Annotated in this window: 43 protein-coding genes and 1 tRNA gene (2 of these 44 running past the window's edge); 16 read left to right on the forward strand and 28 right to left on the reverse strand. The window is 61.4% G+C overall.

Annotation, left to right across the window (positions count from 1 at the left end):
- The 5 genes from hpaD to hpaR all read right to left on the reverse strand — a co-directional run.
- Positions 1–521: the 5' portion of a 3,4-dihydroxyphenylacetate 2,3-dioxygenase gene (gene hpaD / locus B9Z31_RS13860; protein ID WP_100120153.1), read on the reverse strand. The gene continues 406 nt to the left of window position 1, outside the view; 521 of the gene's 927 nt are visible here — the first part of the coding sequence; its start codon is at positions 519–521; its stop codon lies off the left edge, out of view.
- A 2-nt stretch (positions 522–523) separates the two neighbouring features.
- On the reverse strand, positions 524–1,993 hold the full coding sequence (gene hpaE, locus B9Z31_RS13865; RefSeq protein WP_100120154.1) for a 5-carboxymethyl-2-hydroxymuconate semialdehyde dehydrogenase: 1,470 nt from the start codon (positions 1,991–1,993) through the stop codon (positions 524–526).
- A gap of 97 nt (positions 1,994–2,090) precedes the next feature.
- Positions 2,091–2,855, reverse strand: a complete 765-nt coding sequence (locus B9Z31_RS13870) for a fumarylacetoacetate hydrolase family protein (protein ID WP_100120155.1) — start codon at positions 2,853–2,855, stop codon at positions 2,091–2,093.
- Entirely contained in the window at positions 2,852–3,484 is a 633-nt protein-coding gene (locus tag B9Z31_RS13875; RefSeq protein WP_100120156.1) for a fumarylacetoacetate hydrolase family protein, read from the reverse strand. Before B9Z31_RS13875 ends, B9Z31_RS13870 begins: the two co-directional genes overlap by 4 nt.
- Positions 3,481–3,972, reverse strand: a complete 492-nt coding sequence (gene hpaR, locus B9Z31_RS13880) for a homoprotocatechuate degradation operon regulator HpaR (RefSeq protein WP_100120157.1) — start codon at positions 3,970–3,972, stop codon at positions 3,481–3,483. Before hpaR ends, B9Z31_RS13875 begins: the two co-directional genes overlap by 4 nt.
- Before the next feature lie 121 nt (positions 3,973–4,093).
- Here hpaR and B9Z31_RS13885 point away from each other — a divergent pair, with 121 nt between their 5' ends.
- From B9Z31_RS13885 to radA, 3 genes are read left to right on the forward strand one after another with little or no spacing between them, the layout of a single operon-like run.
- A complete protein-coding gene (locus B9Z31_RS13885; protein ID WP_100120158.1) occupies positions 4,094–5,119 on the forward strand; it encodes a hypothetical protein in 1,026 nt (341 codons plus the stop codon).
- A gap of 9 nt (positions 5,120–5,128) precedes the next feature.
- Positions 5,129–6,178, forward strand: coding sequence for a nitronate monooxygenase family protein (locus tag B9Z31_RS13890; RefSeq protein ID WP_100120159.1), 1,050 nt, complete (start codon positions 5,129–5,131; stop codon positions 6,176–6,178).
- Positions 6,179–6,206: 28 nt separating this feature from the next.
- Positions 6,207–7,583, forward strand: coding sequence for a DNA repair protein RadA (radA, locus tag B9Z31_RS13895; RefSeq protein WP_100120160.1), 1,377 nt, complete (start codon positions 6,207–6,209; stop codon positions 7,581–7,583).
- Between the two features lie 3 nt (positions 7,584–7,586).
- Here radA and B9Z31_RS13900 read toward each other — a convergent pair whose 3' ends face one another.
- A complete protein-coding gene (locus tag B9Z31_RS13900) occupies positions 7,587–9,137 on the reverse strand; it encodes a DUF5666 domain-containing protein (RefSeq protein WP_100120161.1) in 1,551 nt (516 codons plus the stop codon).
- 110 nt (positions 9,138–9,247) lie between these two features.
- On the opposite strand from B9Z31_RS13900, the gene B9Z31_RS13905 reads away from it, so the two are divergent.
- From B9Z31_RS13905 to B9Z31_RS13915, 3 genes are read left to right on the forward strand one after another with little or no spacing between them, the layout of a single operon-like run.
- On the forward strand, positions 9,248–9,649 hold the full coding sequence (locus B9Z31_RS13905; protein ID WP_100120220.1) for a glycerate kinase: 402 nt from the start codon (positions 9,248–9,250) through the stop codon (positions 9,647–9,649).
- A gap of 47 nt (positions 9,650–9,696) precedes the next feature.
- Positions 9,697–10,647, forward strand: a complete 951-nt coding sequence (locus tag B9Z31_RS13910; RefSeq protein WP_100120162.1) for a branched-chain amino acid transaminase — start codon at positions 9,697–9,699, stop codon at positions 10,645–10,647.
- 11 nt (positions 10,648–10,658) lie between these two features.
- Positions 10,659–10,865: a zinc-finger domain-containing protein gene (locus B9Z31_RS13915; RefSeq protein WP_100120163.1), complete on the forward strand. Its 207-nt coding sequence runs from the start codon at positions 10,659–10,661 to the stop codon at positions 10,863–10,865.
- A gap of 16 nt (positions 10,866–10,881) precedes the next feature.
- On the opposite strand, the gene B9Z31_RS13920 is transcribed toward B9Z31_RS13915, so the two are convergent.
- The gene (locus B9Z31_RS13920; RefSeq protein WP_100120164.1) at positions 10,882–12,225 is read right to left on the reverse strand and encodes an MFS transporter; all 1,344 of its coding nucleotides are present in this window, start codon (positions 12,223–12,225) and stop codon (positions 10,882–10,884) included.
- A gap of 73 nt (positions 12,226–12,298) precedes the next feature.
- Here B9Z31_RS13920 and B9Z31_RS13925 point away from each other — a divergent pair, with 73 nt between their 5' ends.
- Positions 12,299–13,165: a M48 family metallopeptidase gene (locus B9Z31_RS13925; protein ID WP_100120165.1), complete on the forward strand. Its 867-nt coding sequence runs from the start codon at positions 12,299–12,301 to the stop codon at positions 13,163–13,165.
- A gap of 16 nt (positions 13,166–13,181) precedes the next feature.
- Here B9Z31_RS13925 and B9Z31_RS13930 read toward each other — a convergent pair whose 3' ends face one another.
- Entirely contained in the window at positions 13,182–13,823 is a 642-nt protein-coding gene (locus tag B9Z31_RS13930; RefSeq protein ID WP_100120166.1) for an MBL fold metallo-hydrolase, read from the reverse strand.
- Between the two features lie 111 nt (positions 13,824–13,934).
- On the opposite strand from B9Z31_RS13930, the gene B9Z31_RS13935 reads away from it, so the two are divergent.
- Entirely contained in the window at positions 13,935–14,651 is a 717-nt protein-coding gene (locus B9Z31_RS13935) for a methyltransferase (RefSeq protein ID WP_100120167.1), read from the forward strand.
- Positions 14,652–14,669: 18 nt separating this feature from the next.
- Here the strand turns inward: B9Z31_RS13935 and B9Z31_RS13940 are convergent, their stop codons facing one another.
- Entirely contained in the window at positions 14,670–15,473 is an 804-nt protein-coding gene (locus B9Z31_RS13940) for an exodeoxyribonuclease III (protein WP_199174514.1), read from the reverse strand.
- Between B9Z31_RS13940 and pyrE the strand changes: the two genes are divergently transcribed.
- Entirely contained in the window at positions 15,472–16,176 is a 705-nt protein-coding gene (gene pyrE, locus B9Z31_RS13945) for an orotate phosphoribosyltransferase (RefSeq protein WP_100120168.1), read from the forward strand. The genes B9Z31_RS13940 and pyrE overlap by 2 nt on opposite strands.
- A gap of 105 nt (positions 16,177–16,281) precedes the next feature.
- Entirely contained in the window at positions 16,282–16,839 is a 558-nt protein-coding gene (locus B9Z31_RS13950; protein WP_199174515.1) for a C40 family peptidase, read from the forward strand.
- Positions 16,840–16,890: 51 nt separating this feature from the next.
- Here B9Z31_RS13950 and B9Z31_RS13955 read toward each other — a convergent pair.
- A tRNA-Arg gene (locus tag B9Z31_RS13955) sits at positions 16,891–16,966 on the reverse strand.
- Positions 16,967–17,106: 140 nt separating this feature from the next.
- Between B9Z31_RS13955 and B9Z31_RS13960 the strand changes: the two genes are divergently transcribed.
- Positions 17,107–17,634, forward strand: coding sequence for a cytochrome c5 family protein (locus B9Z31_RS13960; protein WP_100120170.1), 528 nt, complete (start codon positions 17,107–17,109; stop codon positions 17,632–17,634).
- A 44-nt stretch (positions 17,635–17,678) separates the two neighbouring features.
- Here the strand turns inward: B9Z31_RS13960 and B9Z31_RS13965 are convergent, their stop codons facing one another.
- The 12 genes from B9Z31_RS13965 to B9Z31_RS14020 form a co-directional block, all read right to left on the reverse strand.
- Positions 17,679–18,227, reverse strand: a complete 549-nt coding sequence (locus B9Z31_RS13965; protein ID WP_100120171.1) for a DUF2946 family protein — start codon at positions 18,225–18,227, stop codon at positions 17,679–17,681.
- Complete coding sequence (locus B9Z31_RS13970; RefSeq protein ID WP_100120172.1) at positions 18,227–19,234, reverse strand: YheT family hydrolase; 1,008 nt, start codon at positions 19,232–19,234, stop codon at positions 18,227–18,229. Before B9Z31_RS13970 ends, B9Z31_RS13965 begins: the two co-directional genes overlap by 1 nt.
- Before the next feature lie 5 nt (positions 19,235–19,239).
- Positions 19,240–19,689, reverse strand: a complete 450-nt coding sequence (locus B9Z31_RS13975) for a nuclear transport factor 2 family protein (RefSeq protein ID WP_100120173.1) — start codon at positions 19,687–19,689, stop codon at positions 19,240–19,242.
- 115 nt (positions 19,690–19,804) lie between these two features.
- Complete coding sequence (locus B9Z31_RS13980; RefSeq protein WP_100120174.1) at positions 19,805–20,218, reverse strand: F0F1 ATP synthase subunit epsilon; 414 nt, start codon at positions 20,216–20,218, stop codon at positions 19,805–19,807.
- A gap of 70 nt (positions 20,219–20,288) precedes the next feature.
- Positions 20,289–21,692, reverse strand: a complete 1,404-nt coding sequence (atpD, locus tag B9Z31_RS13985) for a F0F1 ATP synthase subunit beta (protein WP_100120175.1) — start codon at positions 21,690–21,692, stop codon at positions 20,289–20,291.
- Between the two features lie 38 nt (positions 21,693–21,730).
- Positions 21,731–22,618, reverse strand: coding sequence for a F0F1 ATP synthase subunit gamma (gene atpG, locus B9Z31_RS13990; RefSeq protein WP_100120176.1), 888 nt, complete (start codon positions 22,616–22,618; stop codon positions 21,731–21,733).
- A 27-nt stretch (positions 22,619–22,645) separates the two neighbouring features.
- Positions 22,646–24,199, reverse strand: a complete 1,554-nt coding sequence (atpA, locus tag B9Z31_RS13995) for a F0F1 ATP synthase subunit alpha (RefSeq protein WP_100120177.1) — start codon at positions 24,197–24,199, stop codon at positions 22,646–22,648.
- Positions 24,200–24,241: 42 nt separating this feature from the next.
- Positions 24,242–24,772 carry a F0F1 ATP synthase subunit delta gene (locus B9Z31_RS14000; RefSeq protein WP_100120178.1) on the reverse strand — a complete coding sequence of 177 codons (531 nt, stop codon included), beginning with the start codon at positions 24,770–24,772 and terminating at the stop codon, positions 24,242–24,244.
- Positions 24,773–24,794: 22 nt separating this feature from the next.
- Positions 24,795–25,265, reverse strand: coding sequence for a F0F1 ATP synthase subunit B (locus tag B9Z31_RS14005; RefSeq protein WP_100120179.1), 471 nt, complete (start codon positions 25,263–25,265; stop codon positions 24,795–24,797).
- Positions 25,266–25,301: 36 nt separating this feature from the next.
- Positions 25,302–25,550: a F0F1 ATP synthase subunit C gene (atpE, locus tag B9Z31_RS14010; protein ID WP_019426878.1), complete on the reverse strand. Its 249-nt coding sequence runs from the start codon at positions 25,548–25,550 to the stop codon at positions 25,302–25,304.
- A 56-nt stretch (positions 25,551–25,606) separates the two neighbouring features.
- The gene (gene atpB, locus B9Z31_RS14015; RefSeq protein WP_100120180.1) at positions 25,607–26,485 is read right to left on the reverse strand and encodes a F0F1 ATP synthase subunit A; all 879 of its coding nucleotides are present in this window, start codon (positions 26,483–26,485) and stop codon (positions 25,607–25,609) included.
- A gap of 15 nt (positions 26,486–26,500) precedes the next feature.
- Positions 26,501–26,977, reverse strand: coding sequence for an ATP synthase subunit I (locus B9Z31_RS14020; RefSeq protein WP_233200982.1), 477 nt, complete (start codon positions 26,975–26,977; stop codon positions 26,501–26,503).
- 231 nt (positions 26,978–27,208) lie between these two features.
- On the opposite strand from B9Z31_RS14020, the gene B9Z31_RS14025 reads away from it, so the two are divergent.
- The 5 genes from B9Z31_RS14025 to yghU are packed head-to-tail and all read left to right on the forward strand — an operon-like array spanning position 27,209 to position 30,634.
- Positions 27,209–27,655, forward strand: a complete 447-nt coding sequence (locus tag B9Z31_RS14025) for a DUF4149 domain-containing protein (protein ID WP_100120182.1) — start codon at positions 27,209–27,211, stop codon at positions 27,653–27,655.
- A 26-nt stretch (positions 27,656–27,681) separates the two neighbouring features.
- Positions 27,682–27,981 (forward strand): DUF493 family protein, encoded by a 300-nt coding sequence (locus tag B9Z31_RS14030; RefSeq protein WP_100120183.1) that lies wholly within the window; start codon positions 27,682–27,684, stop codon positions 27,979–27,981.
- Positions 27,982–27,983: 2 nt separating this feature from the next.
- Complete coding sequence (lipB, locus tag B9Z31_RS14035) at positions 27,984–28,646, forward strand: lipoyl(octanoyl) transferase LipB (RefSeq protein WP_100120184.1); 663 nt, start codon at positions 27,984–27,986, stop codon at positions 28,644–28,646.
- A 42-nt stretch (positions 28,647–28,688) separates the two neighbouring features.
- Entirely contained in the window at positions 28,689–29,699 is a 1,011-nt protein-coding gene (gene lipA, locus B9Z31_RS14040; RefSeq protein ID WP_100120185.1) for a lipoyl synthase, read from the forward strand.
- Positions 29,700–29,755: 56 nt separating this feature from the next.
- A complete protein-coding gene (yghU, locus tag B9Z31_RS14045; protein WP_100120186.1) occupies positions 29,756–30,634 on the forward strand; it encodes a glutathione-dependent disulfide-bond oxidoreductase in 879 nt (292 codons plus the stop codon).
- Here the strand turns inward: yghU and B9Z31_RS14050 are convergent.
- The 6 genes from B9Z31_RS14050 to B9Z31_RS14075 all read right to left on the reverse strand — a co-directional run.
- A complete protein-coding gene (locus B9Z31_RS14050) occupies positions 30,621–31,811 on the reverse strand; it encodes an HlyD family efflux transporter periplasmic adaptor subunit (protein WP_100120187.1) in 1,191 nt (396 codons plus the stop codon). The genes yghU and B9Z31_RS14050 overlap by 14 nt on opposite strands.
- Entirely contained in the window at positions 31,808–33,994 is a 2,187-nt protein-coding gene (locus tag B9Z31_RS14055) for a type I secretion system permease/ATPase (RefSeq protein ID WP_158235689.1), read from the reverse strand. Before B9Z31_RS14055 ends, B9Z31_RS14050 begins: the two co-directional genes overlap by 4 nt.
- 2 nt (positions 33,995–33,996) lie before the next feature.
- The gene (locus B9Z31_RS14060) at positions 33,997–35,418 is read right to left on the reverse strand and encodes a sensor histidine kinase (protein ID WP_100120189.1); all 1,422 of its coding nucleotides are present in this window, start codon (positions 35,416–35,418) and stop codon (positions 33,997–33,999) included.
- Positions 35,415–37,628, reverse strand: a complete 2,214-nt coding sequence (locus B9Z31_RS14065) for a glycosyltransferase family 41 protein (protein WP_100120190.1) — start codon at positions 37,626–37,628, stop codon at positions 35,415–35,417. The genes B9Z31_RS14060 and B9Z31_RS14065 overlap by 4 nt, the downstream gene beginning before the upstream one ends.
- 125 nt (positions 37,629–37,753) lie before the next feature.
- Entirely contained in the window at positions 37,754–57,355 is a 19,602-nt protein-coding gene (locus tag B9Z31_RS14070) for an Ig-like domain-containing protein (RefSeq protein ID WP_143473853.1), read from the reverse strand.
- Between the two features lie 83 nt (positions 57,356–57,438).
- Positions 57,439–57,671, reverse strand: partial view of a TolC family protein gene (locus B9Z31_RS14075; RefSeq protein ID WP_100120192.1) — the final stretch only. 1,057 nt of this gene lie beyond the right edge of the window; 233 of the gene's 1,290 nt are visible here — the last part of the coding sequence; its start codon lies beyond the right edge, outside the window; its stop codon occupies positions 57,439–57,441.

Genomic DNA, 57,671 nt, shown 5'->3' on the forward strand with positions numbered 1-57,671 from the left:
CCCTCGTAATGCTGCTCCACCGCCTCGCGCATGGCCCAGCCCAGGCGGGCGCTGTCGTTCAGGTAATGCACCATGCACAGCGCCGACACCGACACCACCTTGAAGTGCTGGTCTTCGTTCATGTAACGCAGCGGCACCAGCGTGCCGTACTCGGGGCCGAGCGTGGTGTTGTCGTGCGCCAGTGTTTCGACACCGTGCGCATTGGCCACTTTGGCCAGCAGGTGCCCCAGCTCAGGGTTGCCCGGTGACTCGAAAGCCATGTGGTGGATGAAGTGCGGCAGCTCGTTGCTGGTGTACTCCCCTTTGAAATGCGGCGCGCAATTGATGTGGTAGTTGGCGTTGACGAGCCAGTGCGTGTCGAACACCACCAGCGTGTCCACCCCCAAGGCGCGGCAGCGGCGGCTGATTTCTTTGTGGCCGTCGATGGCGCTTTGGCGCGTGCCAAAACGTGGCCCCGGGATTTCGCTCAGGTACATGCTGGGCACGTGGGTGATTTTGGCGGCGAGTGCAAGTTGGCCCATGGTCAGACTCCCCAATGCGGAATGTGGTGCGATCCCATCGAGACCGCCACGTTTTTGGGCTCGCAGAACACCTCGTAGCTCCAGGTGCCGCCTTCGCGGCCGGTGCCGCTGGCCTTGGTGCCGCCAAAGGGCTGGCGCAGGTCGCGCACGTTCTGGCTGTTGACGAAGCACATGCCGGCCTCCACCGCCGCGGCCACGCGGTGCGCGCGGCCCAGGTTCTCGGTCCAGACGTAGCTGGACAGGCCATAGTCGATGTCGTTGGCTTTGGCAATCGCATCCTGCTCGTCCTTGAAAGGGATCAGGCAGGCCACGGGGCCGAAAATTTCTTCTTGCGCGATGCGCATGCGGTTGTCGACATCGGCAAACACCGTGGGCCAGACGAAGTTGCCGTGCTTCACATGCGCGGGCAGATCTGCCGCGTAAGCGGGCTGGTCCAAGCCGCCGCACAGCAGGGTCGCGCCCTCTTTGGGGCCGAGTTCGATGTAGCTGCGCACCTTGGCCAGATGGGCCTTGGAGATCATCGGGCCGACGATGGTTTTCTCGTCGAGCGGGTCGCCCACGGTGATGCGCTTGGCCCGCTCGGCGAACTTGGCGGCAAAGTCGGCGTAGATGCTTTGCTGCACCAGGATGCGGCTGCCTGCCGTGCAACGCTCGCCGTTGTTGGAGAAGATCATGAAGATGGCGGCATCGAGGGCGCGGTCCAAATCGGCGTCTTCAAAGATCACGAAGGGGCTTTTGCCGCCGAGTTCCATGCTGAATTTTTTCAGGCCCGCGCTTTGCACGATGCGGTTGCCCGTGACAGTCGAGCCGGTGAAGCTGATGGCCCGCACATCGCGGTGCGAGACCAGCGGCTCGCCCGCTTCCTTGCCATAACCGTGCACCAGATTCAGCACGCCCGCGGGCACCCCCGCTTCGAGCGCCAGCTCGCCCAAACGGGCCGCGGTCATGGGCGAGAGTTCACTCATCTTGAGCACCGCGGTGTTGCCAAAAGCAAGACACGGCGCGACCTTCCAGGTGGCGGTCATGAAGGGCACGTTCCAGGGGCTGATGAGCGCGCACACCCCCACCGGATGGAACAGGGTGTAGTTCAGGTGCGTGGGCGTGGGGTAGGTGTGGCCGTCCACGCGGGTGCACATCTCGGCAAAGTAGTAGAAGTTGTCGGCCGCACGCGGCACCAGCTGCTTGCCGGTCTGGCTGATGGTTTGGCCGCAGTCTTTCGTCTCGGTCTGCGAGATTTCAGGCACGTGTTGGGTGATCAGCTCGCCCAGCTTGCGCATGACGCGGGCGCGCTCGGTGGCGGGTGTGGCCGCCCATTTCGGGAAAGCGGCTTTGGCGGCGGCAACGGCAGCGTTGACTTGGGCCTCACCGCCCGAAGCCACTTCGGCCAGCACTTCTTGCGTGGCGGGGTTGATCGTCTCGAAGTAGTCGCTGCCTGCGACTTTCTGTCCGTTGATCAGGTGGTCAATTTTCATGGGGTTTCGGACCTCTTTAGGAGGCCGCCCCTGCGGCCGAATGGTTGGGAATGGCGGTGGGCTTTGCATTCGGCCGCAGGGGCGGCCTCCCACAGCATCAAATGGCAACGATGGTGTTTTGCAGCGCCCCAATGCTTTCAATCTCGGTCACCACCACATCGCCCGGGTTCACGTTGACGATGCCGTCGGGCGTGCCGGTCAGGATCAGGTCGCCGGGGTTGAGCGTCATGAAGCTGCTGAAGTACTCGATCAGCGTGGGCACGTCGAAAATCATGTCGGCAGTGCTGCCGCTTTGCGTGAGCTGCCCGTTGACGGTGGTTTGCAGCTTGAGGGCCATGGGGTTGGGCACGTCGGACGCGTCCACCAACCAGGGGCCGATGGGCGTGCAGGTGTCGCGGTTTTTCACGCGCAAGTTGGGGCGGTACCAGTTCTCCAGGTAGTCGCGGATGGCGTAGTCGTTGGCCACGGTGTAACCCGCGATGAAGTCGTAGGCGTCGGCTTTTTTCACGCGGCGGGCGGTGCGGCCCACCACCACGGCCAGCTCGCACTCGTAGTGCATGTAGTTCACGTCTGCCGGGCGCTTTGTGAACGCCTTGTGCCCGATCAGCGAAGCCTCGCCCTTCATGAAGGCCAGCGGCTCTTCTGGGGCCTTGAAGGCCAGCTCCTTGGCGTGGTCGGCGTAGTTCAGGCCGAGCGCGATCACGGTGCGTGCCTGCGGCACGGGCGCGAGCGGTGGCAGCCAAACGACCTCGTCATAGGCCACGCAGCGGCCCTGGTGCGGGCCTTGGGTGATGCGCAACTGGCCGTCGAACGCCACGGCTTGCTGGATGGCGCCGGACCAGGCAATGCGTGCGTGCTTCATGCGGCACCTCCAAGTGCTGTGACCACCGAGACCAAGCCGGGGGCGGAAATCTCCACCCGATCGCCCGCTTGGGCGCGGGGGCGCGTGCCATCCGTCAGGCAGTCGGTGCCCACCATCAGCACATCCCCGGGCTGCAAAGTCATGAATTCGCCCACATCGGCGAGCAAGGCCGGCAAGCCGCGCACCAACGCGCGCAGGTCCAGGGTTTGCACCAAGTCGCCATTGCGGCGCACGGCGATCTGCAGCGCGGCCCAGTCAGACACCTGGCCCGTGGTCACCTGCGCAGGCAACGCCAGAAAACCGTCGCGGCAGCGGAACTTGACCGGCGGGCGGTAATAACTTGCATGCGGCACAGACCAGTCGTTCAGCAGCGCAGCACCCGACACCTGGCCGTGGCTCCCGATCACCAGGCCGAGTGTCGCGCCGATGTCGACTTCGGTCACGCCATCCTGCAGCACCAGGTCTTGCCCAGCGGGGCTGAAGGTGTTGGCCGTCTTGACGTAGAGCACGGGCGCTTTGGGCGCGGCTTTGTGCGGGTCTTGCGTCATGCGCGGGGACCACAGGTCCCACTCGCGGCGAAAGTTGAGCAAGGTGCCATACACCGTGCCTTGGGGGGTCCAAGGGTTCATCGTTCTTCTTCCTCGGCCAGCTCTTCTGGCGTTTCGGTGTCAGGGGTTTCGAGAGCGATCACCTCGTCGAGCAGTGCGTACAGCTGCCCCAGCTTGGCCTTGCCCAGTTGCTGCTCCATCCAGCTGTAGTGCGCCTCGATCGTTTGCGACAAAGCCTGCACTTTGCGCAGGCCCAGCGCGGTGGCGCGCACCACGGTTCGGCGGGCGTCTTGCGGGCAGCGTGCGCGCTCGATCAGGCCATCGCGCTCCATGCGGGTGAGCACACCGGTCAGGCTGGGCCCGAGCAGGTAGGCCTCGCGGGCGACGCGGCCGGTTTCTGTGCCCGCCAGGTCCTGGGCATGCTCGCCGAGCACCCGCAGCACACGCCACTGTTGGTCCGACAGGCCATGCTGGCGCAGGCTCGGGCGCGTGTGGGCCATGACGGCTTCGCGCGCCTGCAGCAGCAAGCGCGGCAAGTTGCGGTGGACAAAAGGGGTGGTGTGGCTCATTTATTTAACATGTTAAATGAATCCAAGCTTTCCTCCATGCGGGTTTCTACCGAGCCAGGCCCTCACACCCCTCTGGCCGATCCGCCTTTTCAAATAAGATGCCTGAAATTCCGGAGGTCTCATGGTCCTTGTGCGTCATTTCAAGAAGGGGTGGCTGGCCGCCTGTTGGGGTCTTGTGGGACTCGGCTGTGCGGCCCAGTCCGCGCCGGATTGCAAACCCGCCCCAGAAAACGTCGCCGAATTGGTCCAAATCCGTCCACGTTTTCACACGGTCAGGGGGCCTCTGGCCGAGTTCGACCCTTGTCACAAAGCGTCCAAACTCTCGGTCCCCACGCGCTGGAATGGCAGTCCGCTGCCCAGCAAACCCCCTTTGGTCATCATTGCGCACGGCGGCGGCGGCCTGGGCATGCTGGAAAACAACCTGGCCGCAGCGCTGCGCAAGCACGACGTGGCCACGCTGGTGTTTGACGCCTACCAACTCAACGGCTTTTACCAAGGCTACCCCTTTTGGGGGTCCCAAGCGACCAACGAATCGCGCCAGCGCATGATCTACAAAGCCGCCAAAGGCGCTTACGAGTGGGCCCTCACGCAGTCAGACAAAGTCGACACGCGCGCCATCTTTCTGCAAGGCGTGTCCAACGGGGCAGCGGTGGTGGCCAACCTGGCCAGCGTGGTCAACCCCGAGCATGTCCGAGCTGTCATCCCAGAAGGCTTGCCGGGCATGGGCATCGGCCTGCCCGACAGCGTGGCCGTGCCGGTGCGGCTTGTCTTTGGCAAGATCGACAACTACGGCGGCAAACACCCGGAAGACTGGATGTGGCAACGCCAGGACAGTTGCCGCGTCAACCGTGTCCCCAGCCCAGAGCTTCCAGCTGGCAATGCACAACACTGCAACGGGCGACAAAACCCGGCAGACATGACCGAGAAACCCATCGACTGGATGCAGCGGCTCAAGGCCCAAGGCGCGGACATCGAGGTTTGGTTTTACGACCATGCCGCACACGGTATTTTCCAGGGCCCCATCGACCGCAAAATGCTGACCTACGGCACCGACAACACCACCTTCTCATGGACCGGCTCCGACCCTTCGGCGAAGGAAAAAATGTTGGCCGATCTGGTCAAACTGATCCAAAATTCCCGCCCCTGACGCACGCACATGAAACCTCATCACCGATTGCTGGACCTCTTGCCCCCCATCGTGCAAGCCCCGATGGCGGGTGCGCAAAACCACCGACTCGCCGCTTCGGTCTGCGAAGCCGGGGGCCTGGGCTCACTGCCGGCGGCCATGCTCAGTCTCGCGGACCTGCACAGCGAACTCCAGGCGCTGCAGCAAGCCACCGCCCATCCTTACAACGTCAACTTTTTTTGCCACGCCCAACCCGCACCCGATGCGGCGCGCGAGCAGGCTTGGCAGCGGGCCCTGGCCCCCTATTTCCGAGAACTGGGACTCGACCCTGAAACCATTCCGAAAGGACCGGGGCGCATGCCTTTCAGCGCCGAAACGGCCGATGTGCTGGCGCCATTTCGTCCGGCGGTGGTGAGTTTTCACTTTGGGCTGCCATCGCCCGAGCTGGTCGCCCGCGTCAAAAGCTGGGGCAGCCTGATCCTGTCTTCCGCCACCACCGTCACCGAAGCCTTGTGGCTGCAGGCCAACGGGGCGGACGCCATCATTGCCCAGGGCCTGGAAGCTGGAGGGCACCGCGGCATGTTCCTCACGGACGAACTCAGCACACAGCTGGGCACCTTCGCACTGCTGCCCCAGATCGTGCAGGCGGTCCAGTTGCCCGTGATGGCGGCCGGCGGGATCGGCGGCGCAAGTGGGATCGCCGCGGCCAAGGCACTGGGGGCCGCGGGCGTGCAGATCGGCACGGCCTATTTGTGCAGCCGCGAAGCCACCACCAGTGCTGTGCACCGCAGCGCTCTGCAGTCTCCCGCCGCGCAGCACACCGCCTTGACCACCTTGTTTTCTGGCCGCCCGGCACGCGGCATCGTCAACCGCTTGATGCGCGAACTCGGCCCTCTCAACGCGGCAGCACCCGCTTTCCCCTTGGCCACAGCGGCCATCGCGCCACTGCGCGCGGCCGCCGAAGCTGCGGGCAGCAGCGATTTCACGCCGCTGTGGTCGGGCCAAAACGCCAGCGGCTGCCGCGATTTGCCCGCCGCCGACATCACCCGCGAATTTCTGCAGGCATGGCACAGCGACTGAGCCTTTCGCTCAGGCACACTTGCACCCCATGGCCAAAGACAAATCGATATTCACCTGCACCGAATGCGGCGGCACCAGCGCCCGCTGGATGGGCAAATGCCCCAGCTGCAATGCCTGGAACACCCTGATCGAAGGCTCGACAGAGCCCGCGGCTGGCAAAAACCGCTTTGGCTCGGTGCACGCCTCTCTGGCGCCCACTTCGGAGGTGTTGCCGCTGGCCCAAATCGAAGCGGCCGACTTCGAGCGCCACCCCACCGGCATCGACGAACTCGACCGCGTGCTGGGCGGGGGCATGGTCGAAGGCGGGGTGGTGCTGATTGGCGGCGACCCGGGCATCGGCAAATCCACTTTGCTGCTCCAAGCGGTGGATGCCTTGCAACGCAGCGGCATGAACACCCTTTATGTGACGGGCGAAGAAAGCGGCGCCCAAGTGGCCATGCGCTCGCGCCGCTTGGGCCTGCCGGACTCTCAAGTGCCGGTGCTGCCCGAGATCCAGCTCGAGAAGATTTTGCACACCCTGCAAGCACGCCAACCCGGCATTGCCATCATCGACTCGATCCAGACGGTGTATTCGGACCAACTGACCAGCGCCCCTGGCTCGGTGGCGCAGGTGCGCGAATGCGCGGCGCACCTCACGCGCACCGCCAAATCGACCGGCACCACCATCGTGCTGGTGGGCCACGTGACCAAAGAGGGCGCACTGGCTGGCCCGCGCGTGCTCGAGCACATGGTGGACACGGTGCTGTACTTTGAAGGCGACACCCATTCCAATTTCCGCCTGATCCGCGCCATCAAGAACCGCTTTGGCGCTGTGAATGAAATTGGCGTGTTTGCCATGACCGAAAAAGGCCTGAAAGGGGTGAGCAACCCCAGCGCCATCTTTTTGAGCCAACACGCCGAGCCCGTGCCCGGCAGTTGCGTGATGGTCACGCTCGAAGGCACACGGCCTTTGTTGGTTGAAATTCAAGCGCTGGTCGACAGCGGCGGTCCCTCGCCTCGCCGCTTGAGTGTGGGCCTGGACCGGGACCGCCTGGCGATGCTGCTGGCGGTGTTGCACCGCCACGCGGGTGTGGCTTGCATGGACCAAGACGTGTTTGTGAATGCGGTGGGCGGCGTGCGCATCAGCGAGCCCGCCGCCGACCTGGCGGTGATGCTGGCCATCACCAGCAGCCTGCGCGGCAAGCCACTGCCCAAAGGCTTCATTGCCTTTGGCGAAGTGGGCCTGGCCGGCGAAGTGCGACCCGCCCCCCGCGGTCAGGATCGGCTGAAAGAGGCTGCAAAACTGGGATACACACTGGCCGTCATTCCCAAAGCCAACGCGCCCAAGACGCCCATCCCTGGCATGCGCGTGCATGCCGTGGAAAGGATTGAGGAGGCGATGGCTGTGGTGCGCGAGCTGAGTTAACACTCAATCGTCGTGATCGCTGTAGCCATTCTTGACTTCCAGCTTGATGACCTGAAAGACATTGTTGGCGTCCATATAACCTTTGGCTTCGACAAAACTGCCGTTGACAGGGACGCCATGCTCAAACCTGGTATTGACCGAAGACAGTGCGTTGTAAACCACGCCAAGTCGTGTCAATTTGAAAGTGCTGGACACCCCTGACCAGTCACTGACCTGGCCATACATTTCAAAAACGCGGCCCGCACTGAGATTGGTTCCCGAAGCCACCTTGATTTCAACCTTGGTGGCCATCAGAATGCCATCGGCATAGCTGCCCTTGACTTCCACGAACGCACCGTTGGTGAGATGCGCTGAAGATCCGTAAGGAAAATATGCTGAACGAGCATCCACGTTCACACCTTGCACCGTGAAGCTGCTGCCGCTCAAATTGCTGACTGCGCCGTAAAACTCGTTGCTGTAGGCGGTGTTTGAGCCGTCATTGCCAGTGAAACTGCGTTGGCCTTCGACTTCAACACGTGTCGCTGCCAACACAGCGCCAGACCATGTTCCCTTGATTTCATACAAGGCACCCTGAGTCAATGAGACGCCGCTGACTTCGACGCCGCCCACCCGCCAGCGGGAGCCATCCAAGACCGCTGCGCCTTTGATCTTGGCATAGCTGGCAGCGCTGGGCGCGCCTTCGAAACGGGTCAAATAGGACGCATTGACCAGCTGAAGCCGTGCAGCGGTCAGTGCCGTGCCGTTCCATTGGCTGATATCGGCAGCCAAGGCTCTCACCGCATCACCCACCCTTGGAGTGGTGACTGACGGTTGAATAGTGCAGCCATTGCAGTTGACCATAACGCTGCTGCTGGCATCAGTCTTGACGGTGTAGCTGTTGCCCGATATCGCCGTGATGGTTCCCCGTACCGCCACATCCATGGCATGCGCCGAAGCGCTGGTGACCACGACACGCGTCGCCAAAAAACGACCGTCTGATTGCGTCAATCCGTAAACCGTGAGCAACGGGGCATTGCTCAGTCCAGCGAGTTGCGTCAAGTTGGTGATGGGGGTGCCTGTCGAAGTGCCATCGGTTGTGCCGCCGTAGGTTGTGGCTGAAGTCAGCTGGATGGTTTGTGTCGGCAAGGTCAAGGTGAGTGCAGATGTGTCCACGGCGCTCATCGTGCCGCGCACACCGCCCACCACACGAATGCGGGCGGCACGGCCCAAGCTTTGTGCGTCATCCACATCACCCAAAAGGGCGACTGTCATGCCCAAGGCCAATGGACTGTTGTACGCCGCGGTATTGTTGTCGTAGCCGGTGCTGAAGTCATCGCCGTCATAGACCATCGCATCCGTGGTTTCAAACCTCACGCCATTCACCACAATGGACCCCAGCCCGGTGATGGCACCTTGGTAGGTCGCCGAGACACCACTGAATGTGGCGGCTCCCGCCGGGTTGGTTGACCAAGTGACAGGGGAGCCATCCTCTGAAAGTTCTCCCCCACCGCCACCACAGGCCACCAGAAATACACTGGTCAGCAAAAACGGGGAAATCCAATTGAAACGTGACATACCCACTCCATTCATGACAGAAATGGAAAGTTTGGCCCCCCCGCATGAAGCTCGGCTTAAGAGAAAATATCGCGCGGCAGGTCAAGCCACTCAAGGCACAATGGGCCCCCATGAATTTCAACAAAATACTGGCCCCATTGGTCATTGTGGGTTTCACGGTCGGTGCTTGGCAGGCTTTTCAGTGGGCGGGCATTGCCTTGGCGGCAGGCGGCGTGGTGATGTGGATCTTGCTGCACTTCACACGCATGGTCACGATCTTGAAGAAAGCCGCTGACCGGCCCATCGGCCATGTGGCCAGCGCCGTCATGCTCCATGCCAAGCTGCGAAAAAATGTCTCTTTGATGCACGTCATCGCCTTGACCCGCTCTTTGGGCACGCTGTTGACAGACAAAGACGCTCAGCCCGAGATTTACACCTGGACCGATACCAGCCAATCGGTGGTCACCTGCACCTTTGTCGGCGGCAAACTGACCGCGTGGACACTGGTACGCCCCCAAGAGCCAAACCCTTAAAATCACGGGCAATCCCGTTTATCCCGGCTAATTCAAAGGAAACTTTCATGAGCGTTGTCATCCCCTCCATGTCAGACCGTGACGGCAAAATCTGGATGGACGGCCAGATGGTCGATTGGCGCGACGCCAAGATCCATGTGCTGAGCCACACCCTGCACTACGGTTGCGGCGCTTTCGAAGGCGTGCGCGCTTACAAAACCGAGCAAGGCACCGCCATCTTCCGTTTGGCCGAGCACACCGAGCGCCTGTTCAACAGCGCCAAGATTTTGCGCATGAACATCCCCTTCACCCCAGCGCAGGTCAACGAAGCCCAACGTGCCGTGGTGCGCGAGAACAACTTGGAAAGCGGCTACATCCGCCCCCTGACCTGGATTGGCGACAAAAAACTGGGCGTCAGCCCCAAGGGCAACACCATCCACCTCATGGTGGCCGCCTGGACTTGGGGCGCCTACTTGGGCGAAGAAGGCATGAAGCGCGGCATCCGCGTGAAAACCAGCAGCTACACCCGCCACCATGTCAACATCACCATGACGCAAGCCAAGGCGGTGAGCAACTACACCAACAGCATTTTGGCCAACATGGAAGTGACCGACGAGGGTTACGACGAAGCCCTGCTGCTGGACACCTCCGGCTTTGTGTCCGAAGGCGCGGGCGAGAACATCTTTGTGGTCAAAAATGGCGTGATCTACACACCCGATTTGTCGGCCGGTGCCTTGAACGGCATCACCCGCAACACGGTGTTCCACATCGCCAAGGATTTGGGCCTGGAGATCGTGCAAAAACGCATCACCCGCGACGAGGTGTACATCGCCGACGAAGCCTTCTTCACCGGCACCGCCGCCGAAGTCACGCCGATTCGCGAACTCGACCGCATTGCCCTGGGCAAAGACGACTACGTGGGCAGCCGCGGCCCCATCACCGAAAAAATCCAAAGCGCCTTCTTTGACATCGTCAACGGCCGCAACCCCAAGTACGCCCATTGGCTGACCTTGGTTTAAGGAACACCCCCATGAGCAACCCCACTGTTGAACTGCTGGCCACCGACCTGAACCCCCAAGGCGGTGTGTTTTGCCCCAGCCCCAAAGCCGATATGAAACTCTGGAACAGCCACCCCAAGGTCTATCTGGATGTGGCCAAAACCGGCCAGGGCAAGTGCCCTTATTGCGGCACGCTTTACCAGTTGAAAGCGGGTGAAGTGGTGGGTCACCACCACTGAAGCTGCCCAGCAGGCCTTAAGTTTCCTTGGCGTGCACCCGCGAGGCCAAGGCCACCAACAACAGCACCGGCAAGCCCAACCAAGCCGTGGCCGTGAAGAAACTGGCGTAGCCGTGGGCGTCGACAAAGTCGCCCGAAAACCCGGCAATGAACTTGGGCAACAAAAGCATCATGGAGCTGAGCAAGGCGTATTGCGTGGCCGAATAGCTGATGTTGGTGAGTGACGACAAATAAGCGATGAAGGCCGCCGAGGCGATGCCACTGGCCAGGTTGTCGGCCGAGATGACCCAAACCAGGGCCTGCACGTCATGCCCCACACCACTGAGCCAGACAAACAGCATGTTGCTGGCCGCGCTCAAAGCCGCGCCCAACATGAGCACGCGCATGACCCCCCAGCGCGCCGACAAAACGCCACCGACAAAGGCACCGACCAAGGTCATGATGACGCCATACACCTTGGTCACACTGGCCACTTCGGTTTTGGTGAAACCCATGTCCACATAAAACGGGTTGGCCATGATGCCCATGACCACGTCGCTGATGCGGTAAACGGCAATCAAGGCCAACAGCAGCACCGCCTGCCAGCGGTAACGGCGCCAAAAATCAGCAAAGGGTTCGACCACTGCCCCTTTGAGCCACTCGGCCAAGTTGCGCGCAGGCGCAAAGGGTGCGGGCACCGGCTCGGGTGAGGCCAGCACCACCCACATGCCCGGCAGCATGCTCAGGGCCATGACCAAATAAGCCGCTTGCCAGGCCGACTGCACATAGCCCGTGGCTTGCTCGCCTTGGGCCCAGGCCGCCACCCACAAAACACCCGCCCCAGCCCAAATCATGGCCAGGCGATAACCCGTTTGGTAACTGGCCGCCAAAGCCGCTTGGGCATGGGCCTCGGCCGACTCGATGCGGTAAGCGTCCAAGGCAATGTCTTGCGTGGCGGAAGCGATGGCCACGGCCAAAGCACAAGCCACCAAGGGGCCGAGCAGTTGCGATGGATCGTTCAGTGCCATGCCCACCAAACCTCCAGCAATGACGGTTTGCGACAACAGCAGCCAGCTGCGCCTGCGGCCCAAATGCCTCGTCAAGCCTGGAATCGGCAGGCGGTCGACCAAAGGAGCCCACATCCATTTGACGCCATACGCCAACCCCACCCAGCTCAGGTAACCAATGGTGCTGCGGTCAATGCCGGCCTCACGCAGCCTGAAACTGAGTGTGCCCAGCACCAGCAGCAAGGGCAGTCCTGCAGCAAAACCCAATGCCAGCATGCGAAGACAGGCCGGTTGCAAATACAGTTGCAAGGCTTCGCGCCAAGTGCGCACAGCGCTTGGCACGGGCAGATCAGAAGGTGGAAGGTGATGGGCCATGCCGCCATTATCGAATGAGGACCGAAACGCCCTTCAAACGGGGGGGCGCGCCCTTCGCTATCATGGCGTCACCATGTGCTTGATTTGTCACCTCAAAACCGCCTCTGTTGCCCCCGACTCGGGCGACACCCCCTCGCCACTTTGGCAAGCGCGCCGCGCTTTTTTGCTGGCTGCAGGTTCATCGGCGGCCACAGGCGTCTTGGCGCAGGTGGACGTGGGTGCCTCCTCCAGTTTGCGCAAACTGGTGCCTGCCGAAACACTGGAGACCTCTGCACGCCAGCAGTACGCGCAGGTCTTGTCGGAAGCCCGTGCCAAAGGGGCCTTGGCGCCCGATGACCACCCGCAGTTGCAACGCTTACAGACCATTGCACAAAAACTTATTCCCCACGCGGCGCCTTGGAACCCCCGTTCGCGGGACTGGAAGTGGCAGGTCAACCTGATCGGCAGCAAGCAGATCAACGCTTGGTGCATGCCCGGCGGAAAAATTGCCTTCTACACGGGCATCTTGGATCAATTGAAACTGAACGACGACGAAGTCGCCATGATCATGGGGCACGAGATGGCGCACGCCCTGCGCGAGCATGCCCGGGAGCGCTTGGCCAAGAGCCAAGCCACCAGCTTGGGTTTGTCGATTGCATCGCAACTGTTGGGCTTGGGATCGCTGGGCGATGTCGCGGCCAACTTGGGAACGCAACTGCTCACGCTGAAATACAGCCGAGATGACGAAACCGAATCGGACTTGGTGGGCTTGGAAATCGCTGCGCGTGGCGGCTACAAGCCCGAGGCGAGTGTGAGCCTGTGGCAAAAAATGCAAGCGGCCAGTGGCAATGGCAGTCCCTCCTTCTTGTCAACCCACCCCAGTGGTGCCAACCGCATTGAAGAGCTCCAAGCCAACCTGCCGAAGGTGCAACACCTCTACGACAAGGCCCGTCGGGGTTGAGCCCGCACAGAACCCGTCACTTGTCGCGCACGTAGGGGTTGGTCTGCCGTTCACGTCCAAACGTGCTTTCTGGACCGTGACCAGGAATGAACACCGTGTCATGGCCCATGGGCCATAAACGCTGGGTGATGCTGGCGATCAAATCTTCGTGGTTGCCTTGCGGAAAGTCGGTGCGGCCAATGCTGCCAGCGAACAGCACATCCCCCACAAAGGCCCGCTTGATCTCAGGCGAATAAAACACCACATGGCCGGGTGTGTGCCCGGGGCAGTGGCGCACTTGCAAAGTGTGCGCACCCAGTGTCACGCTGTCCCCGTCGGCCAACCAGCGTGTGGTCTGGAAAACCCGTGCGGGTGGGAAGCCATAAGCGGCCGCCGCCTGAGGCAATCCATCGATCCAGAATTGGTCTGCCGGGTGCGGCCCAATGATGGGCAAGCCGCCCATCTGTTCGGCCAGATCGGCCGTGCCGGATGCATGGTCCAGATGACCGTGGGTGATCCAAATTTGCTCCAGCTTCAAGTCGTGTTGCCGCAGCGCGTCCAAAATCTTGTCCAAGTCACCGCCGGGGTCCACCACGGCAGCCTGGCGGCTTTGGTCATCCCAAACCACAGAACAATTTTGCTGGAAGGGCGTGACGGGAATGGTTTGGTATTGGAGCATGGGCAAATTATAGAAAGGGCGGTGCCATGGGTCTCCTTTCGACAAGGGGGTGTACAGTCCAAGCAGCCAGCGCCACGGGGTTGATGTTTTTGCGCTGCACAGAATGTTCTTTTGCACCCTTCCACTCTCGGCTACCTGACCAAGCAGGAAAGCATCTCGGTGTTGGGCGTGGATGACTTGCTCATCCGCTCCCTGCTCGACAACAACCAGTTCCATGACCCGCTGGACGAAGCCTTGAATTTGGGTATTTCATCGGCCACATGGCCCTTGTTTGGCTTGCTTTGGCCTTCGGGTCAGCGCATGGCCGAACGCATGGCCCGTCGGCCGGTCACGCATGAGCGGATTTTGGAAATTGGCTGCGGCTTGGGCTTGTCCAGCTTGATTGCACACCGACGCGGTGCCAACGTCACGGCCAGTGACTGTCACCCACTCACGCATGCTTTTTTAGATGAAAACACCCGATTGAACGGCTTGCCCCCCATGAACTACCGTCATGGTTTGTGGGGCACTGCAGCCGTGCGCGAGGACGGGTTGCCTGTCCTGACTTCGGCCCAAGACGAGGGCGTGAGCGGCCTGTTCGAGTTGATTGTGGGGAGCGATATTTTGTACGAGCGCGACGACGAAGGCACCCTGGCCCACTTCATTGACGCCCACGCTGCTGCGGCTTGCGAAATTTGGGTGGTGGACCCCAACCGTGGCAACCGCGCAGCCTTTCACAGGCACATGGGGCGTGTGGGCTTTCACATGACCGAGCAGGTGCTCGACCAAGTGGCTCACGGTGACCAGGCCGCTTACAAAGGCCGCATGCTCACCTACACCCGCGGCTAAGGGCAAACGGTCTTCGGGTCACAGCAAGCCCTCATACAGGATGCTGACCGGTGCGTGGTCCGAGAACTTCTCGCCCTTGTAAATGTGCTCGGTGCGGGCCTTCTCGGCCACCGCGGGCGTGGCCAGGTGGTAGTCCAGCCGCCAACCTACGTTCTTGGCGTAGGCCTGGCCGCGGTTGCTCCACCAGGTGTAGCAATCGTCGGTCGCCTCAGGTTTCAAACGGCGGTAGACGTCCACCACACCGCCTTCGGTGGTCAGCTGGGTCATCCAAGCACGCTCTTCGGGCAAGAAACCGCTGTTCTTGAGGTTGCCCTTCCAGTTTTTCAGGTCGGCCTGCTGGTGGGCGATGTTCACGTCACTGCACACGATGAAGTCGCGCTCGGCTTTCAGCGCCATCAGGTGGGGGTACATCTTGTCCAAGAAGCGGAACTTGGCCTGCTGCCGCTCGGGGCCTGAGGAGCCACTGGGGAAATACACGCTGATGATGGACAACTTGCGGGCAGGGGTGTCGAAGCGCGTTTCCACGTAACGGCCTTCGGCGTCGAATTCGCCACCATCAAAGCCGACCCGCACATCGCTGGGCTCGTGCCGCGTGTAGACGCCCACACCAGAGTAGCCCTTTTTTTCGGCAAAGTGAAAGTGGCCTTTCAAGCCCGCGAGTTCTTCAAACTTGCCGGCCACATCGGCCGCTTGGGCTTTGACCTCTTGCACACAAATACAATCGGGCTTCTCTTGCGCCAGCCAGGCTTCGACCCCTTTGGTCGTGGCTGAACGAATGCCGTTGAGGTTGAGGCTGGTGAGTTTGAACAAGGATTTCCCCATGGTGACAGGACAGGCAAGCAACGCCCCTATGCAGGCGCTCGCTCAGGAATTTGTGCAGTTTGCAGTCGACTCGGGTGTGCTGCGCTTTGGCGAATTCAAAACCAAAGCCGGGCGCATGAGCCCTTATTTCTTCAACGCGGGCCTGTTTGACGATGGCGCCAAACTCAGCCGACTGGCGCAATTCTATGCAAAAGCCCTGCTGGCCAGCGGCATCGAATTCGACATGATTTTCGGCCCGGCTTACAAAGGCATCCCTCTGGGCGCGGCCGTGGCCATCGAACTGGCCCGCTTGGGCAAAAACGTGCCCTTTGCTTACAACCGCAAGGAGGCCAAGGACCACGGGGAAGGCGGCTCTCTGGTGGGCGCACCCCTCCAAGGGCGCGTGCTGATCGTGGACGATGTGATGAGCGCCGGTACCGCAGCGCGTGAATCGATTGCCCTCATTCAGGCCGCTGGGGCCACGGCCCATGCCATTGCCATTGCGCTGGACCGCCAGGAAATGGCGACCGAAAAACAAGCCGACGGCTCGGTCCGAGATGTGCCCCACAGCGCCGTTCAATATGTGCGCCAGACCTTGGGCATGGGCGTTTGCTGCATTGCAGAACTGTCGGACCTGTTGGCTTATTTGTCAGCCCAAAGCGGCAGCGAAGTGGGCTTGCACCTGCCCAAGGTGCAGGCATACCGAGACCGCTACGGGGTTTGAGGTGGTGTGCCCAGCGGAGGGTTTCGTGCATCGGCCTGCCGCGGTGCGGCCAAGGCCCATGGGCTTGGTATCATGTTCCCCCCATGCACCCCCATTCAAACCGTGATGTCTAAGGCTGTTGCTCTGGCCGCGAGCCTCCTGTTGACCGTCTCACTGTGCTTTGCAGCGCCTGAAGACGCACAGGCGCCCGTGGACAAACGCGCCCTCGATTCGGTCAATTTGCTGTTGTTGGGCGACCAAGTCAAGAACACGGTGGGTGAAAAAACCAACCAGATGCTGGGCAAAGCCATGACGCTGCTGGGCGTCCCCTACAAACGTGGCGGTTCTTCTTCAGACACCGGGTTTGATTGCAGCGGTTTTGTTCGCCACATTTACGAGACCTCTGTGGGCAGATTGCTGCCGCGTCGCGCCGACGAGCAAGCCAAAACCACAGAAAAAATTGACCGCAGTGAACTCAACCCCGGCGACTTGGTCTTCTTCAACACCATGCGCCGCACTTTCAGCCATGTGGGCATCTACATTGGCGACGGCAAATTCATCCATGCACCCAGCGCAGGCAAAGCCGTGCGTGTGGACGATCTGCGCGCGGCCTATTGGACCAAGCGCTTCACCGGTGCACGGCGTGTCCAGGAGCCCTTGGCTTCCGACGCATCGGCCCCCTGATCTAAGGGTCTGAACAAAAACGCCACCGCAAAGGGTGGCGAAGTGAGAAGTTGGTGCGGCTGGCGGGGATCGAACCCACGACCCTTGGCTTCGGAGGCCAATACTCTATCCACTGAGCTACAGCCGCAATAGTTGGGTGCAAGCATTATCACATGGCTTGTCATTCGTCCTGTGACTTGAAAGCTCGGTGAAGGGCAGGCCGCTATAATCTTGGGTTGATGACGGACCATCCGAAGGCCTTTCGGCCACGCCCTACAAGAGGATTTCATGAGCGACAACAGCCACGATCACCACGAAGCACACACAGGCCCCGTGAAAACGCCCAAGCAAATGCTTTTACTCAGCCTTGCTTCTTTCATCATCCCTGTGTTCATCATCATTGGCTTGGTGTTTTATGTCACCTCGGCCAACAAGACCGCGCCCGGCGCGAGTGACAGTGAAAAGTCTGTGGCTCAGCGCATCCAAAAAATCGGCTCCATTGAAGTTCGCGATGCGAACCGCCCATTGAAGGCGGGTGAAGAGGTTTACAAAGCCCAGTGCGTGGCTTGTCACGCTGCAGGCGCTGCCGGTGCGCCTAAATTTGCAGATGCTGCCGCTTGGGGTTCTCGCATCAAGCAAGGCTTGGAGACCTTGGTGACTTCCGCACTCAAAGGCAAAGGCGCCATGGGCGCTCAGTCGGGTGGTGACTTCAACGACATCGAAATCGCACGCGCGGTGGTTTACATGGCAAACAATGCCGGTGCCAAATTTGATGAACCTGCAGCGCCTGCTGCGGCCAGCGCAGAGAAAAAGTGATCTTTCACTGACGCCTCCAAGAACCGACCTGAGGGTCGGTTTTTTTATGCCCGTTGTGCCTGGGCCAGGGCTTGCGGACTGATCACGTACCCGTATCGCTGGGGCAAATCCTGAGACTCGCAATCCATCAAGGTCCAGCGGCCTTGCTCCAAAGCGTTGGCCACGTGAGCGACGTCCATGGAGTGGACCAAGCCCAGGCCCAAGTCGGTGTCGAGATAGACCCGTCCCACTTCGTCCATCAGGCACGCCCGCACGCGCGTCACTTCTCCGGTCTGGGCCGTGGGCGTGCACGCGTCATCCAGGCGCCAGACATAGGGCGTCAGCGCCAACTCCACGTAGACCCTTTGCGGGCCATTTTGGAAGAACCATTGCCCCTTTTCATTCGAGGCGTAATTGCGATGGATGAACGCCAGCAATTTTTCATGCGTCAGCACCGAGCCTTTGGCGCCAGGAACTGCACTTTGGAACAAACCCAAGCGCTGCACACGGTCATCTCGCATGTGCCAATGCCCCCGGCTGTCCAAGCCCAACCAGCCATAACAGTCAGGCACATCGGGCCACTTGGCCATGGCTTGTTTGACGATGTCATCCATCACAGGGCTCGCTTCAGCAACGCCGCTTGTCCGGCTGCGGCGATCAGCCACCCCCCCACGGCATCGGGCAGTCCACGCACATGGCCGGGCCATGCCCCTTGCGCAAACCCCACATGACCCCCATGCCGGGGATGCCACAAGGTGACTGCCGAGGACACATCCTTGTGTTGGGGCAAACTGTGTGCAGGCACGAAGGGGTCATTTTGGGCATTCAAGGCCAAAGCAGGCAGTTGGATGTTTTTCATGAGCGGCTTGGCAGAGGCCTTTGACCAGTAGTCGTCGGTGTTTTTGAAACCGTGCAAGGGTGCGGTAAAGACATTGTCGAACGCGTACAGATCACGCGCCGCCAACATTTTTTGGGCATCGAACAAGCCCGGATGTTGGGCCAATTTGGCCATGGCCCTGGGTTTCATGCTGCGCAAAAACATGCGGGTGTAGATTTGTCGGTTCAATCCCTGACCGATGGCTTTTCCACTTTCGGTCAAATCCAGGGGAGAGCAGATGGACGCAATGGCATCGGCCGCTTGCAAAGCCATTTGACCGTGCTCTGCCGCCCAACGCATCAAGGCATTGCCGCCCAGCGATACCCCTGCTGCCACCAAAGTTTGCCCACCTTTTTGTTGGTGCCGATGTCTCAGTTTCCTCAAAATCCATTCGATTTCTGAGTGGTCCCCTGAATGGTAGGCCCTTGGGGCATGGTTCAGTTCGCCACTGCACCCCCTGAAATGGGGCAAAGCGAAGTTCAAATCATTTTCAGCAGCCCAATCTGCAAAAGCCACCGCGTAATGGCTACTTGATGAACCCTCCAGCCCATGAAAGAGCACCACAAAGGGACGCTGGGGACTGCTGGCATGCTGCAGGTCGACATCGATGAAGTCGCCGTCTGGCGTCGTCCAGCGCTCTCGGACTTTTGCCAATACGGGGCCCCAGTTCCGACGCGAAAACAATGCGGGCCAAATGGTCTGCGCATGACCGCCCGGCAACCAAGCGGGTGTTTCAAAGTTCATCGCTGTCAATGCAAGACCTGGGGCTTAACACCCACATCTGCCGCATCGTTCGGCGTTCCCGGACTGGTGTGGTGTGCCACCATGCGCCAACCTTGCGGTGTCTTGTGGTACACATTGGTCGCGATCACATAGGCGAGCTGTCGACCTTGGGGCGTCATGACCTCAACCCGTTCCACCAAATGGTGAACTGCGCTCGCCAAGGACTCGATTTTGTGAATTCTCTCGGGGTGCGCCTGCACACTGCCATGGCTGAACATGCTTTCAAAAGTGGCGCGTATGGCCCCTGGCCCCACCAGACGAGGCCCACCCGGGTGCACACAAACGATGTCCTCCTCATCGGCCCAACACCCCATGAGTTGCTCGATGTCTGCGTTGTGCAGCGCTTCGTAGAAAAGGTGTTCCACGTCATCTGGGGTTCCCCCCACAATGGCAGCTTGTAGTTTGGCTCGTTTCATGATGCGATCTAGTCTACACGTGTGGGATGTGCGTCAGACAACAAAAAACCCGGTCACATCTCTGCGCCGGGTTCGAATGCAGCTTGTCTGGCAAGCCATCCACTTGTTCAGTGGTTTACTTTTTGCGGTACTTGCGCAGCGCAGACAATTGCGCCGCCAGAACAGCCAATTCTGAAGTGGCACGGGCCATGTCAATTTCACTGCTGGCGTTCTTCAAAGCCTCTTCGGCCAAGGCTTTGGCTGCGTTGGCTTTCTCTTCGTCGAGGTCTTTGCCGCGGATCGCGGTGTCAGACAGCACGGTCACGCAGTCGGGCTGCACTTCCAAAATGCCACCCGCAACGAAAACAAATTCTTCGCCACCGTCTGCCGTCTCGATGCGAACCGAGCCGGCTTTGATGCGGGTGATCAAGGGGGTATGGCGCGGGTAAATGCCCAATTCGCCAGACTCGCCGGGCAAGGCCACAAAACGGGCTTCACCCGAATAGATGGACTCTTCGGCACTGACCACATCAACGTGGATGGTGTTCATGTTTACTCCTTAAAAAGGTGCGTTCAAGCGGAATTCGAGGAGGCTGGATCAGCCACCCCGAGGCTCTGCTTTAGGCTGCCTTTTTGGCCTTTTCGAAAGCTTCGTCGATGGTACCGACCATGTAGAAAGCTTGCTCTGGCAGGTGATCGCACTCGCCGGCCACAATCATCTTGAAGCCACGGATGGTTTCAGCCAATGTGACGTACTTGCCAGGAGAGCCCGTGAACACTTCAGCCACGTGGAAAGGCTGCGACAGGAAACGCTGGATCTTGCGGGCACGGGCCACGGCCAACTTGTCCTCAGGTGCCAAGTCGTCCATGCCCATGATGGCGATGATGTCGCGCAGTTCACGGTAACGCTGCAATGTGCCTTGCACCGCACGGGCTGTTTCGTAGTGGTCCAAACCGACCACCAGGGGGTCCAACTGGCGGCTGGTGGAGTCCAAAGGATCCACAGCAGGGTAGATACCCAGCGAAGCGATGTCACGGGACAACACCACGGTGGAGTCCAAGTGCGCGAAGGTGGTCGCTGGCGATGGATCGGTCAAGTCATCGGCTGGCACGTAAACGGCTTGTATCGATGTGATCGAACCCACTTTGGTCGATGTGATGCGCTCTTGCAAACGGCCCATTTCTTCGGCCAATGTAGGCTGGTAACCCACAGCGGAAGGCATACGGCCCAACAAGGCGGACACTTCGGTACCGGCCAAGGTGTAGCGGTAGATGTTGTCCACGAAGAACAACACGTCTTTGCCTTCGTCGCGGAAGGATTCGGCGATGGTCAGACCGGTCAAGGCGACGCGCAGACGGTTGCCTGGTGGCTCGTTCATTTGACCGTACACCATGGCCACTTTGGACTCGGGCAGGTTCTCGAGGTTCACCACGCCGGAGTCGGCCATCTCGTGGTAGAAGTCGTTGCCTTCACGGGTACGCTCACCCACACCCGCAAACACGGACAAGCCGCTGTGCGCCTTGGCGATGTTGTTGATGAGTTCCATCATGTTCACGGTCTTGCCCACACCGGCACCACCGAACAAGCCGACCTTACCGCCTTTGGCGAACGGGCAAACCAAGTCAATCACTTTGATGCCGGTTTCCAGCAGTTCTTGAGATGGGCTCAGCTCGTCATACGCGGGGGCTTTGCGGTGAATCGAAGCGGTCAGCTCCTGGCTCACAGGGCCACGTTCGTCGATGGGGGAACCCAACACGTCCATGATGCGGCCCAGTGTGGCTTTGCCCACTGGAACGGTGATGGCTTTACCGGTGTTGGACACGATCAGGCCACGACGCAGACCGTCGGAGGAACCGAGCGCAATGGTACGCACGATGCCGTCGCCGAGTTGTTGTTGCACTTCCAGGGTCAGCGCGGAGCCTTCCATTTTGAGTGCGTCATAAACCTTGGGCATCTGGTTGCGTGGAAATTCCACGTCGACCACAGCGCCAATACACTGAACAATTTTTCCTTGGGCTTGCATTTTTCGCTCCAAATAATTTGAATTTGCTGAACTGGGGATCAGCCGCTGATCGCAGCTGCGCCAGAGACGATTTCCGACAGTTCTTTGGTGATGGCTGCCTGACGGGTCTTGTTGTAAACGAGTTTGAGCTCGCCAATCACATTGCCGGCGTTGTCCGTGGCGGCCTTCATGGCCACCATGCGCGCAGCGTGTTCCGAAGCCATGTTTTCAGCCACGGCTTGGTAAGCCAGGGCTTCCGCATAACGGATCAACAAATCGTCAATAACCGACTGGGCATCGGGCTCATAGATGTAATCCCATCCATGGGCCACTGCACCTGCCGCCTTGGTTTCTGCTTCCATTTTGGAAGAAGACAGTGGCAACAACTGGTCGATGGTGGGCACTTGTGCCATGGTGCTGACAAACTTGTTGTAGCACAGGTACACAGCGCTCACCTCACCCGCGGCGTAAGCATCGAGCAGCACCTTGACGGGGCCAATCAACTTTTCCAGGTGAGGCTTATCGCCCAAATGGGTCACATTGGCCACCACTTTGGCATTGACGCGGTTCAGGAAACCCAAACCTTTGCCACCGATGGCCACGGCCATCGGCGTCTTGCCTTCGGCCTGCGCTTCACGCAATTTACCCGTCACGGCGCGCAGCAGGTTGGTGTTCAAGCCACCGCACAAGCCTTTGTCCGTGGTCACCACAATGAAGCCGACGGACTTGCCGTCGTTTTGCTTCATGAAGGCGTGCACGTACTCAGGATTGGCCTGCCCGAGATGAGTCGCAATGGTGCGAATCTTCTCGCTGTAAGGACGGGCCGTGCGCATACGCTCCTGCGCCTTGCGCATTTTGGAGACGGAAATCATCTCCATGGCCTTGGTGATCTTCTTGGTGTTTTCCACCGATTTGATCTTGGTGCGTAGTTCCTTGCCCGATGCCATCAGCGGCTCCTTTTGATCAGGTAGAAATTAAGCAAAGCTTTTCTTGAAAGCGGCCACAGCGGTGTTCAATTCGGCTTCTGCCTCTTTGTCCAAAGCTTTGGAGCTCTCGATTTTGGCCAGCAATGCAGCGCACTTGTCTTTCAAGTAAGCGTGCAAGCCGTGCTCAAAAGCCAAGACTTTCTTGACATCGATGTCGTCCATGAAACCTTTGTTCACGGCAAACAGGCTGGCGCCCATCAAGCTGATCGACAAGGGGCTGTACTGGGCTTGCTTGAGCAATTCGGTCACGCGGGCACCGCGGTCCAGCTGCTTGCGTGTGGATTCGTCCAGATCGGAAGCGAACTGCGCGAACGCAGCCAATTCACGGTACTGGGCCAAATCGGTACGGATACCGCCAGACTGGCCTTTGATGACCTTGGTCTGTGCGGAGCTACCGACGCGAGACACCGAGATACCGGCATTGATCGCAGGGCGGATACCGGCGTTGAACAAGGAAGTTTCCAAGAAGATCTGACCGTCGGTGATCGAAATCACGTTGGTAGGCACGAAGGCAGACACGTCACCGGCTTGGGTTTCGATGATGGGCAAAGCCGTCAAGGAACCTGTTTTTCCAGTCACAGCACCTTTGGTGAAGGCTTCGACGTAGTCGGCGTTCACGCGGGCTGCACGCTCGAGCAAACGGCTGTGGAGATAGAACACGTCGCCAGGGTAAGCTTCGCGGCCTGGTGGGCGACGCAAGAGCAAAGACACTTGGCGGTAAGCCACCGCTTGCTTGGACAGATCGTCATAAACGATCAGAGCGTCTTCGCCACGGTCGCGGAAGTATTCGCCCATGGTGCAGCCAGAGTAGGCCGACACATACTGCATGGCAGCCGATTCAGAAGCCGAAGCAGCCACGACGATGGTGTATTCCATCGCGCCAGCTTGCTCCAAAGCGCGCACCACGTTCTTGATCGACGAGGCTTTTTGGCCAATCGCGACGTAAACGCAGGTCATGTTCTGACCTTTTTGGTTGATGATGGCATCGATCGCGACGGCAGTCTTGCCGGTCTGACGGTCGCCAATGATCAATTCGCGCTGACCACGGCCCACGGGCACCATGGAGTCGATCGATTTCAGGCCGGTTTGCATCGGCTGGTCCACCGATTTACGTGCGATCACGCCTGGGGCGACTTTTTCGATCACGTCGGTCATCTTGGCATTGATGGGGCCTTTGCCGTCGATCGGCTGACCCAAAGCGTTCACCACGCGGCCAATCAGTTCAGGGCCCACGGGCACTTCCAGAATACGGCCTGTGCACTTGACAGTGTCGCCTTCGGAGATGTGCTCGTACTCACCCAAGATCACGGCACCGACCGAGTCACGCTCGAGGTTCAGGGCCAGACCAAATGTGGCAGCACCATCCGCAGTCGCGGGGAATTCGAGCATTTCGCCCTGCATCACATCCGACAAACCGTGGACGCGAACGATACCGTCGGTCACCGACACCACAGTGCCTTGGTTGCGGATATCGGCGCTGGCGGACAGCCCTTCGATGCGGCTCTTGATCAGTTCAGAAATTTCTGCGGGATTGAGTTGCATGACTCTTTCCTTCTTTCTTTAAATATGTCCGGTCTCGTCCGCTTATGCGGAGAGGGCCGATTTCATTTGTTCCAGTCGGGCTATGACAGAGGTGTCAAGCACCTCGTCACCCACCACCACACGAATACCACCAATCAAGGCGGCATCAAGCTCGACGCTCACATTGAGCTTGCGCGCAAAGCGTTTTTCGAGCGTGGACGACAAATCGGCCAAAGCCGACGCGTCGATGGGAAATGCGCTGTAAACAACTGCATCCGCAGTGCCACCTTGCGCATTCATCAGTGCCCGGTACTGCTGTGCGACGACAGGCAGTGCACTGAGACGGCGGTTTTCGATCACCAGATGCAGGAAGTTCTTGCCAGCCTCGGGCAGTGCTGTACGAAGCACGCCAGAGATCAGCTCGAATGCCTGCTCATCGGACACTTTGGGGCTGTCAACAAACTGTTGCAATTGCGCGTTTTCCGCAACGGCGGCCAGTTCGTCCAGCCAAGCGGCCGTGCCAGCAAGATCGGATGCCTGCGCTTTGAAAAGCGCTTCGGCATAAGGGCGGGCGATGGTAGCAAGTTCTGCCATGGTCTTCTCTGGCTGGAGCTTCTTACAGCTCGGTCTTGAGGCGGCTCAGCAGATCAGCGTGGACACCGGCATTGACTTCCTTGCGGAGAATCTGCTCGGCGCCTTTCACGGCCAAAGCTGCAACCTGCTCGCGCAGGGCTTCACGTGCTTTGACAGCTTCCTGCTCAGCTTCAGCTTTTGCAGCGGCGATGATCTTGTTGCCTTCTTCGGTGGCTCGTGCTTTGGCTTCGTCAACGATGCCATTTGCACGGCGCTCGGCATCTGCCAAGCGCGAAGCCGTCTCGGTGCGCGACTGGGCCAGTTCGGCTTCAACACGCGCATTGGCGTTGCTGAGTTCGGCTTTGGCTTTGTCGGCGGCAGCGAGGCCGTCAGCGATTTTCTGTGCCCGTTCGTCGAGCGCTTTTGTGATCGGGGGCCACACGAATTTCATCGTGAACCACACCAGAATCGCAAAAACGATCATCTGAATGAACAGAGTAGCGTTAATGTTCACGGTTCAATCCTTCTTCTGTTGGAAGAGGTACGTGGATTACTTCAAAACGAAGGGGTTGGCGAAGGCGAACAGCAAAGCAATGGCCACACCGATCAAGAAGGCAGCGTCGATCAGACCGGCCAACAAGAACATTTTGGTCTGCAATTCGTTCATCAACTCTGGCTGACGTGCGCCGGATTCGAGGAATTTGCCACCCATCATGCCGATGCCGATAGAGGCGCCCAAAGCACCCAAACCAACGATCAAACCACAAGCCAATGCCACCAGGCCGAGAATGTTTTCCATGAGAAGCTCCTAAAGTGAGTGGAAAAAGAAAGAAAAAAACAAAGGGAAAATTGTCATCAATGCGCGTCGTGCGCTTGGCCTGTGTAGACCAGCGTCAACATCATAAAGATGAAAGCTTGCAAGGTGATGACCAAGATATGGAACAAGGTCCATACGGTACCGCCGAGGATGTGACCGATGGCCAAACCCACACCAGTTGCTGACAATGCCCAGCCACCACCCATGAGGGCAATCAACATGAACACCAACTCACCCGCAAACATGTTGCCAAACAGTCGCATGCCATGCGACACCGTCTTGGCCAAATATTCAATCATCTGCATCAAGAAATTGATCGGGTACAGCGCCCAGTGGTCGCCAAATGGGGCCGAAATGAGCTCATGCACCCAGCCGCCCAGACCCTTGATCTTGATGTTGTAGAACAAGCAAATCAGCAGCACAGAGCACGACAGGCCCAAGGTTGAAGACAAGTCAGCGGTGGGCACCACGCGCATGTAATCTTTGAAACCCAAAGCTGGACCGGCAGCATGCCAAACACCTGGGAGCAAGTCCACAGGCAACATGTCCATGGCGTTCATCAGGAAAATCCAAACAAACACGGTCAAGGCCAAAGGTGAGATCAACTTGCGGCTGTTGGCGTTGTGGATCACGCCCTTGGCTTGGTTCTCAACCATTTCCGAGAGCAACTCCACAGCCGCTTGGAAGCGACCTGGCACACCCGATGTGGCTTTGCGAGCAGCCGACCACAAGAGGAAACAGCCCACGACACCCAACAACACCGACAACACCACCGAGTCGAGGTTGAACAAACTGAAATCGACGATGCTTGTTTGCTTGACGCCTTCAAATGAGAAATTCATTTGCAGATGTTGCAAGTGATGCTGGATGTACTCTCCAGCCGTTGGGGCATGCGCGCCAGCGTTTTCAGCAGACATAAATCACCAATCAGTTCAATATAAGGTCGGCTTCGATTTCCGTTGCATCCAGCCCAGCGCCATGGCCAGCCAGTACACCTTGATCGTCACCACGAAGCTGGCCACCAAGGCGAGCCAGCTCAAATCAGATACCACTTTAGGCGCCACCAAAAGCAACGCCACGGTCAAAATGATTTTGACCAACTCCCAGGTGAACAAACCCACCAGCGCCACTTTGGGTTGGGCAATGCGCATCTGCCGGCTCAAAGCCCTGACAAACACCATGGCCGGTATCACCACCGCCACCACACCCCAAGCCACAGAAGCAGCCAATCGCCGCTCATCCGTCAACAGCCATGTCAGCAAAACCATCAAGCCGCCTACACCCGCTTGCAATGCGACGATGCGCCAAGGCATCAATGCAGGATTTTTCAGCCGCCAAGCTTGCGCCTCATCGGCTGTCAGGGGCTTGAATTCAGGCTCCTCGACACCATCTGCTTCACTTGATTTCACTTGGTCTGGAACCGTTTGGGAATTTGAGGCGATCTCAGTCATCTCAATGGGCACCCCAGTTGCAAGTGCGTCAAATGTTGCAAAGCCTCGGATTCTATACGTAAAAACCCGTGCTTTCCATTTTTTTGGCTCTGATGCTCGCAAGTTGCAAGGTTTGCGTGCATTCTCTGGTGCCTTCACAAATTTTGGTGGGACTCAATTTGAAGACCGCACCACCTCAAGGTCATCTGTATGTACGAATGGTTTAAATTTTTGCACTTGGGCGCAGGCATCGTCTGGCTGGGCGGTATGGCGCTGGTGATTTTGGCGCTGCGTCCTGTGGCCATCCAACGCCTGCCCCCGCCAGAGCGTCTGGCCTTGATGTCGGGCGTCTTATCCCGCTTTTTTGTCATGGTCTGGCTCTGCATCGCCCTGATTTTGGCGACGGGTTTTTGGATGCTGTCAGGCACCGACATGAAGCTCGCTCCGCGCGGTTGGCACGCCATGTCGGGGCTGGGCGTGTTGATGTGCCTTGTTTTTGCGCACATTTGGTTGGCGCCGTTTCGCCGCCTGAAAGCAGCTGTCGCAGCCGAGGACTGGCCTCAAGCCGGCAAGGCCTTGGGGCAGATCCACCCCCTGGTGCTGACCAATTTCGCGCTGGGCTGGGCCGCGGTCTTGGCGGTCGTCGTCTGGCGTTAAGCTTGGCAGACTCCACGGAATCATTCATGAGCGCATCCATCCAACCTCCCGCTGGCATCGACCCGCGAAAAGACACCCTGATTGAGTACCCCTCGGTCTTCCCGATCAAGGTCATGGGCGCCATGGTCGACGGCTTTGCCGAAGCCATGTGCCAGGTGGCCCTGCAATTCGATCCGGGCTTTGACCCTGCCACCATCGAGTTGCGCCCCAGCAAAGGTGGCAACTATCTGGGCGTGACGCTCAGCATCACGGCCACCAGCCGCGAACAACTCGACGATCTGTACCGCGCACTGACCTCGCACCCGATGGTCAAAATCGTGCTTTGAGCATGGACACCCGGCTTCTTGGGCAAGTGGACTACCTGCCAACCTACGAAGCCATGCAGGCCTTCACGGCCACCCGCACCCCAGACACGCCCAATGAGCTTTGGCTGTGCGAACACCCGCCTGTGTTCACCCAAGGGCTGGCGGGTCAAGCCTCGCACCTCTTGATGCCTGGCGACATTCCGGTGGTGCAAACCAACCGGGGCGGGCAAGTCACGTTTCATGGCCCCGGCCAAGTCATGGCTTACCCCTTGGTCAACCTGCAACGCGCCGGGTACTACGTCAAAGAATATGTCTTCAAGCTGGAAGAGTCGGTCATCCGGACTTTGGCGCATTACGGCGTCACAGGCCACCGGGTGGCGGGTGCGCCAGGCATTTATGTGCGCTTGGACGACCCCTTCAGCCACGCGGCGCTGGTCGGCCCGGCTCCCGCCAACGACCCCTTCAAAGGCCTGGGCAAGATCAGCGCCTTGGGCATCAAAGTCAGCCGCCACTGCACGTACCACGGCGCGGCTTTGAACGTGGCCATGGACCTTCAACCCTTCGAGCGTATCAACCCCTGTGGGTATGCCGGCCTGAAAACCGTGGACCTTTTTACAATCGGTGTTGAAACCACCTGGGACGATGCTGCCCGTGTGCTGGCAGGCCAACTCGCCGCCCGACTCTGAAACGCCCCTGACCTGCCGCCGAGCGGCGACCGAAAGAATCCGATGAGCAACACCCCGACCGAACGCCAAGTGGTGCGCGAAGCGCAAAGCGTTGACAACTACGACCCCATGGCCAAGCAAAAGGCTGCCGCCAAACTCTCGCGCATTCCGGTCAAGGTGGAGCAAGCCGAAGTGCTCAAAAAACCCGAGTGGATCCGCGTCAAGGCGGGCTCGCCCACCACCCGCTTTTACGAAATCAAGGACGTGCTGCGCGCCAACAAACTGGTGACCGTGTGCGAAGAAGCCAGCTGCCCCAACATCGGTGAATGTTTCGGCAAGGGCACGGCCACCTTCATGATCATGGGCGACAAGTGCACACGCCGCTGCCCGTTTTGCGACGTGGGCCACGGCCGCCCCGACCCGCTGGATGTGAACGAGCCCGACAACCTGGCCAAGACCATTGCGCAACTGAAGCTGCAATACGTGGTCATCACCAGCGTGGACCGCGATGACCTGCGCGATGGCGGTGCCGGACACTTTGTGGAATGCATCCGCAAAACCCGCGAGCTTTCACCCAGCACGCAAATCGAAGTGCTGGTGCCCGACTTTCGGGGGCGTGACGACCGCGCGCTCGAGATCCTGAAGGCCGCGCCGCCCGACGTGATGAACCACAACATGGAAACCGTGCCGCGCCTGTACAAAGAAGCACGCCCAGGCTCGGACTACCAGTTCTCGCTGAACTTGCTGAAAAAATTCAAGGCCTTGTTTCCGAACGTGCCCACCAAGAGCGGCCTGATGGTGGGCCTGGGCGAGACCGACGAAGAAATCCTGGAGGTCATGCGCGACATGCGCGCGCACCACATCGAGATGCTGACCATTGGCCAGTACTTGGCGCCCAGCAACAGCCACTTGCCCGTGCGCCGCTACGTGCACCCCGACACCTTCAAAATGTTCGAAGCCAAAGCTTATGAGATGGGGTTTTCGCACGCCGCCGTGGGCGCCATGGTGCGCAGCAGCTACCACGCAGACCAACAAGCCCACTCGGCGCAAATGAGTTTGGCCGACAAGGCCTGAGCCACTTTTCCCCTGATCGCATCCACCTGATCTCATCCACCTGAGCCTGCCACCCCATGACCGACGCCAGCACTTACACCCCACCCTCCGTATGGACTTGGAACAAGGCCAGCGGCGGGCGCTTTGCCAACATCAACCGCCCCATCTCGGGTGCGACACACGAAAAAGACCTGCCGCGCGGCAAACACCCGCTGCAGCTCTACTCCTTGGGCACGCCCAACGGCGTGAAAGTCACGGTCATGCTCGAGGAATTGCTGGCTTTGGGGCATGCAGGCGCCGAGTACGACGCTTGGCTGATCCGCATCCAAGAAGGCCAGCAGTTCAGCAGCGGCTTTGTGAGCGTGAACCCCAACTCCAAAATTCCAGCGCTCTTGGACTGCAGTGGCGAGCAGCCCGTGCGCGTGTTTGAGTCGGGCGCGATCTTGCTTTATTTGGCCGAAAAATTTGGCACCTTGGTGCCCACCGATCCGGCCAAGCGTGCCGAGTGCCTGTCATGGCTGTTTTGGCAAATGGGCAGCGCGCCCTATTTGGGCGGTGGTTTCGGCCATTTTTATGCCTATGCGCCCACCAAGATCGAATACGCCATCGACCGCTTTGCCATGGAGGTCAAACGCGAAATGGACGTGCTCGACAAGCGCTTGGCGCAGAGCCGCTTCATTGCAGGCGAGGACTACACCATCGCCGACATCGCCATTTGGCCTTGGTACGGCGCGCTGGCCAAAGGTTTGATGTACGAGGCGGGTGAATTTTTGCAAGTGCAGGAATACACCCACGTCCAGCGCTGGGCCGAAGAATTGGCGCAACGCCCCGCGGTCAAGCGCGGGCGCATGGTCAACCGCGTGATTGGCGCGCCCGAATCGCAGTTGCACGAGCGCCACGACGCCAGCGATTTTGAGACAAGCACGCAGGACAAATTGAAGGTCAACGCTCCCTGAGGGCCTGCGTCACGTTTTGCAAGGGCCGGAACAGGTATTCCAGCACGGTCTTCTGGCCCGTCTTGATCTCCACCGTGGCGGTCATGCCCGGCATCGGGAGCATCTTCAAGCCATTGCGCTCGAGGGCTGTGTCCGTGATGCGGACCAACAAGCGGTAATAGCCTTCTTCCAGCTCCATCGGCACCCCGGGGCGGCGCTGCTTTTCATCCCGCATCGTGTCAGGGCTGATGTGATCGAGCACGCCTTCCAGTCCACCAAAGCGGTTGTAGTCGTAAGCGGTAAGCTTGACGATCACCTTCTGGCCAGTCTTCAGGAATGCCACCTCAGCTGGCTTCACATAAGCCTCCACCAACATCTGGTCTTGCGTCGGCACGATTTCCAAAATCGGCATCCCCGCTTGCACCACACCGCCAATGGTGGTCACCTGCACATTTTTCACAATGCCGTCCATGGGAGCCTTGATCACGGTGCGGATCAAGGCGTCTTCGCGGGCCGAAGCGTTCTCACGGGTTTGCGACAACTCCGAGTCCACCCGCACCAACTCGTTGGCCGCATCGGTGGCATAGCGGTTCTTGCGCTCGCTCATTTGCCCCATCAAATCGGCCTGCTGACGCTTGAGGCGCAACAACTCCACCTCGGACACCAAACCTTGTTTGGTGAGCGGCTCGGTCATGGCGATTTCTCGGTTGAGGGCCTCTAGGGAGCGCTTCAGACTCGACTGCGCTTCGTCCAGCGACTGCTTGCGCGCAGCAAATGCCTGACGCTCTCGCGAAACCAATTCGGCGGGAATGTGCTTGCCGAAATCCAAACCACGGCCATACGCTTCGGCACGCAAACGCACAGCCAAAGCTTCGAGCGCCAGTTTCTTCTCTTTGGCCTCTCGAAACACCGGGCCCGAGCGACCCTCGTCCAGACGCATCAAGACATCGTCTTTTTTGACCACCGCCCCTTGGCGCACCAAGATCTGGCTCACCACACCAGAGTCCAGACTCTGCACCACCTGCTCACGGCTGGCCGGAATCACCTTGCCTTGGCCCTTGGTCACCTCATCCAACTCAAACCCAGCAGCCCACGTCAAGGCCGCCGCCAAAGTCACCACAGTGGACCACAACAGCCACTGACTGGCGCGGCGTTCCTCTTCCTCCACGGTCAGGATGCCAAATTCTTTGCGGCTCATGCAGCACCTCCGGGTGTGGCAGGGGCTTTGGCGCCAACCGAGATGCCCTTGCTCAGTTTTTCAATCATCTCGGCTTTGGGGCCTTCCAGCACACACTGGCCTGCATCGATCACGGCAATGCGGTCCACCCACTCCAGCAACTGGGTGCGGTGGGTCGACAACACCAGCGTGCGCCCTTGCAGCCATTGGCCCAGCACGGCAATCACACGGGCCTCGGTGTTCTGGTCCATGTTGGCGGTCGGCTCGTCCATGAACACCAGGGCCGGATCACGCAACATCAAGCGCGCCAAAGTGACCAATTGGCGTTGCCCGCCCGACAAACCACCTCCCGCTTCGGTCAAAGGCATGTCCAAGCCCTTGGGGTGTGCCGCCACCATGTTGTACAGGTCCAGGGTCTGCAAGACCTGCACGATCTTGGCGTCTGAAATCCAGCTGTCCGACAAAATCAGGTTCTCACGCAAAGTGCCCATGAACAATTGCGGGTCCTGCGACACATAGCCAATGCGCGCGCGCAGCTCGGCCGGGTCCAACTGGCGCATGTCGATGCCATCCACCCGCACACTGCCGCCCAGCGGGTCGTACAAACCTGCCATCAATCGGATCAAGGTGCTCTTGCCGCTGCCCACACGGCCCAGCAAAGCCAAATGCGAGCCAGCCTCCAGCCCCAAATTCAAACGGCGGATCACCGGCAAGCGCGACTCACCCGGATAGGCGAACTCCAAGTCCAAAGCCTCGATGCGCCCTTGCACCTGCTCGGGCACCACATAACGTTTGCCCACCTCGCGGTCGCGTGGCCGCTGGATCAAGCCGTCCAGCGTCTCCAGCGCCGTGCGGGCTTGCTGAAAGCGCGACGCCAGTCCCATGACACTGCCCAGCGGCGAAATCGCACGACCCAACAAAATCACGCAGGCAATCAAGCCGCCCAGCGTCAACTGGTTGGCGTGGATCAGGTACACCCCCCACACCACCATGGCCACCGTAGCCACTTGCGACAGTGTGCTGATGAAACCGGTCACCGCGTTCGAGAGCGAACGGATCTTGCGGTACGAATCGGCCCCGGCCAGGTTCGACTGCTCCCAGCGGCGCTGCAAATAGCCCTCGGCGTTGTGTGCCTTGAGCAGCTCCAGGTTCAGGACCGCCTCCACCAACACGCTTTGCTTGTCGCCAGACTCCTTCATGTTCTCGCGCATGGCCACCATCAAAGGTTTTTGCACCCACCACGCGAGCAGCAAGACCACGGGCACCGCCAAAGCCGGGATCCAGGCCAGCGGTCCGCCCACGATGGCGATCAACAAAATGAACACTACCACAAAGGGCAAATCGGCCAACACCACCAATGACGCCGACGAGAAAAAGTCACGCAGCGCTTCGAAGTCCTTCATCGAGCTGGAAAAAATGCCAATCGACTGCGGCCTGTGCTCCAAGCGGATCGACATGATCTCGCGCAGCAGTGTGGCGTTGATCGCCAAGTCCGCCCGCTTGCCGCCCAAGTCCACCAAGCGCGCCTTGAGCCAGCGCATCACGTACTCCAGCACTGCCGCCACCAACGTACCGATGGCCAGCGTCCAGAGCGAGGCATACGCTTGCGTGGGCACCACGCGGTCGTACACGTTCATGGTGAAAAACACACTGGCCAGCGCCAAGATGTTGGCCACCACCGTGGCAAGCATCGACTCGACATAAAAATGCCGAAAGCGCCACAGCGTGCCCCAAAACCAGTCAAACGCTGCACCCTGCATGGGCGTTAAGGTTTGATCAGCGCGTTGCGGCGGCAGCTTGACCACCAGCACTTCACCGCTGGCCAATGCATCCAACTCCGAGACGGGCATCACCAACTCTTGCTGTCCGGTCTCGGGTGACAAAATTTGCGCTTGGCCTTGCTCGATGGTGCGCAGCACACAAGCCCGTCCGTCTTGCAGCGGCACGATGACCGGCAACACATACCCGGGCACAGCGCTGGGTTTGACGCGCGACCAAGCCGCCATCAAGCCATGCACCCGCGCCAAATCGGGCAAGGCCGCTGCAGGCACATGGCCGTTGTCGTCTACCGCAAAGCCCACCCGCAAAGCGGACACATGCACCGGCAAACCCAGCAAATGGGAAGCCAAAGCCAGGCAATGCAGCAAAGGGTCTGCACCCAACGCAGCCGACGCGGCCAGCGTCTGTTGGGGTGTGGCACTCATGGTCATTTTTCTCCCTTTGAATCCATCCAAACAGGCAACTCGAGCACGACCTGCGCCCCACCGCCTTGCGCGCGGTTGCGCCACAGCAAAGTCCCGCCGTGTTGCACCGCGATGCGGCGAGAAATGGCCAAACCAATCCCCATGCCGTCTTTTTTCGTGCTTGAAAACGCCACATCGGTGCTGCCGAGCAATTGCGCTGAAAACCCCGGACCGTTGTCGTCTACCACCAACTGCAGACGCCCCCCGGCCGACTGCACATGGATGCAGATGTGCACAGGCTGGCCCGGCACTTGCGCCTGCACCGCGTTGCGCAAAACATTCAGCAGCACCTGGGACAACTGCACAGAATCCCCCAGGACCATGGGCGTGAGCACATCGGCGTGCACCTGAATGTCCGCCGCATCTTGGCGCTCTTGGGCAGGCAAAAGCTGCAGTACATCCTGTACCACGAGCAATAAATTCACAGGTTTGAAGTCGGGTTCTGCGGGTCGAATGAAATTTCGAATGCCCTTGAGCACGTTCGAAACACGCTCAATATGCGCCAGGATTTTTTCAACTTGGAGCAGCCTCGAATCATCCACAGCACGCATTTCATGCCGCAAAAAACCCAGTTCCACAGAGACCACCGTCAACGGTTGCGCCATCTCGTGGGCCATGGCCCCCGCCAACTCACCCATGCTGCGCTGTCGGTCCAGGTCGGCAATTTGCTGACCCAGCAACTGACTCGTTTGCTGTGAGCGTATCGCCACTTCATTGGCCACATGCTTTCGCGTAGAACGCTCCAGGTACAAACCCAAAATGGCCACACTGCCAAACACCGACATCACAAACAAACTGGAGGTCGTGAGCACACTGTCCCAATTGACCCCTAAGGGGTCGGTCGAGCTCATCCCCAGCAGCACACGGGCAGCGCGAACCAAGGTGGCCACTGCACCAAAAACATAGACCTGCGCCAACCACTTGGCACTGCTGCTGTCTTCATTCTTGTGCACCTGCCAAGCCAGCCAAGCCGTCCAGACAAACAAGGCCCCCATGGCCAGCAACACCCAGCTCAGGCGCAGCACCGCGCTGTCCAAGCCCAGACGGAAAAACTCTTGCACACCCAACACCAACAGACCCGCCAGCGCTGCCCGTTGCCACGCCGAAGGCTGGCCCAGTTCCATGCGCAAACCCACCACGTGCATCAGGTTTCCGCCGTAAAAAAATGCATTCATCACGCCAAAAGCCAGCCACCCCGGCATGTCGGGTGTGCGAAACGACAGCAGCAAGGACGCCAATCCCAAACTCACACTGCCACCACACCACACGCCCGCCGCAACAGTGCGGCTCTTGCCCATGACCACCCATGCCGCCAAGGGCATGATCACGTACAAAAAGCCCGCCGCCAAATAGGCCGTTGCCGGGTCAAAAGAAGAGGCGTTCATGGTGGGCAATGGGCTATCCACATGGCGCGCAAAGCGTGCGCCATGTCGCGGGTGTATCGGTCCACATCCCAAGCCGGTGCCGCCTGCAAACGCGCACGCAACCCAGCCTTGAGCTGCAGCAGCGCTTGACGGTCAGCCGCCATGCGGGCGGCAATGTCCACATAAGCCTCGTCACTGGGCGCCACCCACTCGGGCAGTCCCGCGGCGCGCATGAAGCTCGCGCCCATGCGCGAGACAAAGTTCTGGCCCTCTTTCACCACCACCGGCACGCCCATCCACAGGGCTTGCAGCGTGGTCGTGCCCCCGTTGTAAGGCACCGGGTCGAGCGCAATGTCCACATCGGCGTACTCGGCCATCATGTCGGCCAGGCCCACCGGGCCGCGAAACTCGATGCGGCTGGCGTCGACCCCTTGTTGCACAAAACGCTCGCGGAAGATGCGGATCGCCGACTCGTCGCGGAAACTCGGCGCCTTGAGCAGCAAGCGCGAGCCGGGCACCCGCGCCAACACTTGGGCCCACAAAGCGATGGTGTGTGGGGTGAGCTTGGGCACGTTGTTGAACGAACCAAAGGTCAGCGGCCGCTGGGCCTGCGCCGGGCCATACACCGGGTAGGGGTAATCGGCCTCTGGCGCGTAGCAAAACACCGTGTTCGGCAAGCGGTGCACACGCTCGGTGCACAGCGCATCGTGTGCGGGCGGCACCACCACCGGGTCGGCCAACAACCAATCGATGTTGGGCACGCCTGTCGAGCCCGGATACCCCAAAAACGACACCTGCACCGGTGCCACACGCTGTGCCAGCATGAGCAGCCGGTTGTGTGAGGTGTGGCCCGCCAAATCCATCAGCACATCGATGCCGTCGTCACGGATGCGTCGGGCCAGTTGCACGGGTGTCCAGCTGGTGGCCTGCACCCAGTGGTCTACGCGGCGCTGCGCTTGCTGCGTCTGGTCGTCGTGGGCCACGCCCACGTTGTAAATCGTCACCTCAAACTGCGACTTGTCCAGACGCGCCAGCACCGGCTGCATGAAGATGTTCACCGGATGCTGGTGGTGAAAATCCGCACTCAGCAAACCCAACTTGAGGCGCTTGCCCGGGTCGCGGGCATTGGCAAACTCTGCCGCTGGCCGTGCGCCCTGGCCCCAGCCTGCAAACAAGCTGCGGTGCAAGTCGGCCACCTCTTGTGCCGTCAGGCTGTCGCTGTAAAGCGCGCTCATGGCCGCGCTGGAGCGCATGGCCGAGTCCGGGCCTTCTTCTTCGGCCAACTCGCGGTAGAGCGCCAGCGCTTGGTCGGCATCGCCCAAGCGCCCCGACACCGAAGCGCGCATCGACTTGGCCCCGGGCTGCGGCGCCAGCGCTTCGGCCTGCGCCAGCGTTTGCAGCGCCTCGTCCAAATGCCAACTTTCCACATAGGCGTGCGCCAGGTTCCACAGCGCCAAAGCACTGCCCGGGTGGAGCGCCACATTCCGTTGGAGCACCGCCTGCGCTTCTTCCCACAGGTTGTGGTGGAACGACTGCATGGCCAGGCGCGTGAGCACTTCCTCACTGGTGGCGGCCGATGCCCGCTCGAACGCGCGGTGGGCTGCATCCGTCAAGCCCAGACGCATCAGCACATCGCCCAAGTCAATCTGCAAAGCCGCTGTCACGTTCACATCGGGTTCGGGCTTTTCCACCCGCATCAGGCCCAGCGCCTGGCGCAGTGATTCCAGTGCCCGCGCCGCATCGCCGCGCGCCAGCCGGCTCTTGGCCATTCGGGCATGCACTTGGCTGACCGGCACCGCATCACCATCGGGTGCCCGAGTCGCCAATGGCAGAGCGCGGTGGTAGCAAGCGGCCGCCTCGTCCCATTGGCTCGCAGCTTCCAGCGCTGTGGCCAAAGTCAACCATCCTTCCCAGTGCAGCGGGGCCACCTGGGTGGCCATGCGGTAGAAATGCATCACCTCGGCCTGGCGGCCCAGCTGGCGTGACAAATGCCCCGCCTCGAGCCAGCCCCTGAAATGCGTGGGGTGCTGACGCAGCAGCGCGGCAAAGCGCTCACGCGCCGTGCGCACCTCACCCCGGCGGACTGCGCACTGCGCCCACAACAAAGCCACTTCGGCCGAATCCGGCGATTGCTGCACAGCCTGCGCCAGTGCAGCTTCAGCGGCTGCCAGGTCACCGCTGTGCAGGGCATTTTTTCCCGCTTCGACCGAACTTTTTGTTGAATCAGACATACCGCTTTATTTTCAAGATTTTGGTGCGCATTATGAAGAAGAGGCAAGCCGGGCCATAAAGAACAAGGCTGGTGCACACCCTGCGGTGTGCGCCAGCCTGACAGCCCCAAGGCGGCTGTAATGCGTCAGGTCGCCGAGACCGTCAGCGCCGTGTCGATCAACAACTGCGCAGCCAGGCTGTTGTGGTTGTAGCCCACGTAGGTTTTGCCGTCATAAACAAACTGCGCACTCGGGCCGCTCCAATTGGCCAAGTCGGTCAACACCACTTTGTCGCCGGCATTGCCATCCACCATCACCTGATTTCGAGACACCGAGGCACCGATCGTGCCGCCTGTGGTGTTGCCTGCGTTCCAGACATTGGCACTGGTGAAGTTCTCCAGCAAATCGCGGGCGGTCAGCTGCAGGGTGTTGTTGCCCGATCCGGTCAGGTCGACTTTTTCCATCCCTTGCATGGCGACACCCTTGATGTTGGCGAGGTCGAGTGTGAGGCCCGTGCCGACCAACTTCAAGGTGTCCATGCCGCCGCCACCGTCGATGCGCATCACGCTTTGGCCGGAGCCGGCCAAAGCCAGCTGCGCAAGGTTATCGGCATTGACCTGCATGACATCGTGGCCCGCGCCGCCGTACAGCACGTCTGCGCCGCCGCCGCCGATCAGGGTGTCGTTGCCCAAGCCGCCGACCAATTGGTTGGCCCCGATGGTGCCGGTCAGGGTGTCTGCAGCAGCGGTGCCAATGGCGTCGCCGTTGGAGACCTGGAACACGGTGGACTGCGTGTTGCTCACGCCGCCATAGACCACATACACTTTTCCAACGTCGCTCAGATTGGTATCACCCAAGTAGTTACCGATGATCACATCATCAAAGCCGTCGCCATTGATGTCACCACCACCCGCCACAGCACTGCCCATGCGCTCATTCACCAAGGGGTTGACGATGCGGAAGCCCTCTGTGCCATTGAGGCTCGTGACCTGCACTGTGCCGGTGCCGGTTTTGCCAAACACGATGTAAGCGGCACCTGCTGAAGCGCTGGTTGCACCGTTGTTGATGAAGGACGCATTGGGGTGCGTGACGATGATGTCCCCCAATCCGTCGCCATTGAAATCACCCGCGCTGCTGATGGCATAGGCACCGTAGTGGGTGGTATCCAAGCCCACATCGATGGCGAAGCCGCCCACACCCGCCTCAATCGACGAGACGTTGACCGGGTCGTTGTTGGTCTTGCCAAACACCACCCAGGCGGCGCCTTTGTTGGTGGTGCTGCCCACCTGGCCCTGGTTGGACTGGAGCAACACGTCGTCCAAACCGTCGCCATTGACGTCGGCCACTGCAGCCACGTCCATGCCGGCATAGCCTTCACCGATCACCCGGAAGCCGCGGTTATTGCCCGAAGCGCTCAGGGCACTGATGTCGATGGACGTGTTGGTCGAGTTGCCGTACACCACATACACACTGCCCGCTGAGGTCGCAGTGCTGTTGGTGTTCCAAGCGCCCAACACCAAATCGCTGTAGCCGTCGCCGTTGATGTCGCCACTGCTGACACTGGCCAGCCTCGGTGTGGTCGAGCCGTCGATGGTGGTGTCGGCGGTGACCATGAAGCCCACGCTGTTGCTGGTGCCGATGGCTGGCAAGGTGCTCACCTCAACAGACGCCCCGGATGCTTTGCCATAGACCAGATAAACACGGCCGTCGTTGGACCCGAAGGTGGGATTGGACACCAGCACATCGGCATAGCCATCACCGTTCACGTCACCCGCATTGTTCACGCTCCAACCCGCCGGTGTGGTGCCGGTGGTGTTGATCTTGAAGCCCAGCGTGCTGGCGGTGTTGGTCAGGTTGGCAGCGGCTGTCAGAGCGGTCAAGTTGACCGCTGTGGTGTTGGCTTTGCCAAAGACCACATAGGTGGAACTGCCAGTGCCACTGCTGGCGTATTCCATTGGGTACTTGCCGCCACCCACGACGTAGTTGGCCCGGTTGCTCACCACCAGATCGGCCAGGCCGTCGCCGTTGATATCGCCCCCCCCCGACACGACGGTGCCCACCATTTCATCGCCACCCGGTCCGTTGATGACAAAGCCCCGCGTGTTGCCGACCACCGACAGCTCAGACAGCTGCAACGTGTTGGGTGACTGGCTGCCGCCAAACACCACATAGCTTCGGCCTACATAGTTGAGCGCCCCAGGCGCCCCCACAATGAAGTCGTCAAACCCGTCGCCGTTCACATCGCCCGCATTCGATACAGCATAACCCGCGTTGTGATTGGCGGCCTCTCCGACCATCGTGAAGCCACGCGTGGCGTCTGTGGCCCCCTCTGTGGCCTGCATGTCAAAGGCATATTTCACGCCCGTGACCGTGCTGGCAGCACTGACTGCCGTGCCATTCAAGCCATCGGCCTTGAATTGCTGCACCGACACGTTGAACGTGCCATAACCCTGGGCTTCCACCACGGCGTAAGGGATGGTCACGGTGAACGGCGACTGAAAAGCGTTCTCCACAATTTGCGTGAACTTGTAGGTGTACTCTTGGTTGCCCCACGTGAATTTCAACCAATCGCCTATGAACGCTGTGGTGACCACATTGACCTTGACCTGCACACCATCGAGCGCCGCTGAGCGATAAATCACGTCGCCAGAAGCATCAACCACGGCGGCCATAGAACTTGTCGTTGCGCTTCTCGAGATGGCAATGACCGGTGTCGCGAGCACGGTTGTGCTGGGGGTGGTCAAAAAGTCTACCGTGGCACTGCTGAATCCTGCGAGCGTCAACGGCGACCCCGCAGCATTGAAGAGCTGGGCGGTCACACCCAAGCTCTCCTTCGTTTCCAACGGCGTTGCAGCCAACAGCGCCGTAGTGGGCACACCGACGCGAGCAAAACCTGCGTTCAGGTCTGTGGCCGTGAGGGTGTACAGAACCGCGGGCTGGTTTTCCCAATTCACGCGCACCTGGTCACCCACGGCCGCACCGGTACTGGCCAGCGAGACCAACACCGGGGTACCGGCCACACTGGTGGTGTTGTTCAGGCTGCCCGCGTCTTGCGCTTCTGCCTGAGACAAGAAGCCAAAGCTCGAGAGCAAATCGGCCTCGGGCATGGTGATGGTGGCTGCTTGCAAGAGCACAGGCACCACCTGCACACCCTGCTTGACCAGCACCTGGCTGCGCGTGGCGGCGCTGGTGTAGACATCGTACGCACCGGCTGTGGTGGCGCTGCCTGCATAAGTCAAGCTGCCGCTTGCTTTGACAAAGCCTGCGCCCAAGCGCAGGGTGTCGGCGGCGCTGCCGTCCACCACCACTTGGTAGTAGTTGGTCGAGCCATCAAAGCCCGTCACCGTGCCTGTGACCGTCCAGCCGTTGGTGGTGTTGAAGCGGTTGTAATCACCCACCGTGGCGTTCACATCGAGTGCGTGTTCGATTTGCAAGGTGCCACCGGTGGCATTCAAGTCGAAACGCTCCAGATTTTCCAAGCGGGTACGGGCGCTTTGCAGGCTCAGCACCAAGGGCTCGGCAAAACGCAGCGTGTCCATGCCACTGCCGCCATCGACACGGGCGATGCTTTGCGCATCCACCCCGCTGCGCAAGGCCAAAGTGCGAACGTTGTCGGCGTTCAGCACAAACACATCGTTGCCCGCACCGCCCGACAACATGTCGGCGCCGCCTGAACCCACCAGGGTGTCGTGGCCTTGTCCGCCCACGATTTGGTTGTTGCCGCTGTTGCCGGTCAGCGTTTCATCGGCACCGGTGCCGATCAGGTCTCCCCGGCTGGCCTGGAAGACCATGGGGTTCAAGATGCTGGGGCCACCGTAGATGATGTAGTCCACACCGCCGGCCGTGGTGCCTGAGGCCTGGCCCACTCCGTTGTTGCTGGTGCTGATGGCGTTGGGCGAAGACACGATCAGATCGGCAAAGCCGTCGCCGTTCACATCACCACCGCCCGAAACGGCGGTCAGGGCCTTATCGCCATTCAACACACCGTCGATGCGGAAACCCTCCGACACTTTCAAGTCGCTGATGAACACGGTGTTGGAGCTGGTCTTACCATAGATCAAGTAGCCGCCGCCGGTGGTCGCGCCGTTGAGTGTCATGGCCGTTTGACCAAACACAATGTCGTCCAGGCCGTCGCCGTTGAAATCCCCAACCACTCGGGCTTGCGTGAATTGGTCAGCCGTCCCCGTGGTCACCCCCTGCACCATGAAGCCGTTGCTGCTGGTGCCGCTGCTCAGTTCGGTCACGTTGTAGTTGGCCGACGTGCTCTTGCCAAAGTTCACATACACCACCGAGCCCCATGTCGACATCACCATGTCGGCCTTGCCGTCGCCGTTGATGTCGCCTGTGCCAATCATTTGACCCTGGAAGCCCCCGAGACCCGAGATCGTGTAGCTCTGGCCCGCCGCTATGGACAAGCCCGAAGCGCTGCCGAAGTACACATAGGCGTAGGTGGTGGCGCCGTCTTGGGCGTAGGTGCCACGCAACACCAAGTCGGTGTAGCCGTCGCCGTTCACATCCGCGCCTGTGGCGTAGTCTTGGTAACCGATGGTGGTACCGCTGTTGTTGTTGAGGCGGAAATTGCTGCCGACGCCGTTTTGGATGGTCAAACTGGTGGCATCCGCTGCGCCATATTGCGCTTGGAATTCTCGCCACTGCGAATACATGGACACAACAAAGGCACTGCCCCAATCCTGCACGCCATCGCCGTTGAGGTCGCCGAGGTTGTTCAGGCCAACGGATGAATTGACCTTCAAGCCGTTGCTGTTGGCCGTCGTGGTCAGGCTGCTGACCTGCACTGTGGCCGTGCTGTTGGCGCGGCCATAAACGATGTAACTGCCTGACTCCACGCCTGCAATGCTGATGTCGTCGAGGCCATCGCCGTTGAAGTCACCGTGGTCGATGTTCAAGCTGATCGAATATGAGGATGTCAGGCCTGCGATCATGAAGCCTTGGGTGGAGTTGCCCAAAGCAATGGCTGAGAGGTCGACGTTTTGCGGAGCAGAACTGCCAAACACCACAAAAGCTGCGCCGTTGGCACTGTAGGTGGTCTGGCCTGCGCCAATCACCATGTCGTCGTAACCGTCACCGTTCACATCGCCCACCATCACCGTACCCGGTGGGTAGGCATTGCTCTTGGCGCCGATGTTGTCGCTGGGGCGGCCGTTGATGCGGTAGCCAAAGTTATCCCCCGCCACACCACCGGTATTGGCCAGCGGCAAATCAAAGAAGTAAGTGGCGTTCAAGGTGGCCGAGCTGGCCTCCAAGCTGGTGCCCGTCACCAACAACTTGGCGCTGACGGTGACGTTGCCAAAGCTTTGCGCACTGATCACGCTGTACGGCACCGTCACGTCCACATAGTGATTGGTGATGTTCGTAGCACTCAGCGTGACTTGTGTGGTGGTGTCTGGGCCCCAATTCAGCTGAATCACGTCACCCGCCACAGCTGGCACGGCACCCGTGCTGTAAGGCAATTGCACGCGCACCACGGTGCCTGCGGTGTTGGTGGGGGTGCTGGCCTCGCTGTACCAAAGGCGGTTGTCCACCGTTCCTGAGGCGGTGCTGAATGTCGTGCTGTTGCGGTCGTACAGGGCTTCCTGCACACCAGTCAGGCTGCTGAGGTTGCCAGCGCCTGAGGCTGTCCACAAACTGGCGTTGATGGTCGGTGCCGTCGGAACAATGGTGATTTCAGAAGTGCTGACGTCGCTGCGCGAGAGGGTTGGGTTCAGCAGCGAGGTGGTCACGTCCACGTTGTAGGCCCCGGCGCGGGTGAACACGCCAACAGGAATGCCGTTGCCGCCACCCAGCGTCCAAATGCCCGTGGTTTTGTCGTAACTGAGTTCGTTGTTGAGGTTCAAGCCTGTGCCGCCGGTGCCTGTGGTCACATTAGCGGCGCCTACCGTGAGGGTGTAAGTGGCCAAGGCAGTGCCCGCAGCGTCCTTGAGCACCACGGTCAACTGGTCGTTCTGTTGGAGATTGAGGACCGTGTTGTTGTTGTCCAATTTCTTGGCCAGGCCGGTGATGTTGGGGATCAGCGTGGTGATGTTTTGCTGGTTGACCACCGTGGGCACATCCGGCAATGCGATGTTGACGACCAGGCCGTTGTTGTTGTCGCTGCTGGTGTTGGCGGCGGCATCGGTCACGCTGGCGGTGATGGCGTAGGTGTTGCCGTGGTTGAGCAGTTTGGCGTCCGCGTCGCTCAGGGTGTACGACCAGGTGCCGCCCGCTTGTACGGTGGTGGTGTAGCTCAGGCCATTGAGCGTGAGGGTGACCGTGCTGCCCACATCGGCATCGCTGGTGCCGCTGATGACGGGTCTTGTCGTCACGTTGGCCGTGTAGGTATAGCCGCCGGTATAGCCTCGCTCAGCACGGTCAAAGGTGCCGTTGAGGTTGGTCGTGCCCGTGGCTGCCACGGCATCGCCCGCCACGCTGGTGATGGTGATGGCCGCAGCGGTGTCGATGGTCACCGGCACGGCCACTGGGCCAGCCACGCTACCCGTAGCGCTGGTGCTGGTGATGCTGAGGTTTTGCAAGCCAGCGGCCAGCACCGTCGTTGGCGTGATGGCCCAAGAGCCATCGGCCAACACCACGGTCGTGCCCAAAATGGTGGTGCCGTTGGCCGCATACAGCTTGATGGTGCTGCCCGGTGTGCCCTGCCCACTGATGGTGGGCGTGGTGTCGTTGGTGCGGTTGTCCCCAGCAATGCCACTGTCGCTGTCGGCCCGCAGGCCAGCGGTCAAGACGGGAATGGACGTGTCGATGGTCAGCTCGTTGCTCGTGGCGTCGCTGCGGGTATTGCCAGCCGCATCGGTGACGGTGGCGGTGACGGCGTAGCTGCCCGAGGTGAAGCTGCCGAGGGTGCCACTGGTCGGTGTGGCGGCCCCGGTATCGAGGCTCCAGGTGCCGTTGCTGGCCACAGTGACGATGTAACTGGCACCGTTGACGGTGACCGTGAGCGTTTCACCGGCGGCCAAGGTGGCGGTGCCGGTGAGCACCGGTGTGGTGTCGCCCGTGGTCAAGGGCGTGACCACGGGCACTGCGGGAGCCGTGGTGTCGACGGTCACCGGCACGGTGGCCGGTGCGCTGGTGTTGCCCGCGGCGTCGGTGGCGATGGCCTTGAGGTTGTTCAGCCCTTCATTGAGGTCAGCGTTGGGTGTGATGCTCCAGTTGCCACTGCCGTCGGCGGTGGTGGTGCCCAGCAGGGTCAGGCCGTCGGCCGCATAGAGCTTGACGGTGCTGTTGGCCTCTGCGGTGCCGGTGATGACGGGGCGCACCAGTCGGGTGACGTTGTCGGTGCTGCTGCTGCCCGTGTCACTGGCGGAAGCGACATCGCCCACCGGGGCGGCGGGCGCCGTTTTGTCGACCACCAAAGCTTCTGCGTCAGAGCCTGTCAGTCCGTAGGCATTGGTCACGCTGGCGCTGATGGTTTGCGAGCCGTTGGCCAGTGCAGCCACCGCTGTGCCCGGCACACTGACGGAGAAGGTGCCGCCGGCTTGCACCAGGGCGGAGTAGTTGACACCGTTGACTGTCACGGTCACGGTAGCGCCGACGGGGGCGTCGGTGGTGCCGGTGATGGGCAGGGCCTGCGTGCTTTCTGCCAAGTTGAGCTGGCCATCGGCACTGACAGTGTTCAGCGTGATGGTGGGTGCGATCGCGGCAATGTGCAACTCTGTACCTGTGATGTCGGTTTGGGTCACGCCGCCCGTGATGGTGCTGCCGCTCAAGGTGCCCCCTCCGGTATTGACCCTCACGATGACATCATGGTCACCCAAGGTTATGGCGGTGCCCACAAGCAATGACCAGTTTCCGCCGCTGTAAGTCAATCCCGATGGGGAGGAGCTCTGACCCAACACCAAGCTGTAGGTCTGCCCTGCGACCGTCACTTGCAAAATATCACCGCTCCCCAGGTCGGCATACACAGGATTGCTCTGGGCATCTACACCCGTTTGCTTTCTGGCTTTGCCCGTCACGGTCGGTGTTTGGCTGCCTGTAAAAAGCTCGACGACGGTCGGTATGTCGGGGGTCGCGATGTTGGCCACCAAGCCGTTATCGGTATCGCTGCCGGTGTTGCCCGCCGCGTCGCTGACCATGGCCGTGATGGCATAGGTGTTGCCGTGTTTGAGGGCAATGGCTTGGGCGTCGGTGAGCTCTTTCGTCCAAGTGCCACCCGCTTGCACGGTGGTGGTGTAGGTCTCGCCATTGAGCGTGAAGGTCACGGTGCGGCCCGCTTCGGCGTTGGTGGTGCCATTGATGACGGGCTTGGTGGTCACGGTGGCGCTGTTGAGGGCGCCACGTTCTGTGGTGTCAAAAGTGCCCAAAGCGTTGACCGCAACCGTGCTGTCACCCGCCACGCTGGTGACGCTGATGGTGGGCGCCGTGGCGTCCACGGTGAGGGCCCGCGTGCCTTGGCTGGCAGCCACCCCCTGGGCGGTGCTGACATCGGCGGTCAGGCTGTAGTTGCCGTCTGCCGGGATGTCGGCCGAAGGGATGTCCAGGGTGTAGGCACCACCCGCTTGTACGGTGGCGGTGTAGGTGCGCACGACCGCAGCGCCATTCATCAACTTGACCGTGACGGTTTGGCCAGGCTCCACAAAATTGGTGGTGCCGCTGACGGCCACAGCACCTGCTTTTTCGGCGGCGTTGATGGTGTCGTTACCGGCCACAACGCCAATGGTCACGGTGGGGGTGTTGGCCGCCAAGGTAAAGCCGTCGGTGTCGGCGGGGCTGGTGTTGCCTGCGGCGTCGCTCAGGGTGGTGCTGGTGGTCCAGGCACCATCAAGGTAGCTGGCGGCAGGGTGCAGCGTGCCATAAGGCACGGTCTGGCTGATGCTGCCGGCCGTGATGTCGCTGGCTTGCAAGGTGGTGGCCAATGTGAGGGGGCTGCCATCTGGGGCTGTGACCAGGGTGGTGATGACATCCCCCACCACCGCCCCTGCGGGGAGGGTGATGCTCAGGGCCACGCCGTCGGCAGCTTCGGAGCCGTCCACACCGCCTGCGGCTTCGGCAATGGCCACAACAGGTGCATTGGTGGCGGCCTTGTCGATGGTGATGGACAAGGCTGGGCTTGTGCTGGTGTTGCCCGCAACGTCGGTCAGGGCGTAGGTGACGCTGTGCGTGCCTTCGGGCAGCGGGCTCAAAGGCGTGAGTTTGCCGGCGGCATAGAAAGCGGGCGTCAACACGCCATTGACAAACAGCGTGATGGTGCCGCCGGTGGGCGGCGGGGTGACATCGAAATCGGGCGTGTCGTCGCGGGTGATGTTGTCGGTGCTGCTGGTGCCGCTGTCGGTCGCGGCGCTCATGTCGGGCGCCGCTGGGGTGGCCTCCGCGACCGAGTCAATGGTGATGCTCAGCGGATCGCTGGCCGGGCTGGCGTTGCCCGCTTCGTCCACCACGGTGTAGGTGATGGTGTGGGCGCCTTCAGGCAAAGGCGCGTTGGGTGTGACCGTGCCCGTGATGGCGTTGTACGTGGCGAGTACCACCTGACCGTTGACATACAGCACCAGCGAGCCGCCTGTGGGCGGCGGCGTGACGGCAAAGTCGGGCGTGGTGTCGCGGGTGATGTTGTCGCTGTTGCTGGTGCCGGCGCTGTCGGTGGCATCCGTCATGTCGGGCGCAGCCGGTTTGTTGGGCGCGTTGGTGTCGATCTGGATGGCCAGGGGCGGGCTGGCGGTGCCGACTTGGTTGTTGGCATCCTTGAAGGCGTAGGTGATGGTGTGCACACCCTCACCCAAGGGGCTGTTGGGCGTGAGGGTGCCGTTGGCGTAGGTGGCGGGGACGGCCACGCCGTTGACATACAAGACCAGACTGCTGCCAGAAGGTGGCGGATCGACCGTGAAATCAGGCGTGCTGTCTCGGGTGATGTTGTCGCTGTTGCTGGCCCCGTGGTCGGTGCCGGGGGTCATGTCGGGCGCGGACGGTGCGGGGGGCAGGCTGGTGTCGATGCGCAACTCGCCGGTGCTCGCGTCGCTGCTGCTGTTGCCGGCCACATCTGTCACGGTGGCAGTGATGCTGTAAGTCTGGCCGTCAACCAGCGCGGCCAAGCTGCCACTGCTGGGCGTTGCACTGCCCAAGTCAATGCGCCAAGCGCCAAAAGCGTCCACCGTGGTGGTGTAGGTGGCGCCGTTGACGGTGACCGTGAGGGTTTCGCCCGCGGCCACTGTGGCGGCGCCACCAATGACGGGGGTCAAATCGGCCGTGGACAAGGCATTGACCACAGGTGCGACAGGCGCTGTCGCATCGATGGTGACGGGCACAGCAGTCAAGGGACTGGTGTTGCCTGCAGGGTCGGTGGCGGAGACAAAGAGGTCTTGTGCACCCTGGGCCAAGGCTTGGGTGGGGGTGATGGCCCAGTTGCCATTGGCATCGACCACAGCCGTGCCCAACACGCTGCTGCCATTGGGTGCATACAGCGTGATGGTGTCACCGGGGTTGGCACCACCACCGCTGATGGTGGGGGTGGTGTCGTTGGTGAGGTTGTCGTTGTTGTTGCTGCCACTGTCGCTGGCCGTGGCCACGTCGGCTGCAGGGGCTGCAGGCGCGGTGGCGTCGATGGTGACCGGTACGGTGCCAGGGGCGCTGGTGTTGCCCACCGGGTCGGTGGCCGTCACTTTGAGGTTGTTCAGTCCTGCGGCCAAGGCGCTGGACGGTGTGATGGCCCATTCCCCATTGGCCGCAACAAGCGCCGTGCCAAGCAAAGTGGTGCCGTCGGGGGCATAGAGCTTGATGGTGTCGCCAGGCGTGCCGGTGCCGATGATTTCCGGCGTGGTGTCGTTGGTGAGGTTGTCGGTGTTGCTGCTGCCGCTGTCGCTGGCAGCAGCCACATCACCAAGGGGCGTGGTGGGCGCCACGGCATCGACCATTTCGGTGTCCGACAGGTTGTTGGTGGTGTCTTTGGCCTTGACGATGGTGCCGTCAGCCAAAGGCGTGCCAGGGGTGGCGGACCAGGTGCCGTCAGAGGCCACCGTGACGACGAGCGGTGCGCCGTTGGCGTCGGTGATCGGCGTGCCGTCGGGCAAGGTCAAGGCGATTTGGTGGCCAGGCTGACCCGTGCCCGTCAACACGGTGCCGTTGCTGGGGTTGATGTTGGGGACGTTGTTGTCCACCGTGGTCGCACCAGGGTTGCTGACGTTGCCCGCCACATCGGTCTGGGTGGCTGACAAAGCCATGCCGTTGGCGATGGTGGCGCTGGGCGTGAGGCTCCATGTGCCGTCCGTGCCCACCACGGCGGTGCCGATGGTGGTGTTGTTGGCGTCGACCAGGGTGACCGTGGCACCCGCCTCACCGGTACCGGTGATGGCCCCCTTGCCGTTGGTGGGGGTGATGACCGGGTTGGCCACCACGGTGTCGATGAGCACCGGCAGCGAGGCCGGTGCGCTGACATTGCCCGCAGGGTCGGTGGCGGTGATCTCGAAGTTGACAGGGCCGTTGGGCAAAGCCACGGGGGTCTGGAGGCTCCAAGTGCCGTTGCTGGCCACCACGGCGGTGCCCAGGGTCTGGCCGTTGCTGTCTTTGACGGTGATGGTGTCACCCGCCACACCCGTGCCGCTGAGCAAGGGGATGTTGTCGTTGGTGATGTTGTCCAGGGTCAAACCGCTGTTGCTGGCGTAGTCCAAACGGCCCACGGGCGCTGCGGGGGCCGTGGTGTCGATGGTCAATGGCACGCGGGTGACGCCACTGGCGTTGCCTTGCGGGTCGGTGGCAGTGACCAAGGCGTCTGCCGTGCCGTCGGCCAGTGCCTGGGTGGGCGTGACGCTCCAAGTGCCGTTGGCAGCCACCACGGCCGTCAGCACCTCGCCGGTGCCAGGCATGGTGACGGTGATGGTGTCACCAGGCGTGGCGCTGGCACCGCTGATGGTGGGGGTGCTGTCGCGGGTGATGTTGTCGGTGTTGCTGCTGCCGGTGTCGCTCAGAGCGGCCACGTCGGCCGCGGGCGCGTTGGGCGCGGTGGTGTCGATGGTGACGGGCACAGTAGCGAATGGGCTCACGTTGCCCGCAGGGTCGGTGGCGTTGACCTTGAAGTTGTTCAGGCCATCGGGTTGGGCGGTGGTGGGCGTGATGGCCCATGTGCCGTTGGAGCCGACCACGGCGGTGCCGAGCAAAGTGGTGCCGTTGGGGGCGAACAGTTGGATGGTGTCGCCGGGCGTGCCTGTGCCCTGGAGGGTCGGCGTGCTGTTGTTCGTGATGCTGTCACCCACGACGCCGCTGTCGCTGGCCGCGGCCAGCGCCGCCACAGGGGCAGCCGAGGCGGTCGTGTCGATGGTGATGGGCAAGGCCGCTGGGGCGCTGGTGTTGCCCGCCGGGTCGGTGGCGGTGACGCTCAGGTTGTTCAGGCCATTGGGCAGTGCATTGGCAGGCGTGGCGCTCCAGTTGCCGTTGCTGTCGACCACGGCGGTGGCGATGACATTGCCATTGGCGTCTTTGAGGGTGATGGTGTCACCGGCCACGCCGGTGCCGCTCAAGGTGGGCGTGTTGTCGTGGGTGATGCTGTCGCCCTGGGTACCGGAATCGCTGCTCGGGTTGAGCACGGCCGTGGGTGCAGCGGGCGCTGTGGTGTCGATGGTGACCGGCACGGTGCCAGGCGCGCTGGTGTTGCCCGCAGGGTCGGTGGCGGTGACTTGCAGGTTGTTCAGGCCCGATGGCAAGGCGCTGGACGGTGTGACGGCCCAGTTGCCTGCGGCATCGACCACGGCAGTGCCGAGCAAGGTGGTGCCGTTGGGCGCGTACAGCTGGATGGTGTCGCCAGGCGTGCCTGTGCCCACGATGGTGGGCGTGGTGTCGTTGGTGAGGTTGTCGGTGTTGCTCGCGCCGCTGTCGCTGGCGGCGGCCACGTCACCGGCAGGTGCAGAGGGCGCCGTGGTGTCGAACAACAGTTCGTGGGTGGTGCTGTCGTTGGTGGCGTTGTTGGCGTTGTCGGTGATGGTGGCCGTGACGGGGTAGCGCGTGCCATTCACGAAAGCCCCCAGGCTGCCGCTTGCGGGCGTGGCCGTGCCGGTGTCCAGACTCCAAGTGCCATTAATGCCCACACTGACCGCATAGGTGGCACCGTTGACCGTGACTTTCAGGGTTTCGCCAGCTTCCAGCAAGGCCGTGCCAGTGAGCACGGGGGTGCTGTCGTTGGTGGCCAGCGCGTTCACCGTGGGGATGGACGGCGCGGTGTTGTCGAACAGCACTTCGTGGGTGGTGCTGTCGCTGGTGGCGTTGCCGGCGGTATCGGTGGCCGTGGCGGTAACGGGGTAGCGGGTGCCACTGACGAAGGCACCCAGCGTGCCGCTGGCGGGTGTGGCAGTGCCGGTGTCCAGGCTCCAGTTGCCGCCCACGCCGACGGTGACGTTGTAGGTCGCTCCGTTGACGGTCACTTGCAAGGTTTCACCTGCGGCGAGCACAGCGGTGCCCGTCAGCACCGGGGTGCTGTCGTTGGTGGTGAGCGGGTTGACGGTGGGCGCTGCGGGGGCCGTGGTGTCGATGACCACAGGCACGGTGGTGGCGGGGCTCACATTGCCCGCCGGGTCGGTGGCCGTCACGCTGACGTTGTGTGCGCCATCGGGCAGTGCGTTGTTGGGCGTGACGCTCCAGGTGCCGTTGGCGGCGACCACTGCGGTTTTGACTTCGCCACCGGGGAATGTGACGGTGATGGTGTCACCCGCCGTGCCGGTGCCACTGATGGTGGGCGTGTTGTCCGAGGTGTTGTTGTCGGTGTTGCTGGCGCCGGTGTCACTGGTAGCGGCCACGTCGGCCACAGGCGCGGCAGGCGGCGTGGTGTCGATGACCAAGGCCACGGTGCTGGACGGGCTGACGTTGCCTGCCGGGTCGGTGGCGGTGACGGTGACGCTGTGCGGGCCATCGGCCAAGGGTGTGGTGGGTGTGACGCTCCAAGTGCCGTCCAAAGCCACCACGGTGGTTTTGACTTCGCCGCCGGGGAAGGTGACGGTGATGGTGTCACCGGCCACGCCCGTGCCGCTGATGGTGGGGGTGGTGTCGTGGGTGAGGTTGTCGGTATTGCTGCTGCCGCTGTCGCTGGCGGCGGCCACGTCGGCCACGGGCGCTGCGGGGGCGGCGGTGTCCACCGTGATGGCCAGGGGTGCGCCCGGACCTTCGTTGCCTGCGGTGTCGGTGGCTTTGGCCACCAGGTTGTTCACGCCATCGGGCAAGGTGCTGGCCGTGGCGGCCCAGTTGCCGTTGCCGTCGACCACGGCGGTGGCGACCACTTGGCCTTGGGCGTTGTAGACCTGGATCGTGTCACCGGGTACACCGGTGCCACGGATGTTTGGCGTGTTGTCTTTGGTGATGTTGTCGGTGTTGCTGGCACCGGTGTCGCTGGCGTCGGCCAGGTCGATCGTCGGAGCCACGGGCGCAGCGGTGTCAATGACCACGGGCAATTGGCTGGCGGGGCTGACGTTGCCTGCAGGGTCGGTGGCGGTGACCAGCACGGTTTGTGCGCCGTCGGGCAAGGCAGCGGCAGGCGTGACGCTCCAGGTGCCGTCGGCGGCCACCACGGCGGTTTTGACTTCACCAGTCGGGAAGCTCACGGTGATGGTGTCGCCCGCCGTGCCGGTGCCCCGAATTTCAGGTGTGTTGTCGGAGGTATTGTTGTCGGTGTTGTTCGCACCGGTGTCGCTGAGAGCGGCCACGTCGGCGGCAGGGGCTGCAGGGGCCGTGGTGTCGAGCACAAAGCTGCCCGCACGGGCGGGACCGGTGTTGCCGGCCAGGTCGGTCACGGTGGTGTGGGTGGACCAGGTGCCATCGACCGTCAGGTTGGCGGTCGGGATGACCTGGGTCACGGTGCCTGCGGCCAGGTCAGCAGCGGTCAACACGCTGCTGAGCGTGAGCGTGCTGCCGTTGGGCAGGGTCACGGTGGTGGTGACCACATCCCCCACGGCCGCGTTGCCGGGCAGGCTGATGTCGAGCGGTGTGCCGCCCAGGCTGGCCGCTTCTGCTGCATTCACGCCATAAGGCGCTTCGGGCAGGCTGACGCCAGGCTCACCCGGGGCTTGGGTGTCGAGCAAGAATGCGCCTGTGCGAGGCGCGCTGGTGTTGCCTGCGGGATCGGTGATCGTGGTCGAGGTGGTCCAGCCTCCGTCGACATTCAGTTGGGCTGTGTGGATGAGCTGGGTGATGTTGCCGGCCGTGATGTCGGCAGCATCGAGCACGCGGGTGAGCACCAGGGTGCTGCCATCGGCTTTGGTGACCACGCTGGTGACGGTGTCACCGGCTGCGGCGTTTTGCGGCAAGGTGACGAGCAAGGGCGTTCCACCAGTGCTGGCCGCTTCGGCGGCGTTGACGCCGCTGGACGATTCAGGCAAGGCCACGGCAGGCGTGCTGGGGGCGGTGGTGTCGATCAGCAGCGGCTCGGTGTCCGTGCCAGTCAGGCCAAAAATGTTGGTGACGCTGACCTGTGGCGTGAAGCTGCCGTCGGCGATGGCCGCGATGTGGGCACCCGAGACCGGGATGCTGAAGGTGTTGGGGCCGCCGCTCACGCCAGGCATGACGGCGGCGGTGTAGGTCTGCCCGCCCAGGCCCGTCAAGGTGACGGTTTGCCCCACTTCGGCGTCGGTCGTGCCGGTCAGGGTCAAGCTCTGGTTTTTCTCGAAGCCGTTGATGACACTTTGGTTATTCGCGTTGGCATTGGGCGATATGGGGCTGAGCGTGATGACAGGCGGCGTGGTGTTGAGCACCAGCTCGCCGGCGCTGATGTCGCTGCGGGCAGGAATGCCCGCAGCGGTGACGCTGACGGCGACGTTGTAGGTGTTGTCGTCGGCCAGGCCGAAGCTTCCTGCGGTGGCCGTGTCCAGGCTCCAGGCCTTGGTACTGGGGTTGTAATGCACGCCCGGCAGACTGGTGCCACTGGCCAGAGCGCTGTTGACGGTGGCGGTGACCGTGACGCCATTGAGCGTGAAACTCAGGCTGTCGCCATTGGCCAGTGCAATGGGGCTGCCGTTGGCCAACTTTTGTGCGCCGCCGGTGATGACGGGCGTGAGGCTGCTGGCGTATTGTTGGTCGATGGTGGGCACATCGGGCGGGGCGATGTCGACCACCAAGCCGTTGTTCGTGTCGGGCACAGCAGGGTTGCCGGCGAGGTCGCTCACGCTGACGCGGATGCCGTAGGTGTTGCCGTGCACCAAGGCTTTGGCGTCTACCTGGCCCAAGGTGACGGACCAGGTGCCACCGGTCTGCACGGTGGTGGTGTAGACCACATGGTTGAGCAGCACGGTGACGGTTTGGCCCACCTGTGCATCGGTGGTGCCGCTGATGACGGGTGGCGTGGCCACCGTGTCGCTCAGGGTGTAGGTGCTGGCATCAAAGCCGCGTTCGCCGCCGTTGAAGGTGCCGTTGCCAGAACTGCCCACCGCGTCGGCGGCGACATGGGTGACGGTGACCACGGGCGCCACGGTGTCGAACACAACGCTTTGGTTTTGCTGTGCAGCAGGTGTGCCGGCGCTGTTGCTGACATCGGCCTTGACGCTGTAGGTGCCGTCTGCAGGCAGTTGCGCCCGAGGCATGTTGAGGGCAAAAGTGCCGTCGGGGCGGACGTTGGTGTAGTAGGTCCCCAGCACCGTGTTGCCGTCCATGAGCGTGACAGTGACGGCTTGGCCAGGTTCAGCGCTGGTGCTGCCAGAGACCGGCAGGTCCCCTGTTTTCTCGGTGGCGTTGACCCTGTTGTCGCCGGTCACTGGGGCCAGCGTCAGGCTGGGCGCGTTGGCGGCCAAACGGAAACCGTCGGCTTGAGGCGGGCTGGTGTTGCCCGCCATGTCGGTGAGGGTGGTGCTGGTGGTCCAGTTGCCGTCGCGGTATTGACCAGGCACAGGGCCGCCAAGCTCGGCGTTGGTGACGGTTTGCACGATGGTACCGACGGTGACCATGGCCTCGGTCAGCACGGTGGTGCGGGTCAGGGTACCGCCGCCGTTGGGCAGCGTGATGACGGTGGTGACGATGTCCCCCACCATGGCGTCTTGCGGCAGGCTCACGCGCAGAGCCACACCGTCGAGGGCTTCGGCGGTGCTGACGCCCTGGGGTGCGTCGGGAATGAGCACGCCGGGGGTGGAAGGTTCGTTGTCGATGTTGAGGTTGAACACGCCCGAGGTCTGAACCACTTGGCTGCCCTGCTGGACTTTGGCTTCATATGCGTAGGGGCCATCCCTCAGGGGAGTGGTGCTGCCATCCTGGAAGGTCCAGCTGTTGCCATTGACCGTGGCGTTGCCCACAAAGACGCCATCGCGGTAGATGGCCAAGGTTTGACCTGCCGCCAGCGGGGTGCCGAGCGTGCCGTTGAGCTGAGGGGTGCTGTCGTTGGTGTACGCGCCGTCGCCCAGCAAGCCGGTTCGGGGGCCAAGGTTGTCGATGGCGCCGGTGATGAGCAGTGCGCCGGTGTCGACTTCGCCTGCACCGGGGCCGCTGGTGTTGCCTGCAGGGTCTTGGGCGGTCGCGGTGATGGCCGCGCCATCGGCCAGCGGTGTGGTGGGCACCAGTGTCCAGTTGCCGCCGGGGCCGACGGGCCCCGCGACGCCAATGACGTTGCCTTGTGCATCACGCACGGTGACCCGCGTGCCGGGTTCGGCGGTGCCGGTGATGATTTGGCCGTTGGAGGGGGCCATTTGCGGCGCGGCGGGAACCGAAGTGTCCAAGACGAATTCGCGCAAGCTGGGCGCACTGGTGCCTTGGGCATTGGTGCGGGTGCTGGAGACCTGGTACAGGCCGTCGACCGGCAATTGCGCGGGGCCCATGAGTTGGGTGATGGTGCCGGCGGCCACGTCGTTGGCATCGAGCACGCGGCTCAATGTTTGGCTGCTGCCGTCTGGCAAAGCGATGCGGCTGGTGATGACATCACCCACCGCGGCGTTGGCAGGCAGGCTGACGGTGATGGGCACACCGCCGCCATCGGCCTTTTCTGTGGCGTTGATGTAACCGTCGATGGCTTCAGGGACATTGATGACCAAGACGTTGAGGTCAACCGTGCCCACACCGGGGCCTGAAGCGTTGAGTTCAGCGTCTACTGCCGTGGCCTTGAGGCCTACGGCGTTGGCCAGTGGCGTGGCGGGTGTGAGGGACCAATGGCCCAGGGCATCGGTCTCGGCGGTGCCGATGACGCTGCCTTGCGCGTTGCGCACGGTCACAGTGGTGCCGGGATCGGCACTGCCGGTGATGACTTTGCCGTTGCCGGTGTCAATTTGCGGGGCGTTGGGTGCGGCGTTGGCGACCGGGGCGCTGAGGGCGTCGACGCCCTGGACCTTGACGGGGTTGTCGAGCGATGGCTGTGCACGGGTGGATGTGAGGCTGAAGTTGCCCGAACCGTCCACCACCGTGGTTTGTGTGCTGCCATCGGGCATGGTGATGGTCAGGGTTGCGCCGGGCAAGGCGGTGCCGCTGATGAGCAAGCGACCTTGGGGGTCGATGTCTTGCGCGGTGACCCTGATGTCGCCCAGCAGTTGACGGTTCAGGGCGGTGTTGTTGTCGTTGTCGCCGGCACCCGAGCGGAAGGTGGTCTCGCTCGTCATCAGGTTACTCAGGGCTTTGGCGCGGCCTTGGTCGACCAGGGTGGCGCCTGCTGTGCTGAGTGTGCTGCCACTCAGGTTGGCGGCCAGCATGTCCAGCGATGTGGCCATGTTGCCGGCGTTCAGGCTGTCCAGACCGGACAGCTTGGTCAGCGCGATGCCGTATTTTTCAGCGTTGCTCAGGCCATTTCGGGCGTCGAAGGTGGCGCTGTTGGTGGTGGTCACGTTGCCCGTGAGGTCGACACCGCCGAGGCCGAAGGCGCTGGCGACGTTGCTGTTGGCTTGCAAGGCGGCAGTGGCCGCCACCGCCACATCGCCCACCACACCCGCTTGGCGCACAGCCAGTTCGGTCAAAGGAGTGATGTGGATGATGAGGTGCGCATCCAGACCAGCGACGGTGAAAAGGGCTTGGCCTTCTTGCGCCACACCCAGTGCGCGCAAGGTGGTGTCCAGACTTTTGTCTGCCGCAGTGGCTTCGTCGAGGTAGTTGCTGCCTGCGGCGTTGCTGTCCATGACCTTGAGCAACACGGTGCCGCGGTAGTTGCCTTTGACGGGTGAAGTGATGGTGTAACGGCCATCGGCACCGATGACGGTGCTGCCCAGCAGCTGACCGCTGGTGTCGTAGGCGTAAAGCGTCACGCCACTGTGAACGGGGCCTGCAGCAATGCTGCCGGTGATGATGAGGTCTCCGATTTCGTCGACGGCCACGCGTTGGGCCATGACCGCCAAACGGTCTGGCGCACCATCGCTTTGACCACCGTCACGGCTGGACCAGCGCTTGAGCAAGTCCTGAATTTCCTGGCGCGCGCCTGCATCGCCGTTGTACCGATCGGTCAGGGCATTTTGACCATCGCGCACTTGGGTTGTCGACCATTGCGCTTGGAGCTGGTCGTGAGAGAGGGGCGTGTTGACCACCTCGTCGTCGAGCTTCCAGACCAGGTCTTCGCTGGGGGACATTTTTTGCTGGGGTTCACGTCCGGTGACGACCCAAGGGCTGCCCGGCACGCCCGTGTCAAGCAGGTATTGCGGGGCCTGGGCTGCATCGATGCCAGCGGCATAAAAGTCAGACAAGGTCAAGACTTTTTGCCCTTGAACTTCCACCACCAAATCACTGCCGCGACGCCACAGCACCATTTTTTCAGGCTGAGCGCCGGCCTCATCCTTGACTCGGTAAATCGTTCGCGACTTGGCCATCACAGCACCTTGCGGTAAGGCTGTTTCTGTGATGCTGGAGCCTTGGATTTGGATGAGTTTGTAATTGGCCATTTTGAGTCGTCTGATGCTGAGCGGGTGGCACTGGGCCACCCCGAAATTCGATGCCGGAAAAGGGTCTGAGCTGCTGGATCAGATCACTGGGCGCTGTAGCTGCGTGCCAATTGGCCCAAGGCGGCTGTGATGCGGTATTCGGCCGCTTTGACGTCGTGCTGCGCCAGGGCTTCGGCTTGCTGGTAGCTGGCGTATTCGCTCTGGATGTTGAGCAAGTCCAGCAAGGTGCGGCGTGCCAGGCGGAATTGCTCTTTGTAGCCGGACACGAGCTGAGCGCCACTGGTGCGCTGCTGGGCGGCCAATTTCAAGCGGGCTT

It is taken from the genome of Limnohabitans sp. G3-2, assembly GCF_002778275.1.
GTDB lineage: Bacteria > Pseudomonadota > Gammaproteobacteria > Burkholderiales > Burkholderiaceae_C > Limnohabitans_A.

Bases quoted from the DNA above. Each gene is read 5' to 3' on its own strand.
- lipB (WP_100120184.1), top strand. From the start codon at position 27,984: ATGGACACCCGGCTTCTTGGGCAAGTGGACTACCTGCCAACCTACGAA.
- B9Z31_RS13920 (WP_100120164.1), bottom strand. From the start codon at position 12,225: ATGGCCCATCACCTTCCACCTTCTGATCTGCCCGTGCCAAGCGCTGTG.
- B9Z31_RS13870 (WP_100120155.1), bottom strand. From the start codon at position 2,855: ATGAAGCACGCACGCATTGCCTGGTCCGGCGCCATCCAGCAAGCCGTG.
- B9Z31_RS14025 (WP_100120182.1), top strand. From the start codon at position 27,209: ATGTACGAATGGTTTAAATTTTTGCACTTGGGCGCAGGCATCGTCTGG.
- B9Z31_RS14055 (WP_158235689.1), bottom strand. From the start codon at position 33,994: ATGAGTGCCACACCCCAACAGACGCTGGCCGCGTCGGCTGCGTTGGGT.
- B9Z31_RS13930 (WP_100120166.1), bottom strand. From the start codon at position 13,823: ATGCTCCAATACCAAACCATTCCCGTCACGCCCTTCCAGCAAAATTGT.
- B9Z31_RS13965 (WP_100120171.1), bottom strand. From the start codon at position 18,227: ATGGATGACATCGTCAAACAAGCCATGGCCAAGTGGCCCGATGTGCCT.
- pyrE (WP_100120168.1), top strand. From the start codon at position 15,472: ATGGTGACAGGACAGGCAAGCAACGCCCCTATGCAGGCGCTCGCTCAG.
- atpE (WP_019426878.1), bottom strand. From the start codon at position 25,550: ATGGAAAACATTCTCGGCCTGGTGGCATTGGCTTGTGGTTTGATCGTT.
- hpaR (WP_100120157.1), bottom strand. From the start codon at position 3,972: ATGAGCCACACCACCCCTTTTGTCCACCGCAACTTGCCGCGCTTGCTG.
- B9Z31_RS13890 (WP_100120159.1), top strand. From the start codon at position 5,129: ATGAAACCTCATCACCGATTGCTGGACCTCTTGCCCCCCATCGTGCAA.
- B9Z31_RS14070 (WP_143473853.1), bottom strand. From the start codon at position 57,355: ATGGCCAATTACAAACTCATCCAAATCCAAGGCTCCAGCATCACAGAA.
- lipA (WP_100120185.1), top strand. From the start codon at position 28,689: ATGAGCAACACCCCGACCGAACGCCAAGTGGTGCGCGAAGCGCAAAGC.
- atpA (WP_100120177.1), bottom strand. From the start codon at position 24,199: ATGCAACTCAATCCCGCAGAAATTTCTGAACTGATCAAGAGCCGCATC.
- B9Z31_RS13950 (WP_199174515.1), top strand. From the start codon at position 16,282: ATGTCTAAGGCTGTTGCTCTGGCCGCGAGCCTCCTGTTGACCGTCTCA.
- hpaE (WP_100120154.1), bottom strand. From the start codon at position 1,993: ATGAAAATTGACCACCTGATCAACGGACAGAAAGTCGCAGGCAGCGAC.
- atpB (WP_100120180.1), bottom strand. From the start codon at position 26,485: ATGTCTGCTGAAAACGCTGGCGCGCATGCCCCAACGGCTGGAGAGTAC.
- atpG (WP_100120176.1), bottom strand. From the start codon at position 22,618: ATGGCATCGGGCAAGGAACTACGCACCAAGATCAAATCGGTGGAAAAC.
- B9Z31_RS13975 (WP_100120173.1), bottom strand. From the start codon at position 19,689: ATGAAACGAGCCAAACTACAAGCTGCCATTGTGGGGGGAACCCCAGAT.
- B9Z31_RS13980 (WP_100120174.1), bottom strand. From the start codon at position 20,218: ATGAACACCATCCACGTTGATGTGGTCAGTGCCGAAGAGTCCATCTAT.
- B9Z31_RS13910 (WP_100120162.1), top strand. From the start codon at position 9,697: ATGAGCGTTGTCATCCCCTCCATGTCAGACCGTGACGGCAAAATCTGG.
- B9Z31_RS14060 (WP_100120189.1), bottom strand. From the start codon at position 35,418: ATGAACGCCTCTTCTTTTGACCCGGCAACGGCCTATTTGGCGGCGGGC.
- B9Z31_RS14030 (WP_100120183.1), top strand. From the start codon at position 27,682: ATGAGCGCATCCATCCAACCTCCCGCTGGCATCGACCCGCGAAAAGAC.
- B9Z31_RS13885 (WP_100120158.1), top strand. From the start codon at position 4,094: ATGGTCCTTGTGCGTCATTTCAAGAAGGGGTGGCTGGCCGCCTGTTGG.
- yghU (WP_100120186.1), top strand. From the start codon at position 29,756: ATGACCGACGCCAGCACTTACACCCCACCCTCCGTATGGACTTGGAAC.
- B9Z31_RS13875 (WP_100120156.1), bottom strand. From the start codon at position 3,484: ATGAACCCTTGGACCCCCCAAGGCACGGTGTATGGCACCTTGCTCAAC.
- B9Z31_RS13940 (WP_199174514.1), bottom strand. From the start codon at position 15,473: ATGGGGAAATCCTTGTTCAAACTCACCAGCCTCAACCTCAACGGCATT.
- radA (WP_100120160.1), top strand. From the start codon at position 6,207: ATGGCCAAAGACAAATCGATATTCACCTGCACCGAATGCGGCGGCACC.
- B9Z31_RS14050 (WP_100120187.1), bottom strand. From the start codon at position 31,811: ATGAGCCGCAAAGAATTTGGCATCCTGACCGTGGAGGAAGAGGAACGC.
- B9Z31_RS13970 (WP_100120172.1), bottom strand. From the start codon at position 19,234: ATGAACTTTGAAACACCCGCTTGGTTGCCGGGCGGTCATGCGCAGACC.
- B9Z31_RS13905 (WP_100120220.1), top strand. From the start codon at position 9,248: ATGAATTTCAACAAAATACTGGCCCCATTGGTCATTGTGGGTTTCACG.
- B9Z31_RS13960 (WP_100120170.1), top strand. From the start codon at position 17,107: ATGAGCGACAACAGCCACGATCACCACGAAGCACACACAGGCCCCGTG.
- B9Z31_RS14000 (WP_100120178.1), bottom strand. From the start codon at position 24,772: ATGGCAGAACTTGCTACCATCGCCCGCCCTTATGCCGAAGCGCTTTTC.
- B9Z31_RS14065 (WP_100120190.1), bottom strand. From the start codon at position 37,628: ATGTCTGATTCAACAAAAAGTTCGGTCGAAGCGGGAAAAAATGCCCTG.
- B9Z31_RS13925 (WP_100120165.1), top strand. From the start codon at position 12,299: ATGTGCTTGATTTGTCACCTCAAAACCGCCTCTGTTGCCCCCGACTCG.
- atpD (WP_100120175.1), bottom strand. From the start codon at position 21,692: ATGCAAGCCCAAGGAAAAATTGTTCAGTGTATTGGCGCTGTGGTCGAC.
- B9Z31_RS13915 (WP_100120163.1), top strand. From the start codon at position 10,659: ATGAGCAACCCCACTGTTGAACTGCTGGCCACCGACCTGAACCCCCAA.
- B9Z31_RS13900 (WP_100120161.1), bottom strand. From the start codon at position 9,137: ATGTCACGTTTCAATTGGATTTCCCCGTTTTTGCTGACCAGTGTATTT.